This is a genomic window from Microbacterium sp. CIAB417, assembly GCF_022788845.1.
Window position 1 is genome coordinate 1185316 of the sequence record NZ_JAHZUT010000001.1, and the last position, 56140, is coordinate 1241455.

A 56140-nucleotide genomic window follows, 5' to 3' on the forward strand; every position below is an offset into this window, starting at 1 on the left:
CGGGCACCGCGAACACTGAGTTTTCCAGGGCTGGAGACGGGAACGATGGGCACCGAACAAGTCTACGAGGGACCACCGACACTTCGGCTCGCTTCGCTCACTCAGTGCATCGCATCGGCGCCGAGAGGGCACTCGGGCTCGTTCCCGTCACCGGCGCACGCGCTGCAGCAGCAGCACAGCCAGCGCCACGACGCCGACCGCCCCGACCGGTGCGATCCAGGCGGCGCCCGCGCCGTCCGCGGCGGGGAGAAGCACGGCGCAGGCGGCCGCGGCCTGCCCGATCGCCTGCGCCACCGCGAAGCGCCGGGCCGTCGGGCGCAGGGCCCGCAGGGCGATGCGGGAGCGCACCGGCATCGTGAGCGAGAGCGTCGCCAGCACGTGCCCCGCGTGCACGGCCAGAACGGCCAGGCAGGCACGACCGAGGTCCGGGGGCTGCGTGAGCAGCGCGAAAGGGAGGACGAGCATCGCGAACCACGCCAGACCGGTCTGCGGCAGGATCGCGCCGGCGACGACCGCGATCACCGCGATCGCCTGCCAGCCGATTCCCGGCTGGAGCAGCCAGACGGCGCCTCCGACGACGAGCACGAGAAGGACTCGCACCAGGCCGGCGGGGACCCAGGCGCCGATCACGAGACGATCGTCGGTCATCGCCCCGCTCCCGCTCGCGAACGCGCGAGCACGCCGAGGGCGCTCGTGGCCTCGGCGTCCCAGCGCACGATCTCGACCCCGGCCGCCGCGAGGTCGTGGAACATGTCGTCCCGCTCGACGACCACGAGACGCAGCGCGAGACGCTGCTCCGGAGACAGCCGGGAGCCGTCGAGGTCGGGCAGGGTGTCGACGGCGAGCACGCGATGACCGGCGGCCCGCCACATCAGTGCCAGCTCCGCTGCGGCACCGTCGAAGAACGTCGACAGCATCGCGATCATCGAGCCGTGCGGCACCGGCGGCGTGCGCCGATAGCGGCTGTCGTCTCCGGATCGTCCGGTCGACGCGATCGCCGCGACGACCCGGGTGAGATGCCGCGACCCCGTGCCGCTGCGCAGCGAGCGCCCGCCCTGCACCAGTACGTGGTAGGCCACGCGGTCCCCGGCGGCCACGGCGGACGTGGCGAGCGCTCTCGCGGCCTCCCGCGCGTTGTCCAAGGAGGTCCTGCCGCTGCGTTCCAGGTCGCCGCTCCCCCAGGTCGCGACGACTTCGCCGAGGTCGTCGGCCGCGTCGACCGCGATGACGACCGAGGCATCGCTGAGGGTGTCCGTGCGCCGCACGAACAGCTCGCCGGGACGGCGCGCCGCCCGCGCGGTGGCGCGCCAGTCGACTCGGCGCAGCTCGTCTCCCGGGGCGAACGGGTGGATGTCCCGGAAGTCGCCGCCCTGCCCGGGACGCGATCCGTCGTGGGCGCCGTGCAGCCCCGTGAGACGAAGGGGCAGCGGCAGCTCCGGCAGCTCCCGCGGCGCCGGTGCCACCGCGCGGCGCTGGACGACCGCGTCCTGCACTTCGCCCGTGAGAGCCGCGTCTCCGCTCAGACCGCGCGCACGGACGCGGACCGAGTCGACCGGACCGGAATGCCTGCTGCGGCTGCGCGCCGTGAGCACCGCCTGCCCCGGGACGAACACCCGGCTGCGGCGCCGAGCGGACTGCACGACGTGGAGCTCCGCGATCTCGGCATCCTCGTCGACCACGATCTCGTCCGTCAGCCGCCCGTCCTCCGCGTCGGGGCCGGCTCGCACGCGAATCGGCGATGCGGCGGCCCCGTCCCGGGCAGGACGATCACGCTCGGCATCCAGCACGAACAGCGCCCAGACGGCGAGCGGCGCCGCGAGGGCGACGATGTCGGGCCGCGACAGCGCCAGTCCGGTCCCCGCGAGTCCCACCGCCGCGCCGATCGCGATGAGCAGTGCCGGGGTGCGATGCCACCGTCGCCGCGCTTCGGACCCTGACGTCACCGCGCGGCGCTCACGGTCGGCGGCACGGCCACGTCGGCGACGAGGCCTGCGACCACCCTCGCCGGATCGACTCCCTGCGCCCAGGCCTGCGGGGTGAGGGTGAGGCGATGCGCGAGCACGGGGACGGCGATCCGCTTGATGTCGTCCGGCCGCACGTAGTCGCGCCCGTCGAGCGCCGCAAGGGCGCGTCCGAGCAGCAGCAGCGACTGCGAGCCGCGCGGAGACGCGCCGACGGCGACCTGCGGAGCCGAGCGGGTCGCGCGGGCGAGGTCGACGCAGTAGCGGGCGACATCCGGGTCCACGTGGATGGTCTCCACCGCCGCCTGCAGTTCGCGCAGCCGCGCCGCATCGATCACGGCCGCGACGGTGGTCTCCTCGCGGCGGCGCCGCACGCGGCCGAGCAGGATCTCGGTCTCCCCCTCGGGTTCGGGGTACCCGACCGAGAGGCGCACCATGAAGCGGTCCAACTGTGCCTCGGGCAGAGCGTAAGTCCCCTCGTACTCGATCGGGTTCGACGTCGCGACGACGTGGAAGGGGCGCTCCAGGGGGAAGCTGTTGCCCTCGACCGTGACCTGGCGCTCCGCCATCGCCTCGAGCATCGCGGACTGCGTCTTGGGGGTGGTGCGGTTGATCTCGTCGGCCAGGAGCAGCCCGGTGAAGATCGGCCCGGGGCGGAACACGAACTCGGCCGTGTCCGGTGCGTACACGTACGAGCCCGTGACGTCTCCCGGAAGCATGTCCGGAGTGCACTGCAACCGCCGGAAGTCGAGTCCGAGAGCCGCGGCGAGGCTCCGCGCGGCGAGCGTCTTCCCCAGGCCCGGCACGTCTTCGAAGAGGACGTGCCCACCGGCGAGGATCGTGCCGAGCGCGATCTCCAGCGTGTCGTCCATCCCCACGACGACCGTGCGCACGGCCTGCAGGATCCGCGCCCCGGTCTCGGCGATCTCGGTGGTGTCGGTCATTCTCGCTCCTGCTCTCCCGTGGTTCTCGATGTCTGTCGGTCCGCATCCTCGGTTCCCGCGGCGAGCCGGTCGGCGGCGTCCAGGGCGCGCCGGATGTCCGCGCTCTGCACCTGACGGGCGGTGAGGCGATCCCAGAGCCCGGCTCCGAGGAGAGCGTCGACCCTCCCCCGCTGGTGCGGGTCGTCGACGTCCACGCCGCGGCGCCCGAGACGACGCCGCAGGATGCCACGGACGCGGCGTCCGACGATCTCGCCGGCGACCCCCGTGCGCGGGTTGAACGCCCAGGACAGCCGCGAGATCTCCGAGCCGCGCCCTGCCGCGTCATCCTCCTCGCGCGGGCCGTCGTCGATGACGGCCTCGGTTCCGCGCAGCGCGGCCAGGAAGACGACTGCCGCCGCGAGGATCCCGCCGCTCAGGGCGAACAGCGGCTCCAGCCCGAACAGCCTCAGGGCGGTCGTCGCGAGGATCAGCACGATCACCGCGACGATCATCCTTCGCAGCGTCACCGCCATCCCTCCTGGATGTTCGCGAGCGCCTGCCGCGCGCGCATCCGATCATCCTCGCCCGCCCGGTGTCCCGCGAAGCGAACGCGCTCGTACAGGTGAAGAAGAGCGTCGGCGTCACCCGCCACGTCGACGCGCGACGCGATCACCCGCAGAGTGAACTCCGACGGCGTCTCGCTGCGTCCTCGCGACATGCCCGCATCCGACGCGGTGTCCTCGAGCCCGATCCATGCCGCGACGATGGCATCCGCCGGATCCGGATGCGCGTCGATCTCCTGCAGTGCGGACGCGATCCCGCGCCGGATCGCCGGCGCGGTGCGCTCCGGATCCGGCGCCGTCTCCGCGACGTGCTCCTCGGCCCCGGCAGGCACCCCGTCGCGGCGCGGGAGCCGCTCGGCCCACGCGCGCAGGATCGCCCTCACGAGGAAGACGAGCACGATGCCGAGTACGACGGCTCCGAGGACGAGCAGGATCGTCGACACCACCTGGGCTGCGGTGCCCCCTGTCTGCGGATCGACCGGCAGCGGCGTGGCCTCCTGCGTCGGCATCGCCTCGGGGCCGGGTCGCGGCGCTGTCCAGGCATCGATGTCGGGCGGATCGAATCGGGCGGTCCCCTGCGCCGAGGCCGCGATCATCACCACGAGAAGCAGGGCGGCCACGGCGCCGATTCCGAACACTCGCCTCATGCGTGCTCGAGGATCCGGTCGCCGCAGTGCATGCCTCCACACTAGAAGACCGGCAGGGTCCGCGACCGCGGTGTGGAAAGGTCGGACGACGCGCAGCGCGGTCGAGCTCAGATGCGACGGCCGGCGAAGGGCTGCAGTCCGTCCCGGAGCGCCGCGATCTGCTCGATGTCCATGCCCACAGCGGTCATGACCTGAGTCGGCACCTCGATGGCCCGGTCGCGCAGGAGCCTGCCCGCGTCCGTGAGATCGATGTCGAGGCGGCGCTCGTCGTCCGCGCTCCGTCGCCGCTGCACCAGCCCGTCTGCCTCCAGGCGCTTCACCAGCGGCGAAGCCGTGGCCGGGTCGAGGGCCAGGTCCGCGGCCAGATCGCTGAGCGCGCGCGGGGCGCGCTCCCACAGCGCCAGCATGACGAGGTACTGGGGATGCGTGAGGCCCAGGGGCTCGAGGATCGGCCGATAGATCGCGACGACGTTCCGCGCCGCCGTCACCAGAGCGAAGCAGAGCTGGTTCTCGAGCTTGAGGAGGTCGTCGGCATCGGTCACGACGCCGATTATACGAGAGCCCTAATACTTAGTACACTAAGGAACATGGTCACACAGCCGGATCGAGTCCCGCTCCGCACGCGCATCCGCGAAGCCGGCGGACTCTATGCGTGGATCAACACGACCCTCATCCGCTACGCGGGGCCGGCTTCGGTGGGACCGTACGAATCCACCCCGCCACCCAGTCCGGCGGAGCGAGCGGAGCGCGCCTGCCCGCTGTGCGGTGAGCCGATGACCCGGCATGTGATCGACCGATCAGGTCCCAAGCCGCTCATGCACTGCCCCTGAGGCTCTGCCGCTAGGCGTGCCCCGCCGTCTCCATGGCGCGCAACTCCTTCTTGAGGTCCTGCACTTCGTCGCGCAGGCGCGCGGCCAGCTCGAACTTCAGCTCCTCCGCCGCCGCGAGCATCTGGGACGAGAGATCCTCGATCATCCCCTCCAGCTGCTCGGCACCCTCAGCGGCGATGCCCTCGCGACGGAGGTTCGGCGTCGGGGCCTTGCCGCGTCCGCTCTTGCCGGCCTTACCTCGACCGGAGCGGAGGTCGGCGGTGTCCGCCGCCTCGCGCGCGAGCACCTCCGTGATGTCGGCGATGCGCTTGCGCAGAGGCTGCGGATCGATGCCGTTCGCGGTGTTGTACGCGATCTGCTTCTCCCGCCGGCGGTCGGTCTCCTCGATGGCACTCGCCATGGAGTCGGTGATCCGGTCGGCGTACATGTGCACCTGGCCGGAGACGTTGCGCGCGGCACGCCCGATCGTCTGGATGAGCGAGGTCCCCGAGCGCAGGAACCCCTCCTTGTCGGCATCCAGGATCGCGACCAGCGAGACCTCGGGGAGATCGAGGCCCTCTCGCAGCAGGTTGATGCCGACCAGGACGTCGTAGACGCCCGAGCGCAGTTCGCTGAGCAGCTCGACGCGTCGCAGCGTGTCGACATCGGAGTGCAGGTACCGCACGCGGACGCCGTGCTCGCCGAGGAAGTCCGTGAGCTCCTCGGCCATCTTCTTCGTCAGCGTGGTGACGAGGACGCGCTCGTCGCGCTCGACGCGCACCCTGATCTCTTCGAGGAGATCGTCGATCTGTCCCTTGGACGGTTTCACGACGATCTCGGGGTCGACGAGCCCGGTCGGGCGGATGATCTGCTCGACCACGCCGTCCGCGATCCCCATCTCGTACTTCCCCGGCGTCGCCGAGAGGTACACGGTCTGGCCGATCCGGTTCTTGAACTCGTCCCAGCGCAGCGGCCGGTTGTCCATGGCACTCGGCAGGCGGAACCCGTGCTCGACCAGGGTGCGCTTGCGCGAGGCGTCCCCCTCGTACATCGCGCCGATCTGCGGAACCGTGACATGCGACTCGTCGATGACGAGCAGGAAGTCGTCGGGGAAGAAGTCCAGCAGCGTGTGCGGGGGCTCGCCGGGCTCGCGGCCGTCCATGTGCCGCGAGTAGTTCTCGATGCCCGAGCAGAACCCGAGCTGCTGCAGCATCTCGAGATCGAAGGTCGTGCGCATGCGCAGACGCTGCGCCTCGAGCAGCTTGCCCTGGCGCTCGAACTCGGCCAGCCGCTCCTCGAGCTCCTTCTCGATCGTCCCGATCGAGCGCTGGATCACGTCGGTGCCCGCGACGTAATGGGAGGCTGGGAAGATCGGAACCGAGTCGAGCCGCTCGATCACGTCTCCCGTGAGCGGATGCAGGGAGTACAGTCCCTCGATCTCGTCGCCGAACAGCTCGATGCGGATCGCGTGCTCCTCGTACACCGGGATGATCTCGATCGTGTCGCCCCGCACACGGAAGTTGCCCCGGGAGAAGTCCACATCGTTGCGGTTGTACTGCATCGCGATGAACTGCCGGATGAGGGCGTCCCGGTCGTAGCGCTCTCCCACCTGCAGGGCGACCATCGCCCGCAGATACTCCTCCGGCGCGCCGAGGCCGTAGATGCAGGACACCGTGGAGACCACGACGACGTCGCGCCGCGACAGCAGCGAGTTCGTCGTCGAGTGCCGCAGCCGCTCGACCTCGGCGTTGATCGACGAATCCTTCTCGATGAAGGTGTCCGTCTGCGGGACGTACGCCTCGGGCTGGTAGTAGTCGTAGTACGACACGAAATACTCGACCGCGTTGTGCGGCATGAGCTCACGGAACTCGTTGGCGAGCTGGGCGGCCAGCGTCTTGTTGTGCGCCAGCACCAGCGTCGGCCGCTGGACCTGCTCGACGAGCCACGCCGTCGTCGCGGACTTGCCGGTGCCGGTGGCGCCGAGCAGGACGACATCGGTCTCGCCCGCGTTGATGCGCGCGGCGAGCTCGGCGATCGCCTGCGGCTGATCGCCGGCCGGAGCGTACTCGCTGACGACCTCGAAGGGGCGGACGCTGCGCGTTGTCTGCATGACTCCAGGGTATGCCGCCCCTCCGACACCGGGGCCACGCCATCGGGAACGGGTGCCGCGCCCCGCAGCGGCCGTCGCACGCCGACCTTAGAGTGGAGCCGTGATCGAGTTCCTGATCGGCACCAGTCTTGCGGCATCCGCAGGTCTGAACGCCTGGATGCCGCTGTTCCTGCTGGGGCTCGCCGATCGCGTTCTGCCCGCCGTCGATCTGCCGGCCGGATGGTCGTGGATCTCCGGCGATCTCGCGCTGTGGATCCTCGGCATCCTGCTGGTGCTCGAGGTCGTCGCCGACAAGATCCCCGCGCTCGACTCGATCAACGACGTGATCCAGAGCGTGCTGCGCCCGGCTTCAGGAGGCATCGTGTTCGGCGCCGGCGCGAGCGCCCAGACCGTCGCGGTCGACGACCCGTCGGCCTTCTTCGACGAGCACATCTGGATCCCGATCGCGACCGGCGTGGTCATCGCGCTCGTCGTCCATGTGACCAAGGCCACCGCGCGCGTCGCCGCCAACGCCGTGACCGGAGGACTCGCGGCCCCGGTGCTCAGCACTGCGGAGGACGGCGCCTCCTTCGTCCTGGCGGCGCTCGCGATCGTCGTCCCGGTGGTCGCCGCACTCGTGCTCATCGGACTGATCGTCCTGGTCGTCGGCCTGATCCGGCGCTGGCGCCGCCGACGGGCAGAGGCCGCCGCGCCATCGGCGGCCTGAATCACGCGCTCGTCAACCGCCTCCACAGCGCGTCGACCTGCGCGTCGGTCTCGGCCGGCGTGCCCGCCGTGTCGATCACGACATCCGCGATGGCGAGGCGCTGGTCGTCCGGCACCTGTGCATCGATCCGATCCTGCGCGGCCTCGGCGGTCATTCCGCGCAGGTCGACGAGGCGGCGGAGCCGGACGTCCGTCGGAGCGTGCGCGACGACGATCAGATCCCACGGGTCGTCGACCCGCGCCTCGACGAGCAGCGGGACGTCGTAGACCACGACGGCCGCGGGATCCGCGGCGAAGGCGTCCTCGAACCGGCGCTGCGACTCCGCGCGGACGGCCGGATGGACGAGCGCGTTGAGGCGGGCGAGCGCCTCGGGGTCGCCGAACACCCGCGCGCCCAGGGCCGGACGATCGAGCTCCCCCGCGGCGTCGATCATGCCCTCGCCGAACTCCTCGACGATGCGGTGCAGCACGGGCGAGCCCGGCGTCTGAACATCCCGGACGATCCGGTCCGCGTCGACGACCACCGCACCGTGCTGCGCGAGGCGTCCGGCGATCGTGGACTTGCCGGAGGCGATGCCGCCGGTCAGGGCGATGAGAGGCATCCCCCCATCCTGACACGCGCGTCGGGCCCGCCCTCCCCGCGGTTCATCCTGGCCGAGGTGCGTCCTTCATCATCCCGGCCACGACGAGGGCCCCGGCGCCGACGAGGACGAGCAGCCAGAGGCCGAGCCAGTACGAGTTCGTCTCGGCGTTGTACGTCGCGCCCATCACGAGGGGCGGGAAGTACCCGCCGAGTCCGCCGGCGGCCGCGACGACGCCGCTGACCGCGCCGACCTTGTCCTTCGGCGTCGACGGGCCGATCCACGCGAACACCGCCCCCATCCCCAGGCCCATCGCCGAGGCCATCCCCAGGAAGGTCGCGCCGGTGAGGATGCCCTCGGGCGGCTGCTGTCCGACGATGTACGCCAGGGTGACGATCCCGGCGAGCGAGATCAGCGAGATGATCTTGGGACCGAACCGGTCGGCCAGCACGCCGCCGACGGGGCGTGCGATCACGGCGGCCACCGCGAACATCGCGGCCCGGGTGCCGGCGCCCACAGCATCCACCTCGCCGGCGTAGATCGTGGTGAGGTATTTCGGCAGGAACGTCGAGAAGGCCACGAATCCGCCGAAGACGATCCCGTACAGGAAGGCCATCTTCCACGTGATGCTCAGCCGCAGCGCCCCCATCACCTTCGGAACCAGCGGCATCCTGCTGGCCTCCCAGGCCGGAGAGTCGCGCAGGAGCAACCAGCTCAGGGCCGCGAAGACCAGCATGATCCCCGCGATCGCGAAGTGCGTCGGGAGGTATCCGATCCACTCCACCATCCGCGGGGTGAGGAACGCGGACACCGCGGTCCCGATCATGCCCATGCCGAACACGCCGTTGGCGAAGCCCCGCCTCGCCGGGGCGTACCAGGCGCTCGCGAACGGGACTCCGGCCGCGAAGATCGTGCCGGCGACGCCGAGATAGAAGCCGGCGACCAGCAGCAGCGGGAAACTGCGGATGCTGCCCGCGAGAGCGACCAGGAGCACGGCGGGGATCGACCCCAGCAGGACGACCGTGAACATGACCCGGCCGCCGAACCGGTCCGTCATGGCGCCGACCACGATGCGTCCGAGCGCTCCGACGAGGACGGGCGTGGCGAGCATGAGGGAGATCTGCCCCTCGTCCAGTCCCATCTCCTGCGCATACGTGGCCTGGAGCGGAGCGATGCACATCCATGCCCAGAATCCGACCGTGGATGCCAGGGTCGCGAGCAGCACCTGCGGGAACTGGCCGCGCAACGACGGGGGACTCGCCTGTGTCTCGGTCGTCATGACCGTGAGCGTAGCCACCGTGCGCCGCGCGCGGAAGGGCCGGAGGACCGGAACAAACACCGACGCCCCGCGACCGCCGGGACGCATCGAATAAATACGTCCGGTATGGCTGGCCTAACCTGCGGTCCGAACGGCATGCTGGGCACTGTCGACCAGGAGGCTCCCCATGACACCTGAGATCCGAACCCGCAGCACGCCTGCGACCGACGGCCCGCTAGCGGATGCGCTGCTGTCGATGGGGCGGTTCCTGCGCCCCGGAGAGACGAGCGAGGACCTGCGGGCGCTGTTCCTGGAAGGCGGGCGATCCGGGGACGCCTTCTATCGAGACCGCTGGTCGCACGACAAGGTGGTCCGTTCGACCCACGGGGTGAACTGCACCGGTTCCTGCTCGTGGAAGGTGTACGTCAAGGACGGCATCATCACGTGGGAGGCGCAACAGACCGACTACCCCAGCGTCGGCCCGGACTCCCCCGAGTACGAGCCCCGCGGATGCCCGCGCGGCGCAGCCTTCAGCTGGTACACCTACTCGCCCACGCGCGTGCGCTATCCGTACATCCGATCGGTGCTGGCCGGACTCTACCGCGAGGCGAAGCAGCGGCACCCGGATCCGGTCGACGCGTGGGCGAGCATCGTCGAGGACCCGGACCTCGCCGCGCAGTACAAGCGAGCCAGGGGCAAGGGAGGTCTCGTCCGCACGAGCTGGGAGGAGGCGATCGAGATCGCCGCGGCCGCGCACGTGCACACGGTGAAGACCTACGGGCCGGATCGGATCGCCGGGTTCTCCCCGATCCCGGCGATGTCGATGGTGTCACACGGCGCGGGCTCCCGGTTCCTGAACCTCCTGGGCGGCACGATGCTGTCGTTCTACGACTGGTACGCCGATCTGCCGGTCGCGAGCCCCCAGGTGTTCGGCGACCAGACCGACGTCCCCGAGTCGGCCGACTGGTTCAACGCCGGCTACCTCATCATGTGGGGATCCAACGTCCCCGTGACCCGCACTCCGGACGCTCATTTCATGACGGAGGCGCGCTACCGCGGCCAGAAGGTCGTCACGGTGTCGCCGGACTACACGGACAACACGAAGTTCGCCGACGAGTGGGTCTCCCCGCACCCGGGGACGGATGCGGCGCTCGCCCTCGCGATGGGACACGTGATCCTCACCGAGCACTTCGTGCGCACGCGCACCGCGCGCTTCGAGGACTACATGCGTCGATACACCGACGCGCCGTTCCTCGTCGCGCTCGAGCGCAACGGCGACGCGCTCGTGCCGGGCAAGTTCGTCACGGCGAGCGATCTGGACACGGATGCCGCGGCCACCGACCACGCCGATTTCAAGCCGGTCCTCCTCGACGCCGACGGGACGCCGGTCGTGCCGAACGGATCGCTCGGACACCGCTTCAGCCCGGAAGACCGCGGGCGATGGAACCTCGATCTCGGGGACGTCGTACCGCCGTTGTCCATCGCCGACCTCCCCGCGTGGGACTCCGCCGCGGCGGAGATCGCGCTGCCGCGCTTCGACGTCGCCCCGGAGGAGGGGCAGGAGCACGCCGGCGGCTCCGGCACCGTCCTGCGCGGCGTCCCGGTCATGACGGTCGCGGGCAGGACCGTGACCACTGTGTTCGACCTGATGCTCGCACAGTACGGCGTCGGCCGTGACGGACTGCCCGGCACATGGCCCACGGGCTACGACGACCCGACATCCCCGGGGACACCGGCCTGGCAGGAGGAGCTCACGTCGGTGCCGGCCGAGCAGGCCACCCGCATCGGCCGGGAGTTCGCCGACAACGCCGAACGCAGCGGCGGGCGATCGATGATCCTCATGGGCGCGGGCACGAACCACTGGTTCCACTCGGACACGATCTACCGCACGTTCCTCGCGCTGACGACGATGACCGGCTGCCAGGGCGTGAACGGCGGCGGGTGGGCGCACTACGTCGGCCAGGAGAAGGTCCGTCCGGTCACCGGCTACACGCAGTACGCCACGGCCGCGGACTGGAACCGCCCTCCGCGTCTCGCGATCGGCACCGGCTTCTGGTACCTCGCCACCGACCAGTGGCGCTACGACGGCCTCCCGGCCGATCAGCTGTCCTCGCCGCTCGCGCGCGGCGTGTTCGCGGACCGCATGACCGCGGACTGCATGGTCGAATCGGTCAAGCGCGGCTGGATGCCGGCGTTCCCCACGTACTCGCGCAACCCGCTGGATCTGTGCGACGAGGCCGAGGCCGCGGGAAAGGAGCCCGCGCAGCACGTCGTCGACTCCCTGCAGGACGGCTCGCTCGAATACGCGATCGAGGACCCGGACGATCCGGCGAACTTCCCCCGCATCGTGCTCGTGTGGCGGGCGAACATCCTGGGCTCCTCCGGCAAGGGCAACGAATACTTCCTCAAGCATCTGCTGGGCACGGATTCCGCGGTGCGTGCGTCCGAGAGCGCTCCGGGCTCGCGCCCGCGTGACATGCGCTGGCACGACGAAGCGCCCGAGGGCAAGCTCGACCTGCTGGTGACGAGCGACTTCCGGATGACGAGCACGACGCTGTTCAGCGACATCGTGCTGCCCACCGCCACGTGGTATGAGAAGCACGATCTGTCCTCCACGGACATGCACCCGTTCATCCACTCGTTCAACCCCGCCATCCAGCCGCCCTGGCAGACGAAGACCGACTACGACACCTTCCGTCTGCTCGCCGAGAAGTTCTCCGAACTCGCCCGCACGCATCTGGGCGTGCGCCGCGATCTCGTCGCCGTGCCGCTGCAGCACGACACCCCGGACGTCCTGGCCACCCCGCACGGACGCGTCCAGGACCTCCCTCTCGAACCCGGCGTGACGATGCCGAAGCTCGTGGTCGTGGAACGCGATTACCCGAACCTCGCCGAGAAGTGGAAGTCGCTCGGCCCGCTCACCACGAAGCTCGGCATGACGACCAAGGGCATCACGTATCACCCCGAACCGGAACTCGAACGTCTGGCGCGGCTGAACGGCACGGTCGAGACCGGTCCCTGCCGAGGGTCGGTCCGACTGGACTCGGACAAGCGGGTCTGCGAGATGATCCTCGCCCTGTCCGGCACCTCGAACGGACGTCTGGCGACCCAGGGGTTCCGCACGCTCGAAGAGCACACCGGTCAGAAGATGGCGTTCCTCGCTGAGGAGCACGAGGGCTCCTCGATCTCGTTCGCCGACGTCCAGGTACAGCCGCGCAGCGTCATCACCTCGCCGGAGTGGTCGGGATCCGAGCACGGCGGACGGCGCTACACGGCCTTCGCCATCAACGTGGAGCATCTGAAGCCCTGGCACACGCTGACCGGCCGCCAGCACTTCTACCTCGACCACGACTGGATGGAGGAGCTCGGCGAGAATCTGCCGATCTACCGTCCGCCGCTGGACATGGCGCGGCTGTTCGACTCGCGCCCGGTGGGCGATGTGCGCGACGAAGGGCGCGGGACCGAGGTCTCGGTGCGCTACCTCACTCCCCATTCGAAATGGTCGATCCACTCGGAGTACCAGGACAACCTCTTCATGCTGGCACTCTCGCGCGGCGGCCCCACGATCTGGATGAGCGTCCAGGACGCCGCCAAGGCCGGCATCCGCGACAACGACTGGATCGAGTCGTACAACCGCAACGGCGTCGTGGTGGCCCGCGCGATCGTCTCGCACCGCATGCCGGAGGGCACCGTCTTCATGTACCACGCGAAGGATCGCACGGTCGATGTGCCGATCGCCGAGACGAGCGGCCTGCGCGGCGGCATCCACAACTCCCTCACCCGCATCCTGCTCAAGCCGAGCCACCTCATCGGCGGCTACGCGCAGCTGGCCTGGGCGTTCAACTATCTCGGCCCGACCGGAAACCAGCGCGACGAGATCACGACGATCCGCCGGCGCAGCCAGGAGGTGCAGTACTGATGAAGGTCATGGCGCAGATGTCGATGGTGATGAACCTCGACAAGTGCATCGGATGCCACACCTGCTCGGTCACCTGCAAGCAGGCGTGGACGAACCGCACGGGTGTCGAGTACGTCTGGTTCAACAACGTCGAGACCCGTCCCGGAGTCGGCTACCCCCGCGGGTACGAGGACCAGGACCGCTGGGAGGGCGGCTGGGTGCGCAACCGGCGCGGCCGCCTGAAGCTGCGCAGCGGCGGGCGCCTGGCCAAGCTCATGCGCATCTTCTCGAACCCGAACCTCCCCGAGATCCACGACTACTACGAGCCGTGGACCTACGACTACGACATGCTGCTGAACGCCCCGGCGGGCTCGCAGACGCCCGTGGCCAAGCCCAAGAGCCTGCTCACCGGCGAGGACATGAAGATCTCCTGGTCGGCGAACTGGGACGACGATCTCGGCGGGTCCCAGGAGACCATGCAGCAGGACCCCATCCTGAAGAAGATGAGCGACGAGGTCTCGGCCGAGTTCGAGAAGGCGTTCATGTTCTACCTCCCCCGCATCTGCGAGCACTGCCTGAACCCCTCGTGCGTGGCATCCTGCCCGTCCGGCGCGATGTACAAGCGCGCCGAGGACGGCATCGTGCTCGTCGACCAGGACGCCTGCCGCGGCTGGCGGATGTGCGTGTCCGGATGCCCGTACAAGAAGGTCTACTTCAATCACAGGACCGGCAAGGCCGAGAAGTGCACGATGTGCTACCCGCGCATCGAGGTGGGACTGCCCACCGTGTGCTCGGAGACGTGCGTCGGACGGCTGCGCTATCTCGGTCTCGTGCTGTACGACGCCGATCGCGTGGCCGAGGCCGCGTCGGTCGAGGACGAGCAGGCCCTTCTCGCGGCGCAGCGCTCGATCATCCTGGACCCGAACGACCCGGCGGTCATCGAGCAGGCGCGCGCCGACGGCATCCCCGAGGACTGGCTCGACGCCGCGCGTCGCAGCCCGATCTGGCGCCTCATCCAGCAGTACGAGGTCGCGCTCCCCCTGCACCCCGAGTACCGCACGATGCCGATGGTCTGGTACATCCCACCGCTCTCCCCCGTGGTGGACGTCGTGACCGGTTCCGGCAACGACGGCGAGGATGCTCGCACGCTGTTCGCCGCGATCGACAAGCTGCGCATCCCCATCGGCTATCTCGCCGAGCTGTTCACCGCCGGCGACACCCGCCCGGTGGATCACGCGCTGCGCCGGCTGGCGGCCATGCGCTCCTACATGCGGGGCATCAATCTCGACGACGAGCGCGACGAGCGCATCGCGACGGCGGTGGGGATGACCGGCACCAAGGTCGAGGAGATGTACCGCCTTCTCGCGATCGCGAAGTACGAGGAGCGCTACGTGATCCCCGCGGCGCACACCGAGCGCGCGCACGAGCTCGAGGAGATGGCCTGCTCGCTGGATTACGAGGACGGCCCTGGTATGGGCGGCGCGGGCCCTTTCGGGTCCTCGAGCGGACGGCCCGTGCCGGTCGCCGTGGAGAACTTCCACGCGCTGCAGAACCGCCAGACGGCCGACCGGCCGTCCTCGCCGGGCCGGGTGAACCTGCTGAACTGGGACGGCAACGGGTCGCCGGAAGGGCTGTTCCCGCCGTCGCCGGAGCGGGAGTCGTGATGCGCGGTGCGCTCTCGACTCGGGTGACGCCGCGACGCGGCCTGCCCGAGGCGCTGGCGCCGGTGGAGCTGTCCTCCGCCCAGCGCGCACGCGCGCACATGCTCGCCTCCCTGCTGCTCGACTACCCGGACGCCGCGTGGTTCGCCCGCCTGCCCGAGCTCCGCGGGCACGCCGAGGCTCTGCCCGCGGCACTGCGCGACCCGCTGGTGACGTTCCTGACGACAGCGCAGGATGCCGGAGCCGACGCCTTCCAGCGCGCGTACGTCGCGACGTTCGACCTCAAGCGCAAGTGCAGCCTGTACCTCAGCTACTACGCCACCGGCGACACCCGCAAGCGCGGCACGGCGCTGGTGACGTTCCTGGAGGCGTATCGCGCCGCGGGGTGGGAGTTCGATGCGGCGGAGCTGCCGGACTTCCTGCCCGCTGTCCTGGAGTTCTCGGCGCGATCGGACTCCGAGGTCGCCGAGGCGCTGCTGTCGGCGCACGTAGAGGGCATCGAGGTTCTGCGCGCTGCCCTGGAGGGCATGGACAGCCCCTGGGCGGGGGTCGTGCGCACCGTGACGCTGTCGTTGCCGCCGGTGTCCGCCGCGACGCGCGAACGCGTGCTCGAGCTGGTCACCGAGGGTCCTCCCGTCGAGACGGTCGGGTTGAGCTTCCTCGGCAACCTCGCCCCGTTCTCTCCCACGACTTCCCAGACCATGAAGGAGCCGTCATGAGCACGCTGAACGTGCTGGTGTGGGTCGCGCTGCCCTACGTGTGCTTCGCCGTCTTCGTCCTCGGCCACATCTGGCGCTACCGCTACGACAAGTTCGGCTGGACGACCCGCAGCAGCCAGGTCTACGAGAACCGGCTGCTGCGGTGGGGATCACCCATGTTCCACCTCGGCATCCTCATGGTGATCGCAGGCCACGTGGTGGGACTGCTCATCCCCCGCGAATGGCTGTACGCGATCGGGATAACGGAGGAGGCCTACCACATCGGCGCGACCGTGCTGGGAACGTTCGCCGCCGTGCTCACGCTCGCGGGGCTCGCGATCCTCATCTACCGCCGGCGCGTGGTCGGACCGGTGTTCCTCGCGACGACGCGCATGGACAAGTTCATGTACGTCATGCTCGGCGCCACGCTGCTCTTCGGCACGGCCGCGACGGTCGTGCACCAGGTGTTCGGCGGCGGTTTCCACTACCGGGAGACCGTGTCGCCGTGGTTCCGCAGCCTGATCCTGTTCCAGCCGCAGCCCGAGCTCATGATCGGGGTCCCGCTGCTGTTCCAGCTGCACGTGATCACGGCGTGCCTGCTCTTCGCGCTGTGGCCCTTCACCCGACTCGTGCACGTGTTCTCCGCCCCCGTGGGCTACCTCTTCCGTCCCTACATCGTGTACCGCTCGCGCGATGACGTCCGCGGATCCCGCGACACGAAGCGCGGCTGGGATCCGGTGACCACGCCCGATCCCGACAAACTGCGCAGGCTGTGACATCCGGCGGTAACACGCGTCGTCCTAGACTGACGCCAGGACGACGCAGCGACAGGAGCCACCGGTGAGCAGAACCGCACGTGTCATCACGGTCTCCGATCGCGCGGCGGAGGGGCTCCGCGAAGACCTGTCGGGTCCGGCCGCGGTCGAGCTGCTCCACGCATCCGGCTGGGCGGCGCACGTCACGATCGTTCCCGACGAGACCGCGCGCATCGCGGCGGCGATCCGGATGGCCGCCGCCGACGGCGCACGCCTGATCATCACGACCGGCGGCACCGGGATCAGTCCGCGCGACGTCACCCCCGAGGCGACGCTCCCCCTGCTCGATCCCGTCATCCCGGGGATCGCGGAGGAGGTGCGCCGGATCGGCGCCGCGAAGCTGCCCACCGCCCTGCTGTCGCGCGGCGTCGCCGGGATCCACGAGGCCGCTCTGGTCGTGAATCTCGCCGGCTCCCCCGGCGCGGTCCGCGACGGCGTCCCGCTCATCCTCGGCCTCGTCGACCACGTCCTGTCCCAGAGAGCGGGAGGCGATCACGCGTGATCGTCCGCACCGCGATCTCCGACGTCGACCTCGACGTCCCCGCCCACCTGGATGCCGTGGCGCACGACGCGGCGGGCGCCACGGCGCTGTTCGTCGGGACGGTGCGCGACCACGACCCCGGTGCGTCCGGCGAGGTCGTGCGCCTGGAGTACAGCGCGCACCCGGATGCCGCGGCCACGCTCGCGGACCTCGCCGCGGCGATGGACGCCGACGACCTGCGCATCGCCGTGACCCACCGGATCGGCACGCTCACCGTGGGCGAGGTGGCGATCGTGTGCGCGGTCTCCAGTGCGCACCGTGCGGAGGCGTTCGAGGTCAGCCGCGCGCTGGTCGAGAGGATCAAGGCGCAGCTGCCGGTGTGGAAGCGTCAGGTGACGGCGGACGGCACGACGAACTGGGTAGGACTGTGACGGCGTTCGACGGCCCGCTCGTCGACCGGTTCGGGCGCGTGCACCGCGATCTGCGCATCTCGCTGACCGACCGATGCAACCTGCGCTGCACTTACTGCATGCCCGCGGAGGGCGTGCCCTGGCTCGCCAAGCAGAACATCCTGTCCACGGACGAGATCGAGCGCGTGGCCGGCATCCTCGCCCGGCTCGGCATCATCGAGGTGCGCCTCACCGGCGGCGAGCCGCTGCTGCGCCCCGATCTCGTGGACGTCGTCCGCCGCCTCGCACGGATCGAAGGCGACGAGGGCCAGCTGCGGGTGTCGCTCACGACCAACGGCATCCGCCTGGACCGGATCATCGACGACCTCGTCGCCGCCGGGCTGGAGCGGGTCAACATCAGCCTGGACACCGTCCGTCCTGACCGCTTCGCCGAGCTGACCCGCCGCGATCGCGTCGAGGACGTGCTGCGCGGCATCCAGGCGGCCCGTGACAGCGGCCTTCGCCCCCTCAAGCTCAACACCGTCGCGATGCGCGGCGTCAACGACGACGAGTTCTGCGACCTGCTGCGTTTCGCTCAGCAGCACGAGGCCGAACTGCGGTTCATCGAGCAGATGCCCCTGGATGCCGGGCACATCTGGTCGCGGCAGAGAATGGTTCCCGCCGAGGAGATCCTGGAGAAGCTGTCCGCCGAGTTCCGGTTGACCCCCGCGGGAGACCGTGGATCGAGCCCCGCGGAGATCCACCTGGTGGACGGCGGACCGACGACGGTCGGCGTGATCGCCTCCGTCTCCGCTCCGTTCTGCGGCTCGTGCGACCGCGTGCGGATCACGGCCGACGGGCAGGTGCGCAACTGCCTGTTCGCCCGGGAGGAGTCCGACCTGTCGGCGCTGCTGCGCGGGGGCGCGGACGATGAGCAGATCGCTCGGATGCTGCGGACGAACATCGAGGGCAAGCGCGCCGGTCACGGGATCGACGATCCGGGTTTCCTCCAGCCCGTGCGCCCGATGTCCGCGATCGGCGGCTGACGCCCCTCAGCGCTGCGCTCGCCGAGCCTCGGCCGCGGCGCGGGTGTGCGGACGCAGGTCCTCGCGAAGCTCTGGATCGCCCATCACGAGCCAGACCGTGGCGCAGTCGTGCGGGCCGTGCGCGCCCGGCTGGCAGAGCGTGCACGGCTCCTGCGGGCGCAACGGGCACCGGGGATCGGGTCGGCGTCGTGTCGTCATGTCGTGTCTCCGGGCGATCGATGTGCGCGCCCAAGCGTGGTCAGTCGCCTTGGCCTCCGCGGATGAAATCCTCCACGGCATCCGCGTCGGCGGTGTCGCCGGTGAAGGCCGTGCCGTCGACGATCAGCGTCGGCGTTCCCTCGATCGACGGGAGGTCGGCGCCCGAGATGCCCTCGATCGCACTGTCGTTGGAGAGCTGGACCCATTCGCCGTACGGCCGCGCCTCGACGCAGGCGGTGATGTCCTCGACCCCGGCTGCTTCGAGCACGTCGACGATCTCGTCATCGCTGAGCCCCGTGGTCTGCTCCTGGGGCTGAGCGGTGAAGATCGCCCGCACGGCATCCAGCAGACGGTCGGGCTGCGACACCGCGACGCACGTGAGCGCGGAGCCGGCACGCGTCGAGTACTCCGAGCCCTGCGAAGCCCGGTCGAGGAAGTTCATCAGATGGATCGAGTAAGTGATGTCGCCGTCGTCGACCATGTCGGCGATGCTCTCTCCGGCCGCGTCCTCGAACTCGTGACAGGTCGGGCAGAAGGGATCGACCCAGACCTGCACATCGATCGGCCCGTCGCCGACCACCAGGGCCAGGTCGTCGAAGTGCGCGGCGCCCTCTGCGCCCTGGGGGATCCCGGCGCCCGTCGTCGCGGTCGCCTCGGGCTCATCGGTGCTCTGCGGTGCGGCGCATCCCCCGAGCAGCAGGGTCGAAGCCACCGCGATCGATGTGAGTGCTCGCCGTCCTGCGGAGCGCGTCATCATGGTTCGTCCTCTCGTCATCGCGGATGCTCAGGCGATCCGCGTCGAGCGCCGCGAGGATGCGACGCCCGTCCTCCACATCCCAGGGCGTGCCCTGCAGCTCGAACTCGAACAGCACGGGCCTGCCCGAGGCTCTCGCGATCTGCCGGCATGCGGCCTGATAGTGGGATCCGAAGTTGCGGTTCCCCGACCCCATGACACCGACCAGCCTGCGCCGCGTGAGCGGATGCCACAGGAATCGGCGCACGGCCTCGGGGATGGTGTCGTTGGCGCGATTGCCGGTCTTGTACGAAGGCGTCAGCAGCACCCAGGCCGCCGCAGGCACGGATCGGCGCACGTCGCGCACAGCGAGGTCGAACACCGGCCGCTCGAGGCGCTCGGCGAACTGCCTCACCATTCCGGAGCTGCTGGAGAAGAAGTACACGGGGATGCGTCCACGCCAGTTCGAGGTGTCCGACACGATCACTCCGTTCGCCGCTGGGTGCCCTCGGGCAATTGTCCCGCCGTCGACCGCGCCCCTTCCGGCGTTGACGCCGGAAGAATTGCCCCGCCCCCGATCAGCCGCCTGCGAACGGCGGGAGCACGTCGACCGTCGCCGTCGCCGGCACCGCGTCGTCGTCCGCGAGCGTCGCGCCGTCGACGCGGATGGCGCACCGGTCGAGCACGCGAGAGAACTCCGCGCCGTGTTCGTGCCGCAGCTGCGCGCGCAGGTCGCCGAGCGTGAGCTCCGCGGCGATGGTCTGCTCCTCGCGTCCGGCGGCCTCCGCCGCCGCGGCGAAGTAGCGGACTCTCATGCCTGCTCCCCGACCTGCGCACGCACGACGGCGATCGCCGCCTCGACGGGCATGCCCTGTGCGACGGCACGACCGATGAGGTAGATGCTGACGGGTCCCGCCGGCCGGGTCACGGCATGCGCGACGTCTCGTGTCACCTGCAGCAGATCGGCGATGGGGACGTCCTCCTGCACGCCCAGCGCAGCGGCGAGCTTCGCCGACCAGTCCGCGAGCTCCTGTGGTGTGTCGGTCATGCCGTCTCCCTTCTCCATCGGCCGGCATCCTCCGCCGGGGAATCGCCGCGGAACGCCGCGATGTCGTCCCACGTGTCGAGATCCGCCGATGCGCCCGCCGGATCGTCGATCTCGTGCACGCGCAGCCCTCGGCTGAGCCGGCGCATCGATGATCCGTCGACCTCGTCCAGAGCGGCGACGGCTCGGCGAAGAGCGGCGGCGCGATAGCGACCGGCGAGCGGTTGCGCGCGCCCCTGAGCGTCCCGGAGCACGACGGCGTCGGCATCCGCCGGGAGCTCGGCGCGCGACAGCAGGTCGACGACGCCGGCGGCGTTCGGCAGATCGCACGCGAGCAGCCAGGTCTCCTCGACGTCGGCGGGAAGCTCCGCGACGGCCGCGGCGATCGCCGCCACCGGACCGCCGAACGGCGGATCCTCCCGCACGACGCGCACGCCGGTCCGTGCCAGGTGCTCGGGGCCGGCGACGATGACGGGATCGCACCCGGAGACCGCCAGCACGACGATGTCGATCAGCATCCGTCCGCCGATCTCGACCTCCGCCTTGTCCGCGCCGCCCAGTCGCGTCGCCCGTCCACCGGCGAGGATGACGGCCGCTCGGCGCGGGGCCGCGTTCACCGCACCCACTCCCCGCTCTTGCCTCCGGTCTTGCGCACGAGCTGCACGTTCGCGATCTCGACTGTCTTGTCCATGCCCTTGACCATGTCGATCACCGTGAGAGCGGCGACGCTGACGGCGGTGAGCGCCTCCATCTCGACCCCGGTGCGGTCCGCGGTGCGCACAGTCGCCGTGATCGCCACGCCCTCGTCGACGACGTCGAGGTCCACGGTGGCCCCGTGCACCCCGATGATGTGCGCGAGCGGGATCAGCTCTGCTGTCCGCTTCGCCCCCTGGACGCCGGCGATCCGCGCGACCGCCAGCACGTCCCCCTTGGGCGTCGTGCCGTCGCGCAGGGCGGCGACGACGCCTGCGTGGCAGCGGACCAGTCCCTGCGCCGTCGCGCTGCGGATCGTCGGCTGCTTCTCGGTGACGTCGACCATCCGCGCGTGTCCGTGCTCGTCGAGGTGGGTGAAACTCATCGCTGCTCCTTCTGCGTGCTCACCAGCATGACATCCACGAGGTCGCCGACCTCGACGCGGGAGGTCTCGGCCGGCACGATGGCCAGGTCCGTCGCCTGAGCGAGGGAGGCGACCAGGTGCGATCCGCTGCCGCCCCCGGATGCCGGGACCACCGCACCGTCGGAGAACACGACCGGCAGCACCTGCGCCCGGCCTGGCGGGCATGTCCACGCCCGCCCGGCCGGCGCAGAGACCCGTGGACGATCGATGTCGGCCCGGCCGGCGAGCGCGCGCACGGCGGGTCGGACGAACATCTCGAAGGACACCGCGACGCTGACCGGGTTGCCCGGCAGGCAGAACAGCAGCGTTCCGTCGGATGCCGAGCCGAACCCCTGCGGCTTGCCGGGCTGCATCGCCACGGCGTCGAAGCGCACGGGGCCGCGCCCGGGCCCCGCCTCGTCGAGCACCGCCTTGACGACGTCGAACGCTCCGACGCTCGCCCCTCCCGACAGCACGATGAGATCCGCGTCGAGGCTCGCCAGCACGGCCCGCAGGGCGGATTCGTCGTCGGCGACCGTCGCCACGCGCACGATCTCCGCCCCGGTCCCGCGCAGCGCCGCGGCGAGCAGCCGCGAGTTCGACTCCGGGATCTGACCGCGCCGCGGTTCGGCTCCGGGTGCGACGAGCTCCGATCCCGTCGAGACGACAGCCGCGCGGGGCGCCGGATGCGCGAGGACGCGATCGTGCCCTGCCGAGGCGATCGTGGCGAGCTGCCATGGCCCCAGCACCGTCCCGGCGCGGACGACGACGGCTCCCGCCGAGACGTCCTCACCCCGGCGGCGGATGTGGGCGCCGGCCGACGGCGCGCGTGTGACGGTGATGCGCTCGGGGGCGACGGCTCCGGTGAAGACGCCCAGATCCGTGTGCTCCACGGGGACGACGGCATCGGCATCCGCGGGCACGGGAGCACCCGTCATGATCCGGACCGCCTCGCCGTGACCGAACGCCGGGTCCTCCCCCGATCCGGCGGGAATGTCCGCGACGACACGCAGGACGGCCCCCTCGTGCGCGTCGGCGGCGCGCACGGCGTAGCCGTCCATCGCCGAGTTGTCGAACAGCGGGACCGGCCAGCGGGCCGCGACATCCGCCGCGAGAACGAGACCGCTCGCCTCGTCCAGGGCATGGGCCCGCGGCGGCAGGGCCGCGGCGGCGGCGAGGATCCGGGACCGATGGTCCGCGACGGTGATCACGCCGCTCCCGTCGTGTCCCGCGTGCGGGACCACGCCGCATAGCTGCCGTCGAGCAGCAGGATCTCGGCGTGCGGATGCGCCGCGCGCAGCACGGATGCCGCCGCACGCGCTCGAGGACCGGTCTGGCAGAACACGACGATGCGGCGATCAGCCTCGACCGCCGTGGGGTCGGCGCGCAGCCGCCCGAGCGGGAGCGAACGCGCCCCCGGGATGCTGCCCGCCAGGAACTCGTGCTCCTCCCGCACGTCGAGCAGCAGGGCGTCACCGAGGTCCTCCAGCTCGTCGGGCCGGATCGAGCGGATCGTGACCGTCTCGTGGTGGGCGTCCGACGCCCGGGATGCCGGCACCAGCCGCACCTCGCGCGTCCGCGCGGAGAGCGCGTCGATCACCAGCATCCGCCCGACCACGGGGTCCCCGATGCCGCATACGAGCTTGACGGCCTCGGCGGCGAGGATCGCCCCCAGCTGTCCGCACAGCGCGCCCAGGACTCCGGCATCCGCGCACGAGGGGACATCCTCCGGCGGCGGAGCGGTCGGGAACACGTCGCGCAGTCGCACGGGCGTCCCGGTGGGAGGGCGGGACCAGAACACCGTCGCCTGCGCATCGAAGCGGAGCACGGACCCCCACACCAGGGGGACGCCAAGAGCGTCACAGGCGTCGGCCACGGCGTAACGGGTGTCGAAGGTGTCGCTGCCGTCGATGACGATGTCGTAGCCCGCGAGCATCCGCCCGGCGTTCTCGGCGGTCAGTCGCTCGTGCGCGCGGATCACCGTCGTGTGCGGCGACAGCGAGCGGATCCGCTCGGCGGCGACATGCCCCTTCGGCCGCCCGACATCGTCGACACCGAAGATCACCTGCCGTTGCAGATTCGACGTGTCGACGACGTCGTCGTCGACGATGCAGATCGTCCCGATCCCCGCCGACGCGAGATACAGCAGCACGGGCGACCCGAGTCCTCCCGCCCCGATCACGCACACGCGCGCGGCGAACAGCCGACGCTGTCCGTCTTCGCCGATCTCGGGGAGGCGGATCTGTCGCGCGGCGCGCTCGCGCTCGCCGTCGGGAAGCGCAGGGGCCGGGGCGACCAGCGGAGGGAAGGCCATGTCCCCACGGTACCGCTCGGCGGCCGCGGCGGATGCGTGTGTGTCCGTGAGAATCCACCGGCGCTCTCGAACCGCACTCACGGGATTTTCCACACTCTGCATCCGCATGTGCGGATATAGAGTGGCAGTCATGACCGCATTCCGAATCCGCGATGCAGCTCGTCTGTTGTCCGTCAGCGACGACACCGTGCGCCGGTGGATCGACGGCGGGCAGCTCGCAGCCCGCCGAGACGAGTCCGGCCGCCGGATCGTCGACGGCGTGGATCTCGCCGCGCACCTCACCCGCGCATCGGGCGGACCGGACGATCCTCTCGAACGATCCTCCAGCGCCCGCAATCGCTTCGTCGGGATCGTCACGGCTGTGACGTCCGACACCGTGATGTCGCAGGTCGAGATGCAGTGCGGCCCGCATCGGGTCGTGTCGCTCATGTCCACCGAGGCCGTGCGCGAGCTCGGACTCGAGGTCGGCAGCCTCGCGACGGCGATCGTGAAGGCGACCACGGTGATCGTGGAGACGCCGCGCTCGAGCGACGGTGCGCGATGACGCGTCCGAGGCCCGCCCTCGCGATCCTCGCGGCGGCCGCGTTGGCGCTGAGCGGATGCGCGACCACGGCCGAGGAGGATCCGGCCCGCTCGGAGCCGCTGGTCGTCTTCGCGGCGGCGTCCCTGCAGGGAACGTTCGACGAACTCGCCGAGGCGTTCGTCGCCGAGCATCCGGAGTACTCCGTCGACCCGATCCGCTACGACGGATCGCAGGCTCTCGCGACGCAGATCATCGACGGCGCGGACGTCGACGTGGTCGCCTTCGCGAACGAGTCCAGTCTCGAGCCGGTCACCGCCGCCGGGCGCACAGACGCCGGCGACGTCTTCGCCACGAACACGCTGCGGATCGCCGTCGCCCCCGGGAACCCGAAGGGCATCGCGGATCTTCCCGACCTCGCGGACCCCGATCTCGCGGTGGTGCTGTGCGCCCCCGAAGTCCCGTGCGGCGAGGCCGCGCGGACCCTGCTCTCGAACGCCGGAGTCCCGGTGACCGCCGTCAGCGAGGAGACGAGTGTCACCGGCGTCACCACGCGCGTCGCCGGGGGCGAGGCGGATGCCGGACTCGTGTACGCCACGGACATCGCGGGCTCCGGCGGAGAGCTGGAGGGCATCGTCCCGAGCGGGGCGGATGCCGTCGTCAACCGCTACCCGATCGCGGTGGCCGAGGATGCCCGCTCCCCCGTGGCGGCGCAGGCGTTCGTCGATTTCGTGCTGTCGGATGACGGGCAGCGGATCCTCGCTCAGGCGGGCTTCGGGACGCCGTGAACCTGCCTCGCGGGCTGTACGTCCCGGCGATCGCCGCGATCGCCCTGCTCGTGCTGCCGATCGTCGGGCTGATCTCCCGCGTGCGGTGGGAACGACTGGGCGAGGATCTGCTCTCCCCCGCCGCCCTCAGCGCGCTCGGGCTGTCGCTCGGGACCGCTGCCTGCGCGACCGTGCTGTGCCTGCTGCTGGGCGGACCGCTGGCGATCGTGATCGCCCGCGCACCGCGCCGGGTGGCCTCGGTGCTGCGCACGCTCGTGCTCGTGCCGCTCGTGCTGCCACCCATGGTCGGCGGCCTCGCCCTGCTCGCGCTGCTCGGGCGCAGCGGTCTCGTCGGGCGCCCGCTGTTCGAGGCCACCGGGTTCAGCCTGCCCTACACCACGGCTGCAGTCGTGGTGGCGCAGGCGTTCGTGTCGCTGCCGTTCCTCGTGATCGCTCTCGAGGGCGCCCTGCGCACCTCCGGCATCGGGCACGAGCAGGTGGCCGCCACGCTGGGTGCCGGGCGGTGGCGCGTCCTCGTGCAGATCACACTGCCCCTCGTGCTCCCCGGTCTCGTCGCCGGCACCGTGCTGTGCTTCGCGCGAGCGCTGGGAGAGTTCGGCGCGACCGCCCTGTTCGCCGGCAACGCCGAGGGCACGACCCGGACGATGCCGCTCGCGATCTACACGGCGTTCAACGGCGTCAGCGTGACCCAGGACTCGGCCGTCGCCCTGTCGCTGCTGCTGCTCGTCAGCGCGGCCGTGGTCGTGAGCGGCCTGCGCTCCTGGCGAGAGGACGCCGTACGATGACGCCGCGAGCCGGCGAGCTGCGCGCGGAGGTCACCGTGCGCCGCGAGGCGTTCGAGGTGGCGGCGACGCTCGAGCTGGAGCCGGGTGGACGGCTTGCGGTGCTCGGCCCGAACGGCTCCGGCAAGTCGACGCTGCTGGCCGCGCTCGCCGGACTCGTTCCGCTCTCCTCCGGACGCGTGCTGCTCGACGGGCGGGTCCTCGAGCAGGCCGGTGCGGTGCGCCGAGGTCCCGAAGAACGTCGGATCGGCCTGCTCGACCAGAAGCCGCGACTCTTCCCCCATCTGACGGCGGCGCAGAACGTCGCCTTCGGGCCACGGGCGCGCGGTGCGGGGCGCGCAGCGGCGCTCGTCATCGCTCACGACTGGCTGGACCGCGTCGGACTGGCGGACCGCGGGGAGGCCGCGCCGCACGAGTTGTCCGGAGGGCAGCAGCAGCGGGTCGCGATCGCCCGCGCCTTCGCCGCAGAGCCTCACGTGATCCTGCTCGACGAGCCGTTCTCCGCGCTGGACGCCGAGAGCGCGCCGGTGGTGCGGCGGCTGCTCTCCGCGGAGTTGTCCCGGACCGGAACATCCGCGGTCCTCGTCACGCACGATCTCGCGGACGCCTGGCAACTCGCGGACGACTGCGTCGTGCTCCACGAGGGCCGGGTGGTCGAGCGCGGCTCGCCGGCTGAGCTCGCCGCGCGCCCGAAGCATCCCTTCACGGCACGACTGAGCGGATTCAGCGTCGTCGAGGGACGGTGGACCGGGGACGCCCTCGACGTCGGCGACGGCATCCGTCTGCCGGGGCGCACCGCGGAGCCGATCGCCCCCGGGGAGCCCGCGTTCGCCGCCATCGCCCCGCAGGACGTGGTGCTCGTCACCTCCGATGCACCGAAGACGGATGCCGAGACGACCTTCGTGCTGTCGGCGGTGTCGTCCCAGGCCGGAGCCCTGCGGCTGGAGCATCACTCGGGTCTCGCCCTGGTCACGGCAGTGGAGATGTTCGAAGGCCGCCCGCTCCCCCGCGTCGGCGACCGGGTGCGGGTCCGGCCCGGCCCGGTGACCGTGCAACGGGCGCCGCGGACGCGCTGAGCCGGCCTGATGCGGGTTCCGGCATCCGCCCTGAGATGCGGAACGGGCCGCCACCCGAAGGTGACGACCCGTTCCGTTGGAGCGATGCTTACGCGTTGCCGCCCGAGAGCTTCTCGCGCAGAGCGGCGAGAGCCTCGTCGTCCGCGAGCGTGCCGGCACCGGCCGAGTCGCTCGTGAAGGACTGACCGGCGGCGAAGTCGTCGCCGGCAGCAGCCTCGGCCTCGGCCGCCTTGGCGACCGCGACCTTGTGCGCCTCCCAGCGAGCCTGGGCCGCAGCATACTCCTGCTCCCATGCCTCGCGAGCGGCGTCGAAGCCTTCCTTCCAGGCGCCCGTCTCGGGGTCGAAGCCCTCCGGGTACTTGTACTCGCCGTTCTCGTCGTACTCGGCGAGCATGCCGTACAGGGCCGGGTCGAACTCGGTGCCGAACGGGTCGACCGACTCGTTGGCCTGCTTGAGGGACAGCGAGATGCGGCGACGCTCGAGGTCGATGTCGATGACCTTGACGAAGACCTCTTCGCCGACGGAGACGACCTGCTCAGCCAGCTCGACGTGCTTGCTGGAGAGCTCGGAGATGTGCACGAGGCCCTCGATGCCGTCTGCGACGCGCACGAACGCACCGAACGGAACGAGCTTGGTGACCTTGCCCGGTGCGATCTGGCCGATCGCGTGGGTGCGGGCGAAGACCTGCCACGGGTCCTCCTGCGTCGCCTTCAGCGACAGGGAGACGCGCTCGCGGTCGAGGTCGACCTCGAGGATCTCGACGGTGACCTCCTGGCCCACCTCGACGACCTCGGAGGCGTGCTCGATGTGCTTCCAGGACAGCTCGGAGACGTGCACGAGGCCGTCCACGCCGCCCAGGTCGACGAACGCACCGAAGTTGACGATCGAGGACACGACACCCTTGCGGACCTGACCCTTGTGCAGGTTGTTGAGGAAGGTCGTGCGCGACTCGGACTGCGTCTGCTCCAGCAGCGCGCGGCGGGAGAGCACCACGTTGTTGCGGTTCTTGTCGAGCTCGAGGATCTTGGCCTCGATCTCCTGGCCGAGGTACGGCGTGAGGTCGCGGACGCGGCGGAGCTCGATCAGCGATGCCGGCAGGAAGCCGCGCAGGCCGATGTCGACGATGAGGCCACCCTTGACGACCTCGATGACGGTGCCGGTGACGACGCCGTCGTTCTCCTTGATCTTCTCGACGTCGCCCCAGGCGCGCTCGTACTGCGCACGCTTCTTGGAGAGGATCAGTCGGCCTTCCTTGTCCTCCTTCTGGAGGACGAGGGCCTCGACCTGGTCGCCGACGGCGACGACCTCGTTGGGGTCGACGTCGTGCTTGATGGAGAGCTCGCGCGAGGGGATGACGCCCTCGGTCTTGTACCCGACGTCGAGCAGAACCTCGTCGCGGTCGATCTTGACGATCGTGCCCTCGATGATGTCGCCGTCGTTGAAGAACTTCAGGGTCTTCTCGACCGCGGCCAGGAAGTCCTCGGCAGATCCGATGTCGTTGATCGCGACCTGCTTGGTGGCCGGGGCGGTCGTTGCGGTAGTCATGTAGTGGGTTGTCCTTGTTGAATGGATGCTCGGGCTCTCGCACCGACGTGCGCACACGTGACTGATGGCCGAGAGCGGATGGATTGTGGAGTGCTGCCACGAAGGCACGCGCCAGCGCGCCACAAGTGACACTTCAGATTACCAGGTTCTCCGCCGATTGTCGCCTGTGGATAACTCCCGCTGATGCCGCGGGGTTGGCGTTACGGTGAGCGGGTGACCTTCTCGCGCATCGGACGCCTCCGCCTGACCGCCGCGTGCCTCGTCGTGCTCGCGGCCGGCTCGCTCGCCGCCTGCGCGCCGGAACCGGAGCCGACGCCTACCCCCACGGCCGCCTTCTCGTCCGAGGAGGAGGCGTTCGCCGCCGCGGAAGAGGTGTACCGGGCGTACCTCGATGCGTTCAACCAAGTAGACCTTCAAGATCCCGCGACCTTCGAGGCGCTCAATCAGTACACAACGGGGCAATATCAGGCCGACGAACGAGAGCAGCTATCTGAAATGCACGCCGAAGGCTATACGCGGACAGGAGCTATCGAGCTACTCACGTTCTCGGGGCATTCCCTTGAAGAATCCGAGATAGTCGCTCGATCCTGTGAGGACGTCACGAACCTCAGTATCTTGGATTCCCAGGGTCAATCGATCGTGGCGGCGGACCGCCCGGATCAATACGCTCTGGACATCACCTTCACGATTTCAGGCAAGGACGACTCCGTTCGAATCACGAACTCTGAAGCCGTCGAAGACTCGTCATGCGCAGCGCAATAGGCCTTCTCGTTTCGGCACTTCTCATCGCGCCGATGATTGGGCCTCCCGTGGTTGTACGGACCTGCACACCCCTCGAGCGCGCTACAGGGACTTGCACGGTCCGTGACACCAACACCGGCACCGAACTCGTCATCGACGGTTCGCGCACCGAAGAGGGAACGCGCGGAGAGCAGAGCGACGGTACCGATTCCCCCGGCACCGCCCCGGAGGACGACGGCTGGTACACCACCTACGAGTACGACTTCGGCACCTGCCTCGAGCACTGGAGCAACTACATCGGCTGCTTCCTCGCACGCGAGGAAGCAGAGGAACCGGCCGAGGAGGACTCGGCGCCCGCACTGCCCGCGATCACGATCAGCGACCTGGCCCGCTTCGCTCCCGACGGCACGACCGTCGTCGCGGAGCCCGAGAACGTCGGGGTCGCCGGGCTCCCCACGAACTTCGTCGCCGCCGCGTCAGCGCAGACCGTCGAGGGCGAACTCTTCGGCTACCCGATCAGCGTGCGCTTCACGCCGGCGGGGTTCGACTTCGACTACGGAGACGGCAGCACGACCACGACGACGGACGGCGGGCGCAGCTGGGCTGACCTCGACCAGGCCCAGTTCACTCCGACGCCGACGAGCCACGCCTATGCCGAGCGCGGCGAGTACCTCGCGTCCGTCGATGTCCGTTACACGGCTGAGATCGACCTCGGCATCGGATGGCTGCCGATCGACGGTCAGGTCACGAGCGAGGGCGCCGACCAGCGGATCCGCATCTTCGAGGCGCACACCGCGCTCGTGGCATTCACGTGCGAGCAGAAGCCGTCCTCCCCCGGCTGCTGACGCACGGCCGGCGGCGTCCGCACCCTATGCCATGCTGAACCCATGAGCGACAGGCTGATGCTGCTGGACACCGCGAGCCTCTACTTCCGGGCATTCTACGGCGTGCCCGACAAGGTGACGGCACCGGACGGTTCCCCGATCAACGCCGCACGCGGCCTGCTCGACATGATCGCCAAGCTCGTCAGCACCTACCAGCCGACCCACCTCGTCGCCTGCTGGGACGACGACTGGCGTCCGCAGTGGCGCGTCGATCTCATCCCCAGCTACAAAGCGCACCGCGTCGTCGAGGTCGTCCCGAACGGCGCCGACGTCGAAGAGGTGCCCGACCCGCTCGAGGCGCAGATCCCGCTCATCCGCGCTGAGCTCGAGGCGCTCGGCATCCCGATCATCGGAGTCGCCGCCCACGAGGCCGACGACGTGATCGGCACGCTCGCGACGCGCTCCACCCTGCCGGTCGACGTCGTCACCGGCGACCGAGACCTCTTCCAGCTGATCGACGACGCCCGCGACATCCGCATCGTCTACACGGCGCGCGGCATGAGCAACCTCGAGGTCCTCACCGAGGCGAGCGTCGTCGCGAAGTACGGCGTGCTGCCCTCGCAGTACGCGGACTTCGCCACCATGCGCGGCGACGCCTCCGACGGACTGCCCGGTGTCCCCGGCATCGGCGAGAAGACGGCGGCCACCTTGCTCCAGACCCACGGCGACCTCGCCGGGATCCGCGCCGCGGCGCTGGCCGGCGAAGGCATGTCCGCGGGCATCCGCGCCAAGATCATCGCCGCCTCCGACTACCTCGACGTCGCACCGACCGTCGTGCTCGTCGCCCGCGACCTCGACATCGCTGTGCCGTCCATTCGGCTGGGCGGGCTCGACGACGCCGCCAAGGATGCCGCGACCGCCCTCGCGACGAGCTGGAACCTGGGCACGTCGATGACGCGAGCCCTCGCCGCACTCCCCGACTGAATCACGCGTCGAGGGCCTAGGTCACTCCGCCCAGGCCAGCAGCCGGTCGACTCCCCAGGTCGTCACGATCCGCGCAGCCGGCACCCCGGCGCGTTCCGCGCGCAGTGCCCCGTGATCCAGCAGCGACAGCTGACCGGGCGCGTGCGCATCGGAGTCGATCGAGAACAGGCATCCCTCGTCGAGGGCGATCGCGATGAGTTCGTCCGGCGGATCCTGCCGCTCCGGGCGGGAGTTGATCTCGACCGCGACCCCGTGCTCGGCGCACGCTGCGAACACCGCGCGGGCGTCGAAGTCGGAGGGCGGACGTGTGCCCCGGTCTCCCTGCACGAGCCGGCCCGTGCAGTGTCCGAGCACGTTCGCGCGCCCCGACGCCACCGCCGCGAGCATGCGAGCGGTCATGCCCGCGGCATCCATGCGGAGCTTCGAATGCACGGAGGCCACCACGATGTCGAGCTCGTCGAGCAGATCCGGCTCCTGATCCAGGGCGCCGTCCTCCAGGATGTCCACCTCGATGCCGGCGAGCACGCGCAGACCGGAGTCCGACGCGCCGCGCACGAGCGGGATCTGCTCGCGGAGCCGCTCGGCGGAGAGGCCTCGCGCGACGCGCAGCCGCGGCGAGTGGTCGGTGATCGCCAGGTACTCGTGCCCGAGCGCCCGCGCGGCATCGACCATGGTGCCGATCGGCGTCGTGCCGTCGGACCAGTCCGTGTGCGCGTGCAGGTCACCGCGCAGCAGCGGGCGAAGCTGCGAGGTCAGCTCCGGCTCGACCTCCCCGCGCAGCTCGATCAGATAGCGCGGGACCTCGCCGGCCTGCGCCTGGCGGATCACCTCGAACGTGGAGTCCCCGATGCCCTTGGCAGCGCGCAGCCGCACGGGATCGGCGCGCACGTCATCCGGCAGGTCCTGGAACGTGGCCGCTGCCTGACGGAACGCCTTCGCTCTATAGCGCGACGCCCGCTCGCGCTCCAGCAGCGCGGCGATCTCGAGGAGCGCGGCTGCCGGATCCATGATCGTCAGGCCGTGGCCAGCTCGCGGGACACGGACACCCATTCGTCGAGCTTCGCGGCCGCCCGACCGTCGTCGACCGCATCTCCGGCCTTGGCGTAGGCGTCGCGCAGCCGGTCGAGGATGGGGCGCTGCACCTGTGAGGCATCCTGCGACAGCTCGAACGCGACGATCCCGGCGGCGGCGTTGAGCAGGACGATGTCGCGCACGGGCCCCTGCTCCCCCGCAAGCGTCCGCCGCAGCACGTCGGCGTTGTGCTCCGGCGAGCCGCCGATCAGGTCGGCCAGGTCGGCCAGCGGGATGCCGAGGTCGCGAGGATCGAGGTCGTGCTCGTGGATGTCGCCGCGCGACACCTCCCAGATGCGGCTGTGGCCGGTCGTCGTCAGCTCGTCGAGTCCGTCGTCGCCACGGAAGACGAGCGCGGTCGCGCCGCGGGTGCGGAAGACCCCGGTGATGAGCGGCACGCGCTCCAACTGCGCGACGCCGACCGCGTTCGCCTCGGCACGGGCCGGATTGCACAGCGGGCCGAGCATGTTGAACACCGTCGGGATGCCGAGCTCGGCGCGCGCGGCCCCGGCATGCTTGAATCCCGGATGGAAGGCGGCTGCCCACGCGAACGTGATGCCGGTGCGATCGAGCACGGAGGCGACGTGCTCCGGCGAGAGCGAAAGTTCCAGGCCGAGCGCGCCGAGGACGTCGGATGCGCCCGAGGACGAGCTGGCCGCACGGTTGCCGTGCTTGACGACGGGGATGCCGGTCGCGCCGATGATGACGGCCGCCGTGGTCGAGATGTTCACGGTGCCGACGCGGTCGCCGCCGGTGCCGACGATGTCCAGGACGTCCGGAGACACCGGCAGAGGCACTGCTGCTTCGAGGATGGCGTCGCGGAAGCCGACGATCTCATCGATCGTCTCGCCCTTCGCGCGCAGCGCGACGAGGAAGCCCGCCAGAGCCGCGTCGCCGACGTTCCCCTGCATGACCTGGCGCATGGCCCACGTGGACTCCCACACGCTCAGATCGCGCCGCTCGAGGAGGGTCGTGAGCACATCGGACCAGGTCAGGGATTCAGCCATGTGTGCGATCCTATCGGCGCGCAGAATTTCCTCGAGACCCGCCGAACGTCGCGGGCATCCGCTTTTCCCTTGAATTCACCGCAGATTCGCAGACGTTTCTTAGGCTCCCCTAAGTGCCGGACCAGGGAATCGGGGGCCCGCGATGCAAGAATCGCCCGCCGGGATCGGCCATAATGGAGGGGTGACGACCTCAGCGACGTATGCCCCGGCTGCCCGAACGATCAAGCGGCCCAACCCGGTAGCTGTCGGCACCATCGTGTGGCTCGGCAGCGAGGTGATGTTCTTCGCAGGACTCTTCGCGATCTACTTCACTCTCCGCAGCACCTCACCGGAGCTCTGGGCCGAGAGCACGGAACTGCTCAACGTTCCGTTCGCCGCGATCAACACCGCGATCCTCGTGCTCTCCTCCGTGACGTGCCAGATGGGCGTCTTCGCGGCCGAGGATCTGCAGCCCTACCGGTTCGCCAAGGGCCAGCTGAACCCCGCCGGCCGTCGCCGCCTGTTCGGCTGGGGCATGGTCGAGTGGTTCTGGCTCACCTTCGCGCTGGGCGCGATCTTCGTGTCCGGTCAGGTCTGGGAGTACGCGCAGCTGGTGGCTGAGGGTCTCCCGATCCAGGAGAACTCCTACGCCTCGGCGTTCTACCTGACCACGGGCTTCCACGCCCTCCACGTCACCGGCGGTCTCATCGCGTTCCTGCTCGTCATGGGCCGCGCGTTCGCCGTCAAGAACTTCACGCACAAGGAGGCGACGTCCTCGATCGTGGTGTCCTACTACTGGCACTTCGTCGACGTCGTCTGGATCGTGCTGTTCTTCGTCATCTACTTCCTGAAATAAGAGCGGAGCTGATCCCCGAGATGGCACGAGAGAAGAAGCGCCGTTCGAACGGTCGCCGCAGCCCCTTCGCGGCAGCGGCACTGATCGGAGCAGGACTCCTCATCACCGGCGGCGTGTACGCCGGAGCATCCGCGGCCTTCGCCGCGACCGAGACCCCGACCGTCGCCGCGGCGTCGCTCACCGTCGAGGACGGCGAGAAGCTGTTCCAGGCGAACTGCGCGACCTGCCACGGTCTCGACCTGCAGGGCACCGACAACGGGCCGAGCCTCATCGGCGTCGGCGAGCTCGCCACCGAGTTCCAGCTGTCGACCGGCCGCATGCCGCTGCAGATGCAGGGGCCGCAGGCGCCGCAGAAGCCGGTGCAGTTCACCGAGGACCAGATCCAGGCGCTGTCCGCCTACGTGCAGTCCGTGGCCCCAGGCCCGACGTACCCCGCCGACTGGATCACCAACGGCGAGGCCAACCCGGAGAACGCCGATGACGAGCCCAGCGTCTCGCACGGCGCCGAGCTGTTCCGCGTGAACTGCGCGATGTGCCACAACGTCGCGGCGGCCGGCGGTGCCCTCACCGAGGGCAAGTACGCCCCGGCCCTGACCGAGACCAGCGCGCTGCACATCTACGCCGCCATGGTCACCGGCCCGCAGAACATGCCCGTCTTCGGTGACATGAACCTGTCCGACGAGGACAAGCGCGACATCATCGCCGCGCTCGTGTTCCAGCAGGAGGCAGTGGCCCCCGGCGGCTTCACCCTCGGATCCCTCGGGCCGGTCTCGGAGGGTCTGTTCGTGTGGATCTTCGGCATCGGCGCGCTCGTCGCCGTGACCGTGTGGATCACGGCGAAGTCCAACTGACGCATTTTCATCGAAGAGGAACGTACGAGGAGCACCATGGCACACGACGACGACTCGCAGGCTCTTGACAGGGCCTACCAGCCCTCTCCGGGGCTGGGTGTCGCAGTCAGCGATCCCGTGCAGAATCCGGGGCTGCCGCCGCACCGCGAGCGGATGACCGACAAGGATCCGCGCGCCGAGAAGCGCGCGGCCCGAACGGTCTACACGCTTTTCTACCTGTCGCTGGCCGGCTCGATCTGGGCGGTCGCGGCCTACATGCTGTTCCCGATCGAGGACCAGTCGCTGGTCTCGATCCGCTACAACAACCTGTTCATCGGTCTCGGCATCGGCCTCGCCCTGCTCGCTCTCGGCCTCGGCGCCATCCACTGGTCCAAGGCGCTGATGAGCGACAAGGAGCACACCGAGCTCCGCCACCCCACCCGGGGGAAGGACTCCACTCGCGAAGCAGCCGTCAAGGCGTTCGCCGACGCGAACGAGGAGTCCGGTTTCGGCCGGCGCACCATGATCCGCAACTCGCTGTTCGCTGCGGTCGTCGCGTCGATCATCCCGGGCGTCACGCTCTTCCGCGGTCTCGCGCCGCACAGCACCCCCGACGACCCCACCAAGGGCGACCCGGTGGCGCTGCTCAAGCACACCATGTGGGAGGAGGGGCAGCGCCTGGTGCGCGACCCCGACGGCACCCCGATCCGTGCGGCGGACGTCACCCTCGGATCGGCGTTCCACGTCATCCCCGAGGACCTCGCCTCGCTGTCGCACCACGACGGCTACCTCGAGGAGAAGGCCAAGGCCATCGTGCTGATGATGCGCCTGCGCCCCGAGCAGCTGATCGAGTCCGAGGAGCGCAAGGACTGGTCGTACGACGGCATCGTCGCGTACTCGAAGGTCTGCACGCACGTCGGCTGCCCCGTGGCCCTCTACGAGCAGCAGACGCACCACCTCCTGTGCCCCTGCCACCAGTCGCAGTTCGACGTCACCGACCACGCCAAGGTCATCTTCGGCCCGGCCGCGCGTCCGCTGCCGCAGCTGCCCATCACCGTCGACGATGAGGGTTACCTCGTCGCACGCAGCGACTTCACTGAGCCCGTCGGCCCGAGCTTCTGGGAGCGTCATTGAGCACCGCAACGCTGTCCAAAGAGGACAACAAGGACACCAAGGCGCCTCTCGGCGGCCGCTTCGTCGGCGCCGCGTCGAACTACATCGATGAGCGCACCAGCCTCTCCGGCTTCGTCAAGGAGCTCGGCCGGAAGATCTTCCCCGACCACTGGTCGTTCATGCTCGGCGAGATCGCGCTGTGGAGCTTCGTCGTCGTGTTCCTCTCCGGAACCTTCCTGACGTTCTTCTTCCAGGCCTCGATGGTCGAGACGCACTACACGGGCGCCTACGCCCCGATGCGCGGCATCGAGATGTCGGCGGCGCTGGAGTCCACGCTCCACATCTCCTTCGACCTGCGCGGCGGCCTGCTGGTCCGCCAGATCCACCACTGGGCCGCCCTGGTCTTCGTGGCCGGCATCGGCGTCCACATGCTGCGCATCTTCTTCACCGGCGCTTTCCGCAAGCCGCGTGAGCTGAACTGGGTCATCGGCTTCGTGCTGTTCATCCTCGCGATGGCCGAGGGCTTCACCGGCTACTCGCTTCCGGACGACCTGCTCTCGGGCAACGGCCTGCGCATCATCGACGGCATGATCAAGGGCATCCCGCTGATCGGAACCTGGACCTCGTTCCTGATCTTCGGCGGCGAGTTCCCCGGCACCGACATCGTCGGACGCCTCTACACGCTGCACATCCTGCTGCTGCCGCTGCTGGTCATCGCGTTCATCGTGCTGCACCTCATGCTCATGGTCATCAACAAGCACACCCAGTTCGCCGGCCCCGGCCGTTCGAACGACAACGTCGTCGGCTACCCGATGATGCCGGTGTACATGTCGAAGATGGGCGGCTACCTGTTCATCGTCTTCGGCACGATCGTGCTGATCGCGACGTTCTTCCAGATCAACCCGATCTGGAACTACGGCCCCTACGACCCCTCCCCCGTCTCCGCCGGAACCCAGCCGGACTGGTACATCGGCTTCGCGGACGGCGCGCTGCGTCTGGCACCGTCGAACTGGGACATCGTGTTCCTCGACCGCACCTGGTCGTTCGGGATCCTCGTCCCGGTCGCCGTGCTCGGTCTGTTCATCGTGGCCGTCGCGATCTACCCCTTCATCGAGGCGTGGGTCACCGGCGACAAGCGCGAGCACCACATCGCCCAGCGACCGCGCAACGCGGCCACGCGCACGGCGATCGGCGTCGCCGGCGTCATCTTCTACGCGGTCCTGTGGGCGGCGGCGTCCTCGGACCTCATCGCGACGCACTTCATGCTCACGATGGAGGGCGTGATCCACACGCTGCAGGCGCTGCTGTTCCTCGGCCCGATCATCGGCTACTTCGTCACCAAGCGCATCTGCATCGCGCTGCAGAAGAAGGACCGCGAGATCGTCCTGCACGGTTACGAGTCCGGTCGCATCGTCCGCCTCCCCGGCGGCGAGTTCATCGAGGTGCACCAGCCGGTCGACAAGTACGACCGCTGGAAGCTCATCGACGTCGACGGCTACGAGCCCCTCGTGGTCCGCCCGAACGCGAAGGGCCGCATCCCGTGGACGCAGAACCTGCGAGCCGCGATGTCGCGCTGGTTCTACGAGGACCGTCTCACCCCGCTCACTCAGGCCGAGGTGGATGCCGCGGATGCTCACCAGCACCACGTCACGGCGCAGACGGCCGAGACCGAGGCCGCCGAGATCCAGGGTGCTCACGAGCGCGCCGGTGTCCCGGACGCCCCGCTGGTCGCCACGGAGGACCACGTCGGCGAGACCGCCAACACCCCGAGCACGGTGATCGCCACCGACCCGGTGAAGAAGGCGAAGAAGTCCAAGAAAGAGTCGGAGGACGGCGAGTAGGCACCGCCCCTCCCCTGGCCCCGTCGCGTTCGTCGCGACGGGGCCTTCTTCGTTATGCTTCACGCGTGACCTCCGCCGTTCGCCTCATCCGCAGCCAGGACCTCGCCGACGCTCCCTATGCCTACGCGGCCACCGCGCCGTCCTCTGCGCGCCTGATCTTCCTCGCGGGCGCCTGTCCGCTCGACGACCACGGCGCCACCGTCCATCCGGGTGACTACGCCGCACAGGCCGCCCGATGCGTCGACACCTTGCGCGCCGCCCTGCGGGCCTCCGACGCGGATCTCACCGACGTCATCAGCACCCGCGTCCTCGTGGCTTCCGCGCACAGCGAGCACCTGGTCGAGGCGTGGGACGTCGTGCACGCGGCATTCGGCGAGCACGACGTGCCGAGCACCCTTCTCGGAGTCACGGTGCTGGGCTACCCCGATCAACTCGTGGAGATCGAGGCGGTGGCCGCCGTCGTCGACCCGGCATGACGGCAATCCTCCGATTCCTGTCCGCAATACGAGGGCGGCGCGGGCGCACGATCCGTAGGCTTTCAGCATGATCGATCGCGCAGACCACTTCGCCGCCAAACTCGCCTACGAGACCGATGCCAGCGACCTGTACGCCCGCCAGAAGGCCGGAGAGGACGTCGTGGTCGTCGATGTCCGCTCGGACGAGGCCTGGGCGCAGGGGCGGGTCGCCGGCGCCGTGCACATGCACTACAGCGAGATCGCGGCACGCGCTCCGCAGGAGATCCCGTCCGGCGCAGAGGTCGTCGTGTACTGCTGGAGTCCCGGCTGCAATGCCGGAGCGAAGGGCGCTCTGGAGTTCGCGAAGCTCGGCTACGCCGTCCGAGAGATGATCGGCGGTTTCGAGTACTGGGTGCGCGAGGGATACCCGGTCGAGAACGCGGACGGCGTGCATCGCCGCCCGATCGATCCCCTCACGGGCGTACCCCGAATCCGCACACGCGCCTGAATTCTGTTTGCCCACGCGAAGAGGCCCCCGGAGATCGGTCGATCTCCGGGGGCCTCTTCTGAGCTGGAGTCAGCGGGCGAAGTTGCCCCGGTAGTACTCGTACACCCAGCCGACGATCGCGACCACGAAGATCGCGAGACCGATCGGCAGCAGGAACTGCCCGACGGCGAGGCCGATCACGAAGATCGCCGCCGATCCCGCGAGGACGATCGGCCACCAGGACCACGGGCTGAACTCGCCGAGCTCCGGGTCGCCGTCGTCGATGTCGCTGGTCAGGATGTCCTCCGGCAGCTCACCGCCCTGGTTGCGGTGCGTGCGGTGCAGGTACCAGGCGATCATCGCGGCCATGAACGCGGTGAACAGCAGGGCCACCGTGCCGACCCATTCGATCGCCAGGACGAGCTCGCGGTCCTGGTGCTCGAGGATGTTCCAGCCGGTGTAGACGACGGCCACGACGGCGAAGAAGGCGGTCAGCACCCACCACAGGATGACGTTGTCGCGCATGTTACTTGGCCTTTCCAGCCGTCGCCGGCTCAGGGGCCGCGACCGGGTGCTCTGCTGCTTCCGGGTGGTTCAGGTCGAACGCGGGGCGCTCGCTGCGGATGCGCGGGATCGACGTGAAGTTGTGACGCGGCGGCGGGCAGCTGGTCGCCCACTCGAGCGAGGCTCCATAGCCCCACGGGTCGTTGACCGTGACCTTGGGAGCCTTGCGCGCGGTGATCCAGACGTTCAGGAAGAACGGCAGCATCGACGCGCCGAGGATGATCGCCCCGATGGTCGAGACCTGGTTCTGCCAAGTCCAGCCGTCGGCCGCCGAGTAGTCCGCGTAGCGACGCACCATGCCGTCGACGCCGAGCCAGTGCTGGATGAGGAACGTCATGTGGAAGCCGATGAACAGCATCCAGAAGTGCACGTAGCCCAGTCGCTCGTTCAGCATCCGGCCCGTCCACTTCGGCCACCAGAAGTAGAAGCCGGCGAACATCGCGAAGACGACGGTACCGAACACCACGTAGTGGAAGTGGGCGACGACGAAGTACGAGTCGCTCAGGTGGAAGTCCAGCGGCGGCGACGCCAGGATGACGCCGGTCAGACCGCCGAAGACGAACGAGACGAGGAAGCCGAGGGCGAAGACCATCGGGGTCTCGAACGTGACGGATCCCCGCCACATCGTTCCGATCCAGTTGAAGATCTTCACGCCGGTCGGAACCGCGATGAGCATCGTCATGAGGGCGAAGAACGGCAGCAGCACCGATCCGGTGACGTACATGTGGTGCGCCCACACGGCCACGGACAGGGCGGCGATCGCGATCGTCGCGTAGACGAGGGTCTTGTATCCGAAGATCGGCTTGCGGCTGAAGACCGGGAAGATCTCGGAGACGATGCCGAAGAACGGCAGCGCGATGATGTACACCTCAGGGTGACCGAAGAACCAGAACAGGTGCTGCCAGAGGAGCACGCCGCCGTTGGCAGGGTCGTAGATGTGCGCACCGAGGATGCGGTCGGCCGCGGCTGCGAAGATCGCGGCGGCCAGCACGGGGAAGGCCATCAGGATCAGCAGGCTCGTGATGAGCGTGTTCCAGCTGAAGATGGGCATGCGCCACATCGTCATGCCCGGGGCGCGCATCGTGATGACCGTGGTGATGAAGTTCACGGCGCCGAGGATCGTCCCGAAACCGGAGATGCCCAGGCCCACCATCCACAGGTTCCCGCCGGCGCCCGGCGAGAACGAGGCGTTCGCGAGCGGCTGGTAGGCGAACCATCCGAACGAGGCCGCACCCTGCGGGGTGAGGAAGCCGGCGACGGCGATCGTGGAGCCGAACAGGAACAGCCAGAAGGCGAACGCGTTCAGACGCGGGAACGCGACGTCGGGAGCGCCCAGCTGCAGCGGCAGGATGGCGTTCGCGAAGCCCGCGAACAGCGGCGTCGCGAACATCAGCAGCATGATCGTGCCGTGCATCGTGAACAGCTGGTTGTACTGCTCCTTGGTCGGGATGATCTGCATCCCGGGAGCGAAAAGCTCGGCACGGATGACGAGCGCCATCACGCCGCCGAGGAGGAAGAACAGCACGGAGGCGATCAGGTACATGTACCCGATGGTCTTGTGGTCGGTGGAGGTGATCCACTTGACGACGATGTTTCCCTTCTGCTCGACGCGCGAGGAGCTCATCAGAGCGGCCTGGCGGGCCGGCAGCGTCGTCGGGCGGGAGCCGGCGGTCTCGTCGATCCGGGGTTCAGCTGTGGTCGACATGACTTACTCCTCTTCTCCCTCGGAGGCCTCGTCGGAGGCTCCGGTACCCGGGAGGTTCGACAGGCGGTCGTAGGCGTCGGCGATGTCGCCGGTGTTGCCCTTCTCGCGCAGCTCCTCGACGTAGGCGTCGTACTCGGCCTGCTCGACGACCTTGACGTTGAACAGCATCATCGAGTGGTATTCGCCGCAGAGCTCGGCGCACTTGCCCTCGTACTCGCCGACACGCGTCGGGGTGAAGGACCAGGTGTTGTCCTTCCCGATGTACATGTCCTTCTTGTAGAGGAAGTCGATGATCCAGAACGAGTGGATGACATCACGCGACTGCAGGTGGATCGTGACGTCCTGGTCGACCGGCAGCACCAGCGTCGGCAGCTGCTCCTGGTCGATGTTGCCCTCTTCGTCGGGCTGAGCCTGGATGCCCATGGTCCACACGGCATCCGACAGGTCGTCGTCCTCGCCGGCGTACATGAAGTCCCAGGCCCACTGCTTGCCGATCGCGGTGATCTCGACGTCGGGGTCCTCCCACTGCGTCTCGATCGCGGCCTGATCGCGGGCCGTGAAGAAGAACATGCCCAGCACCAGCAGCAGCGGCACCACCGTGTAGAAGATCTCGATCGGCATGTTGTAGCGCATCTGCACCGGAAGGCCGGTCTGGCCCTTGCGGCGGCGGTACGCGATCGCGGCCCAGGCCATCAGGCCCCAGGTGACGACGCCGACGACCAACAGGACGATCCAGGAGTTCACCCACAGACCGGAGACCCGCTCGGTCTGGTTGGTCGCGGCGGTACCGTCCTCGACGAAGCCAGGAAGGAAGCCGTTCAGCTCGGTGGGAGAACATCCCGCCAGGGCCACGGCTGCCGCGATTCCCAGGGGAATGGCGGCCCAACGAAGGCGGCGTTTCGAGGGCACGATGCACCTTTCAGATCGCGGACAGGGCACACCCCAGTCTAGGGCAACCTCACACCTGATTCACGCCAACCACGCAGGTTGGCGGGGTCCGCGGATCAGTGGAAGCTGTCGCCGCAGGCGCAGCTGCCCGCTGCATTCGGGTTGTCGATCGTGAAGCCCTGCTCCGAGATCGTGTCCTTGAAATCGATGGACGCGCCGTCGAGATACGGGATGCTCATGTTGTCGACGATGACCTCGACGCCGTCGAAGTCGACCGTCTCGTCGCCGTCCAGGTAGCGCTCGTCGAAGTACAGCTGGTAGATCAGGCCGGAACAGCCGCCGGGCTGCACGGCCACGCGCAGACGGAGATCGTCGCGCCCCTCCTGCTCGAGCAGGTTCTTCACCTTCTGCGCGGCGGCGTCGGTCAGCTTCACACCGTGGGCGGTGGCGGTCTCGGTGGTCAGTGTGGTGTCGCTCATCTCACTCCTCAGGACGGGCCGCGCGCAGCACGGCGTTGCTCAGATTCTACCGCCGGGTGCGACGGCCGGGCGTGTCAGCGCGTGATCCGGTTCATCCGCGTCAGCATCAGCGCCTCCGTGCGCACGGCGTTGCGGAAGGTCTCCAGATGCAGTGACTCGTTCGGGCTGTGCGCGCGGGCGTGGGGGTCCTCGACGCCGGTCACGAGGATCTGCGCCTCGGGGAACTCCCGCACCAGGTCCGCGATGAACGGGATAGAGCCGCCCACGCCGAGGTCCACGGGGGCGACGCCGTAGCCGTCCCGCATGGCCTCCCTGGTCAGGGCGACGGCCCATCCGCTCGTGTCGACGAGGAACCCGTCTCCGAGATCCACGTCCGAGAACGTCAGCTCCGCCCCGAACGGCGCGTGAGCGCGCAGATGGCTCTCCAGGGCCGCGTAGGCGTCGGCTCCGCTCTGGCCAGGCGCCACACGCGCGCTGATCACGACGGTGACCTCGGGCGACAGCGTGTTGGAGGCGGCGGCGACGCTCGTCGCGTCGACGCCGATCACCGTCACCGCCGGCTTGTTCCAGATCCGGCTGAGGATGCTGTCACGACCGATCGGCGCGACGCCGTCCGGCAGCCCGGCCTCGTCGCGCAGGGTCTCCTCGGAGTACTCGGGTGTCGCGGCATCCCGCTGCTGCAGGCCTTCGACGGCGACGGATCCGTCCTCGTCCCAGAGGGTGCTCAGGAGCTTGATGGTCGCGAGCATGGCGTCGGGGACGGCACCGCCGAACATGCCGGAGTGCGAGGCGTGCTCGAGGGTCCGCACGGTCAGGGTGAAACGGGCGTTGCCCCGCAACGACACCGTGAGCCCCGGAGTGCTCGAGTCCCAGTTGCCCGAGTCCGCGACGACGATGGCGTCCGCGCGCAGCGCGTCGGCGTTGTCACTCAGGAACTGTGCGAAGGAGCGCGAGCCGTACTCCTCCTCCCCCTCGATGAACAGGGCGACGCCGAGATCGAGGTCCTCGCCGACGGCATCCGCGACCGCCCGCAGCGACGCGATGTGCGCCACGATCCCGGCCTTGTCGTCAGCGGCACCGCGGCCGTACAGGCGTCCGTCGCGGACCGTCGGCTCGAACGGCGGGGTCTCCCACAGCGCGTCGTCCCCGGGGGGCTGCACGTCGTGGTGCGCGTACAGGAGGATCGTCGGGCGTCCGTGTCGCGCAGCGCGGGTCGCGAGGATCGCCGGCTGCCCCATCTCGTCCGTGCCGGGGATGGCGGCGCGGAGCACGCGCACCTCGTCGAAGACTCCGGTGTCGGTGACCAGCGCCGCGATCGCCTCGGCGCTGCGCTCGAGCTGAGTCTGGTCGAACGAGGGCCAGGCGATGCCCGGGATGCGCACGAGGTCGCCGAGATCGCCGAGCGCGCGCGGCAGGCCGGTCGCGACGGATTCGAGCACCGCCTCTTCGCGGGCGAGGTCGTCGGGAGTCTGCGAATCGGAAGAGGTCATGCGGGTAATCTTAAGGGTGAACCCCTTCACGTGACCGAGGAGCCCCGTGGCCAATCCGACCCCCGAGACGAACGACGACGCCGCAGAGACGCCCGCCGTCGGAAAGGGGCGCGCGACGCCGACGCGCGCCGAGCAGGAAGCGGCGCGCCGTCGCCCCCTGGTGGCGAACACCAAAGAGGCGAGGGCGGCGGCGAAGGCGCAGTTGCAGGAGCAGCGCGAGCGCGCCCGCGTCGGCATGGCCAACGGCGAGGACAAGTACCTCCCGATCCGGGACAAGGGTCCGCAGCGCCGCTGGGTGCGCGACTACGTGGATGCCGGCTGGCATCTGTCCGAGTGGATCATGGCGCTCATGCTCGTCGTCATCCTCGTCTCGCTGGTGCCGAACGCGGTCGTGTCGTTCTACGCGTTCGTCGGTCTCTGGGCGTACCTGCTCATCTCGGTGCTCGACATGGTGCTGCTCTCCGCCAGGGTCAAGCGCAAGGCGGCCGCGAAGTTCGGCAAGGACAAGCTCGAGAAGGGCCTCGGCCTGTACGCCGCGATGCGCGCTCTGCAGATGCGGTTCATGCGCCTGCCGAAGCCCCAGGTCAAGCGCGGCCAGTACCCCGCCTGACCCTCGGGTCCCCTTCCGCGCCTCCGGCATCCCCGGGCCTGTTCCCGGGCATCCCCCGGTCCCGGCATCACCCGGGTCCTGTTTCCCCGGCATCCCAGGGTTCGGCTTCCCCGGCTTCTGCGCCACTTTTCGACTTATGCGCCAGAAAACAGCTGTCGCATTCGCCGATAAGTGTGGCAGAACGCGTCGGTGGGGCAGAACGCGTCGGTGGGGCAGAACGCGTCGGTGGGACAGAACAGGGCGAGCGGGTGTGGTAGAGCCCGGCGAATGGGACGGACGCGGGCGCGGGGCGGAAGGGTGAGCGCTCAGCGCGCGGAGCGCAGGCCGCGGTTGATCTGGCGTCCCCAGAACGGGCCGCGATAGAGGAACGCCGTGTAGCCCTGCACGAGGGTGGCTCCGGCATCCAGGCGCTCCTGCACGTCGGCCGCGGTCTCCACTCCCCCGACCGAGATCACGCAGAAGTCGGCGGGGACGGCCTCGCGGACGACCGCCAGCACCTCCATCGAGCGCGCACGCAGCGGCGCGCCGGAGAGGCCACCCGCTCCGGCGGCCTCGACCTTGGCGGCATCCGTCTTCAGGCCGTCGCGGCCGATGGTCGTGTTGTGGGCGATGATGCCGGCGAGCCCTTCCGCGACGGCGAGCCGCGCGATCGCCGCGATCTCGTCATCCGGGAGGTCCGGGGCGATCTTCACCAGCAGCGGTGTCCTTCCCGCGGCCTCCTTCACGGCGCGCAACAGCGGCGCGAGCGTCTCGACGGCCTGGAGCCCCCGCAGACCGGGAGTGTTCGGCGAGGACACGTTGACCGCGAGGTAGTCCGCCAGCGAAGCGAGCTTCGTCGCACTGGCGACGTAGTCGGCCGTCGCGTTCTCGACGTCGACGACGCGGCTCTTGCCGATGTTCACGCCGATGACGGTGTCCGGCCGGCGTCGCCGCAGCTTCGTCAGGCGCTGAGCCGCGGCATCCGCTCCGGCGTTGTTGAAGCCCATCCGGTTGATGACCGCACGGTCGGGGATCAGCCGGAACAGCCGCGGCTTGGGGTTGCCGTCCTGCGGGATCGCGGTGATCGTCCCGACCTCGACGTGCCCGAACCCGAGAGCCGCCAGGCCCCGGACCCCGACGGCGTTCTTGTCGAAGCCCGCGGCGATGCCGAAGGGCGACGGGAACTCCAGCCCGAGCGCGTGCACCCGCTGATCGGCGGCGGGAGCGGTCAGCGCGCGGGTCGCCCAGGAGAACGACGGAACGCCGAGCACGCGGATCACCGCCATGCCGGCGTGGTGTGCGAACTCGGGGTCCAGGCGCGACAGGACGACGCGGAAGAGCAGCGGATACATCCCTGCCAGATTACCGGTCGCCGGAAGCCTTCCCTGCCCGCTCGTGGTCGGCGCGCAGGTCGCTGATCGCGCTCTCGAAGTCCTCAAGCGAGTCGAAGCCCTGGTACACGCTGGCGAAGCGCAGGTAGGCGACCTCGTCGAGTTCGCGCAGCGGCCCGAGGATGGCCAGTCCGATCTCGTTGGCGTCGAGCTGCGAGACCCCGGTGGCGCGGACGTTCTCCTCCACGCGCTGGGCGAGTACGGCGAGGTCCGAATCGGTCACCGGCCGCCCCTGACAGGCCTTGCGGACGCCCGAGATGACCTTGTCCCGGCTGAACGGCTCCATCACGCCGCTGCGCTTGATGACGTTCAGGCTCGCGGTCTCGGTCGTCGAGAACCGTCCTCCGCACTCCGGGCACTGCCGGCGGCGACGGATCGACAGACCGTCGTCACTGGTGCGCGAGTCGATGACGCGGGAATCCGGATGCCGGCAGAACGGACAGTGCATTTTCCTCAGCGTACTCGGTCAGTCGGCGACGGGCCCGGTGGCGAACCGCGCTTCGATCGCCTCGCCGTGCGCGGGAAGGACCTCGGTGTCAGCCAGCGCCACCACGCCCTGCCGCACCTCTGCGAGGGCGTCGTGGTCGTAGCGGATCACCTGCTGCGGGCGCAGGAAGGTGTAGGCACCGAGGCCGGGCGCATAGCGCGCCTGACCGCCCGTCGGGAGGATGTGGTTGCTCCCGGCCATGTAATCACCCAGGCTCACAGGCGTCTGGTCACCGACGAAGACGGCGCCTGCACTGGTGAACGAGGACGCCGCGGCATCCGCGTCCTCGAGGTGCAGTTCCAGGTGCTCCGGTGCGTATGCGTTGCTGAACGCGACGGCCATCGCCCGATCGTCGACGAGCACGATCGCGGACTGCTCGCCGGCCAGCGAGGTCGCGACGCGCTCGGAGTGCCGTGTCGCCGCGGCGAGGCCCTCGAGCGCATCCGCCACCTTGTCGGCGAGGTCCGGGGAATCCGTCACGAGGACGACGGACGCCTGCTCGTCGTGCTCGGCCTGGCTGACGAGGTCGGCCGCGACGAGCCGCGGATCGGCGGACGCGTCGGCGACGATCAGGATCTCGGTGGCACCGGCCTCTGCATCCGTGCCGACGACTCCCGCGACCGCGCGCTTGGCGGACGCGACATAGTTGTTGCCGGGACCCGAGACGACGTCCACGGGATCCAGACCGATGCCCTCGACGCCATGCGCGAAGGCTCCGATCGCGCCGGCGCCGCCCATCGCGTAGACCTCGTCGATGCCGAGCAGTCCGGCGGCGGCGAGGATCGTGGGGTGGACACGGCCGCCCTGGTCGGCCTGAGGGGGCGAGGCGAGGGCGATGTGCGCGACGCCAGCCACCTGCGCCGGCACCGCGTTCATGATGACGCTCGACGGGTAGACCGCCTTGCCGCCGGGGATGTAGACGCCGACGCGCTGCACCGGCTGCCAGCGCTGCAGGATGCGGGCACCGGGTCCGATGTCGGTGGTGCGCTCGGCCGGGACCTGCGCCGCCGACCCGATGCGCACCCGCCGGATCGCCTCCTCGAGAGCCGCGCGGATCGCGGGATCGAGAGAGGCGAGCGCCTCGGCGATGTGCTCGGACGGCACCCGGAGGTCGTGACCTGTGACGCGGTCGAAGCGCTCCGCCTGCTCGCGGAGCGCCTCCTCGCCTCGCTGGCGTACCTCCTCCACGATGCGCGCGGCGGTGTCGAGCGCCTCAGCGCGTGCCTGCGTGGCCCGCGGCACGGCCGCGAGCATCTCGGATGGCGAGAGCTCGCGCCCCCGCAGATCGATGGTCCTCACCGATTCAGCCCTTCGTGATGTCGTCGATGTCGTGCAGATAGCCGATGCGGCCATCGTCATGTCGCACGACGTAGGCGCCACCGCGGTCCTCGATCACGAGAGCCCACGCGTCCGGGCCGATGCGGAACAGCGGCTCACCGCGCTCATCGACGACGTCGCGCTCGCTCGGCGCGAGCGCCCAGAACGGCTGTGCGGTCGGGGCGAACCGCGGGTTGGTGGCATCCACATCGACCACGGTCTCCCCCGGCACGATCTCCTCGACGACGTCGACCTCGACGGCCTCGGGCTCGTCCTGATCCGACACGATCGCCGCAGGATCCAGCCCGAGCTCGAGGATCGGCTCGAGGTCGTCGTCCTCGGCGAGATCGGCATCCTCGGCATCCTCGTGGCGTCGGGACCGACGCGCGTAGCTCGGAACGTACTCGTCCTCGGCCAGCGCAGAGCCGGTGTCGCCTCCGGAGGCGTGTGCGGACAGCGGGACCTGGCCGGCGAGATCCAGGCGCGCGATCTCGTCGGTGCTGTGCTGGCCGGACAGCTCGACATCGAGGGGTGCCGCCTCGGCAGATGCCGGCGAGGCGACCGGGTCGACCGCCTTCGGCTCGCGCGGCCGTGCGATCACGGGGCGGACCGGGTTCGCGTTGCGGTGGGCGAGCGTCTCCAGTCGTCCGTGGAAGTCCTCGCGCACACCGGGGATCAGCGGCGCGAACACGGTCAGCGCGACAAGAGCCAGCGACGCGACGAGTGCCACCCAGGGCACCCACGCCGCGGGAGCGATGCCCGTGGCGATCCAGCCGCCGATGAGCGACCAGAGCACCTGCGCCCACCAGATCGCCGACACCGTGAAGGTCACCGATGCGAACTGGTCGATGCCGAGCGATCCGACGCGACGGATGCCCTCGGGAGAGAATCGGCGCAGCACGATCAGGAAGACGGCCGCAGTGGGGAGTCCGATCGGCAGGATCCAGGAGATCCCCTGGGCCCACACGGACCCGGAGCCGCCGACCACGGGGAAGAACGAGACGACGAAGGCGATCAGCCACGCGCCCGCGATGAGGAGCTCGCGCAATGTGAACCCGAGGATGCCGTACTCCGGAGTCACCTGGTCCTCGTACAGGACGGATCCGTCCTCGCCGATGGCGTGTTCGTCGGCGATGTCGGGGGTCGTGGACTCGGGGACGTCCTCGAACGGGTGCTGCGTGCTCATCCTGTTCCTTTCGTCACGGGGCGTGACCGTGCTCGGCCGCGCCCCTAACGCGTCCCGATATTACCTGCGGCGGCGCGGACTCCCCCTATCGAGGGCGTAACCGTCATGACTTTCTCATGAAGCCCGTCACCCGAGGCAGGCGGGACCGAGCAGCGACTTCAGATCCCCGAACAGGTCCGCGGAGACGGTGACCGGCATCGGCACCTCGAACACCTTGGCCGTGCGACCGCGGTGGACCCGGAGCACGACCTCGGTGTCGCCGGTGTGGCGTCGCAGCACGTCGGCGAGATCGTTCATGACCCGCTCGGTGGCACGCTGCTCCGCGACGACGAGCGACAGAGGTCCTGCCGCGTCGAACGATCCGACGTCGGGGGCGAACGCCGACTGCGCGTGCAGGTTGAGTCCGTCGTCGCGACGCGACACGCGGCCCCGGACCGCGAGGATCGCGTCCTGCTGCAGCACGTGCTGGAATTCGGTGTAGGTCTTGCCCATGAACATGACCGTGACCTCGCCGTTGAAGTCCTCGACCGTGATCATGCCGTACGGATTGCCGCTGGCCTTGGCCACGCGGTGCTGGACGCTCGTGACCAGTCCCGCGACGGTCACCTGATCGCCGTCCTGGAGGTCCTCGGACGCCAGCAGGTTGTGGATCGAGATCGAGGCGTGCTTGGCCAGGGGCACCTCGAGACCCGCGAGCGGATGGTCGGACACGTACAGGCCGAGCATTTCGCGCTCGAACGCCAGCTTGTCCTTCTTGGTCCACTCCGGCCGCTCGGGCACCTTGGCCGGTGCAGCCTCCTCCATCTCGTCGTACAGGCTGTCGAAGTCGAACCCGATCGCGCCCTGGGCCTCGTTGCGCTTTCGGTCGACCGCGGCCTCCACCGCATCCTCATGGATCTCGATGAGAGCGCGACGGGTGTCGCCCATCGAGTCGAACGCGCCGGCCTTGATCAGCGACTCGACCGTGCGCTTGTTGGCCACGTGCAGCGGCACCCGGTTCAGGAAGTCGTGGAAGGAGCCGAAGGGCTCGTTCTTGCGCGCTTCGACGATCCCGTCGACCACGTTTCCGCCGACGTTGCGGACGGCGCCGAGGCCGAAGCGGATGTCCTCGCCGACGGCGGCGAAGAAGTTGATGGACTCGCTCACGTCCGGCGGGAGCACGCGGATGCCCATGCGGCGGCACTCGTTGAGATACAGCGCCATCTTGTCCTTGGAGTCGCCGACGCTGGTCAGCAGCGCCGCCATGTACTCGGCGGGATAGTGCGCCTTGAGATAGGCGGTCCAGTAGGACACCAGGCCGTAGGCGGCCGAGTGCGCTTTGTTGAACGCGTAGTCGGAGAACGGCAGCAGGATGTCCCAAAGCGCCTTGATCGCGCCCTCGCCGAAGCCGCGTTCCTTCATGCCGCCGGAGAAGCCCTCGTACTGCTTGTCCAGTTCGGACTTCTTCTTCTTGCCCATCGCGCGGCGGAGGATGTCGGCCTGACCGAGCGAGAACCCGGCGACCTTCTGCGCGATGGCCATGACCTGCTCCTGATAGATGATCAGACCGTAGGTCGTGTCGAGGATGTCCTTCAGGGGTTCCTCGAGCTCGGGATGGATCGGGGTGATCGGCTGCTGCCCGTTCTTGCGGAGGGCGTAGTTGGTGTGCGAGTTCGCGCCCATGGGGCCCGGGCGGTACAGGGCGATGACGGCCGAGATGTCCTCGAAGTTGTCGGGCTTCATGAGCCGCAGCAGCGATCGCATCGGCCCGCCGTCGAGCTGGAAGACGCCGAGGGTGTCGCCGCGGGCCAGCAGCTCGTATGCGGCGCGGTCCTCCAGCTGCAGGTGCTCGAGGTCGAGCTCCTCTCCCCTGTTCATCCGGATGTTGTCGAGGGCATCCGAGATGATCGTGAGGTTGCGCAGCCCCAGGAAGTCCATCTTGATGAGGCCGAGGGTCTCGCACGACGGATAGTCGAACTGCGTGACGATCTGCCCGTCCTGCTCGCGACGCATGATCGGGATGATGTCCAGCAGCGGCTCGGAGGACATGATCACGCCGGCGGCGTGGACGCCCCACTGGCGCTTCAGCCCTTCCAGCCCGAGTGCGCGGTCGAAGACCGTCTTCGCCTCGGGATCGGTCTCGATCAGCGCGCGGAACTCGCTGGCCTCCTTGTACCGCGGGTGCGCCGAGTCGAACATGCCGTCCAGGGGCATGTCCTTGCCCATGACGGGCGGCGGCATCGCCTTGGTGAGCCGCTCCCCCATGCTGAACGGGAAGCCGAGCACGCGTCCGGCATCCTTCAGCGCCTGCTTCGACTTGATGGTGCCGTAGGTGACGATCTGCGCGACGCGCTCCGAGCCATACTTCTCGGTCACATAGTCGATCACCTCGGAGCGGCGACGGTCGTCGAAGTCGACGTCGAAGTCGGGCATCGAGACGCGGTCGGGGTTGAGGAAGCGCTCGAAGATCAGGCCGTGCTCGAGCGGATCGAGATCGGTGATCTTCATGGCGTACGCGACCATCGAGCCGGCGCCGGAACCTCGACCGGGACCGACACGGATCCCGTTGTCCTTGGCCCAGTTGATGAAGTCGGCGACGACGAGGAAGTAGCCGGGGAAGCCCATCTGCAGGATGATTCCGGTCTCGTATTCGGCCTGCTTGCGGACCTTGTCGGGGATGCCGTTCGGATAGCGGTAGTGGAGCCCCTTCTCGACCTCCTTGATCAGCCAGCTGTCCTCGGTCTCCCCGTCCGGCACGGGGAAGCGCGGCATGTAGTTCGCGGAGGTGTTGAACTCCACTTCGCAGCGCTCGGCGATCAGCAGCGTGTTGTCGCACGCCTCGGGGTGATCGCGGAACATCTGGCGCATCTCGGCCGCGGTCTTGACGTAGTAGCCGTCGCCGTCGAACTTGAACCGGTTCGGGTCGTCCAGCGTCGAGCCCGACTGCACGCACAGCAGGGCCGCGTGCGCGTCCGCCTCGTGCTGATGCGTGTAGTGCGAGTCGTTGGTGGCGACGAGCGGGATGCCGAGGTCCTTCGCCAGGCGCAGGAGGTCCGTCATCACCCGGCGCTCGATCGACAGCCCGTGATCCATGATCTCGGCGAAGTAGTTCTCCTTGCCGAAGATGTCCTGGAACTCGGCCGCGGCCGCACGCGCCGCGTCGTACTGCCCCAGGCGCAGCCGGGTCTGGATCTCGCCCGACGGGCAGCCCGTCGTCGCGATCAGGCCCTTGCCGTAGGTCTGCAGGAGCTCGCGGTCCATGCGGGGCTTGAAGTAGTACCCCTCCATGCTCGACAGCGAGCTGAGCCGGAACAGGTTGTGCATGCCCTCGGTGCTCTGGCTCCACATGGTCATGTGGGTGTAGGCGCCGGAACCCGACACGTCGTCGCTCTTCTGATCCGGCGATCCCCACTGGACCCGCGACTTGTCGCTGCGATGGGTGCCGGGCGTGACGTAGGCCTCGAGACCGATGATGGGCTTCACGCCCGCGTTGCGGGCCGCGTTGTAGAACTCGAAGGCCGCGAAGGTGTTGCCGTGGTCGGTCACCGCGATCGCCGGCATGCCGTAGTCGGCCGCGGCCTGGGTCATCGCGCCGATCTTCGCCGCACCGTCCAGCATCGAGTACTCGCTGTGGACATGAAGGTGCACGAAGGAGTCGGATGCCATGCTTCGAGTCTACGAGGCGGCCCCGACATCGAGGTCGAGGCGCATGAGCACACGAGGGTGGCCGTCCAGCACCGAGGAGGTGTCGGCCGCCTTGTGGAAGCCCGCCCGCTCGAACAGGCTGCGCGTGCCGACGTACATCATCGTCTGGTTGACCCGCGCACCCCGGTTGTCGACCGGATAGCCCTCGACCGCCGGCGCGCCGCGCTCGCGGGCATACGCCACCGCCCCCTCGATCAGGGTGTGCATGATCCCCTGCCCGCGGTGGCCGGGACGGACGCGAAGACACCAGAGCGACCACACATCCGCGTCGTCGACGTGCGGGATGATCCGACTCCGGGCGAAGCTCGTGTCTCTCCGCGGCTGCAGAGCCGCCCAGCCCACGGGCTCCTCGTCGAGGTAGGCGATCACGCCCGGCGGCGGGTCCTGGGCGCACAGCTCGCGGACACGATCGGCTCGCGCATCGCCGCGCAGCGCGACGTTCTCGGCGCTGCCGATCCGGTAGCTCAGACAGAAGCACACGTTGGATCCCGGGTTCTTCGGTCCGACCAGCGTCGCGACGTCGTCGAACACCGTCGCCGGACGCACCTGGATGCTCATGGAGCCAGTGTGCCGGATGCCGGCGACATCCGGCACACGCACCTGTCGTCGTCAGTCGGCGTCGGCGCTCGCGGCGGCGACGTCGTCCAGCCAGGTCTCCCAGAAAGCCTTCCAGGTCTCGACGGCCCGAGGGTCGGCGAGGCGCTCGTGAGTCAGCACGATCCTCACCCGCCCCTTCACCGCGTCGAGCGCCAGACTCAGGACACCGACATCGCCCTCGTCGCCGCGCGCAGCGAACCGCGGAACCTTGACGCCGTCACGGGAGAGTCGCTCGGTCGTGAGTCCGGGCAGGATCGCATCCCTCGACGCATCGTTCTCCCACAGGTCCCGGATAGTGTCGAGGTCTCCGTCGACGGTCTTCGACCGGGACAGCGTGAACGTCCCGTCCGGCATCTGGCCCGGCAGCCGCAGCCCGACGATCCGCTCGAAGCCGACGGTGACGGACTGCGCCCACCATGCGTCGACCCCGTGCTGTTCGCGCAGCCAGGTGGCGATCTCGGTGTGCCCGGCGTCCCGGCCGGGACCCGCCAGGATGAGGTCCGTCCAGTCGTCCCAGCTCCGGCCCGTCTCCGCCGTCACCCTGGCGTCGTCCACGGTCGGGCTCGCGACCCATCGGCGGCGCTCCGACCCCCGAGGGGCGGTCAGCAGAGCCCGTCGCGCGGCGCCGTAACGTTCACCGGTCTTCGACATCCGGGCGCGGATGCGGCGCTTGAAGGATTCTTGCGTGGTCATGGTGTCTCCGTTCTCCACGATGCGGCATCGACGGCCCGCGCCCGCGATGCGCATCGGAAAACGATGCACCTTCCTGCGCCGAGCACTCGAGGTCCCCTCTGCCTCCTGCCCTGCGGGGCCACCGGCGGCGCGAGCGCCGGAACGGAGGTCGGGCGGAGCGCGCCGCCCGAGGTCAGAGTAGCATCCGCGTCAATCGCCGCGGAGCATCTCCAGAGCGTGGGCGAGATCCGCAGGGTACGGGGACGCGAACTCGACACGATCGCCGGTCGCCGGATGCTCGAAGGCGAGCCGGTGCGCATGCAGCCACTGCCGAGTGAGGCCGAGCCGGGCCGAGGTGGTCGGGTCGGCGCCGTACAGCGGATCCCCGACGCACGGATGCCGGTGCGCCGCCATGTGCACACGGATCTGGTGCGTCCGGCCGGTCTCCAGGTGGATCTCCAACAGCGAGGCTCCCGGGAACGCCTCCAGCGTCTCGTAGTGCGTCACCGAGTCCTTGCCCTCGGGTGTGACGGCGAACTTCCAGGAGTGGTTCGGGTGGCGTCCGATCGGGGCGTCGATGGTGCCGGCGAGAGGATCCGGATGCCCCTGGACGACGGCGTGGTAGATCTTGTCCACCGTGCGCTCCTTGAAGGCGCGCTTGAGCAGCGTGTAGGCGCGCTCCGTCTTGGCGACCACCATGAGGCCGCTCGTGCCCACGTCCAGGCGATGCACGATACCCGCGCGCTCCGCCGCACCGCTGGTCGCGATACGGAAACCCGCTCCGGCGAGAGCGCCGAGGACCGTCGGTCCCGCCCACCCGAGAGACGGATGCGCGGCGACGCCGGTCGGCTTGTCGACCACGACGATGTCGTCGTCGTCGTGGATGATCCCGAGCTCGGGCACCTCCACCGGCACGATGCGGGGCTCTTCCTTGGGAGCCCATTCGACGCTCAGCCACCCGCCGGCGCGGAGGCGATCGGACTTGCCCAGCGTCACCCCGTCGACGCTCACGCCGCCCGCCTCAGCGACCTCGGCCGCGAACGTGCGGGAGAAGCCGAGCATCTTGGCCAGCGCCGCGTCGACGCGCGCCCCGTCGAGCCCGTCAGGGATCGGAAGGTTCCTCGACTCCACGATCAGGAGGCCGTGCCGGACGACGCCGGCCGGTCCGCACCGGCGGGGCGATCGAGATCGGCCTCGTCCGCGGCGTCAACGACCTCGGCGTCCGCCGTGTCCGCCGCATCCGCTTCCGCGGCCTCGGCGCGCTGCTCGGCTGCCGCGGCCTCCTTCGCCGCCTGTTCGTGATCGCGTTCCCGCGTGCCGTCGAAGCGCAGGCCCAGGACGACCAGGAGCGCCACGGAGATCATTCCCGTGACGATGAAGATGTCGGCGACATTGAAGATCGCGGGCATCATCCAGGGCATCGAGATCATGTCGACGACCTGCCCGATGCCGAAGCCGGGCTCCCGGAAGAAGCGATCGGTGAGATTGCCGAGCACCCCGCCGAGAAGACAGCCCAGGACGACCGCCCACAGGCGCGACCGCAGGCCGAAGGCCTTCCAGATGATGATCCCTGCCACGACGCTCAGCGCGATCGTGAAGATCCAGGTGTAGTCGCTGCCGATCGAGAACGCGGCGCCGGGGTTGCGCACGAAGTAGAGCTGGAGGAAGTCCCCCAGGACCGGGACCGGCTCCGCGTAGGGCAGGTTCTCGACCGTGAGGTGCTTCACGTACTGATCGGCGGCCAGCACGATGATCGCGAGAACCGCGACGATCGCGCCGGCCGCCGACCGACGAAGGGGACGACGTCCTGACAAGGGGCGCCTCAGAGGCCGATTGCCGAGACCGGCGTCGAGTCGTTCGACGCCGACTTCTCATCGAGGTCGCGCAGCTGACCCTCGATGTAGCCGCGCAGCTGCGTGCGGTAGTCGCGCTCGAAGTTGCGCAGCTCCGTGATGCGGGCTTCGAGCGTGTTGCGCTCGCGCTCGAGACGGGCCGACTCCTCGCGCTGCTTGGCCGCGGCCTCGCTGCGGATCTTCTCGACCTCGGTCTCCGCCTCGGCGATGAGCTGGGCGCGCTTGGCCTCGCCCTCCGCGACGTGCTCGTCGTGCAGGCGCTGCGCCAGCTCGATGATGCCGGCGGTGGTCGTGGTGGCGGCGGGCTCGCCCGCAGCCGCGGGTGCCGGCGTCGCGACGACGGGCGCCGGGACCTCGGAGACGACAGCGGCGGCGGGCGCCTTCTCGCCGGACTCGTAGGCGGCGAG

General features: G+C 69.5%; 60 protein-coding genes (2 of these 60 running past the window's edge). 23 read left to right on the forward strand and 37 right to left on the reverse strand.

The window, feature by feature from the left end; genetic code table 11:
- The 7 genes from uvrA to KYX17_RS05885 form a co-directional block, all read right to left on the reverse strand.
- A protein-coding gene (uvrA, locus tag KYX17_RS05855) for an excinuclease ABC subunit UvrA (RefSeq protein ID WP_243225953.1) crosses the window boundary here: on the reverse strand, positions 1–53 show its start. It extends 2836 nt beyond the left edge of the window; the window shows 53 of its 2889 coding nt (coding positions 1–53); it begins with the start codon at positions 51–53; the stop codon falls past the left edge of the window.
- A gap of 94 nt (positions 54–147) precedes the next feature.
- Positions 148–648: a hypothetical protein gene (locus KYX17_RS05860; protein ID WP_243225954.1), complete on the reverse strand. Its 501-nt coding sequence runs from the start codon at positions 646–648 to the stop codon at positions 148–150.
- Positions 645–1943, reverse strand: coding sequence for a DUF58 domain-containing protein (locus tag KYX17_RS05865; RefSeq protein WP_243225955.1), 1299 nt, complete (start codon positions 1941–1943; stop codon positions 645–647). Before KYX17_RS05865 ends, KYX17_RS05860 begins: the two co-directional genes overlap by 4 nt.
- On the reverse strand, positions 1940–2905 hold the full coding sequence (locus KYX17_RS05870; protein WP_243225956.1) for a MoxR family ATPase: 966 nt from the start codon (positions 2903–2905) through the stop codon (positions 1940–1942). Before KYX17_RS05870 ends, KYX17_RS05865 begins: the two co-directional genes overlap by 4 nt.
- Positions 2902–3411: a hypothetical protein gene (locus KYX17_RS05875; RefSeq protein WP_374208922.1), complete on the reverse strand. Its 510-nt coding sequence runs from the start codon at positions 3409–3411 to the stop codon at positions 2902–2904. Before KYX17_RS05875 ends, KYX17_RS05870 begins: the two co-directional genes overlap by 4 nt.
- A complete protein-coding gene (locus KYX17_RS05880; protein ID WP_243225958.1) occupies positions 3408–4094 on the reverse strand; it encodes a DUF4129 domain-containing protein in 687 nt (228 codons plus the stop codon). Before KYX17_RS05880 ends, KYX17_RS05875 begins: the two co-directional genes overlap by 4 nt.
- Before the next feature lie 107 nt (positions 4095–4201).
- Positions 4202–4636, reverse strand: coding sequence for a MarR family winged helix-turn-helix transcriptional regulator (locus KYX17_RS05885; protein WP_243225959.1), 435 nt, complete (start codon positions 4634–4636; stop codon positions 4202–4204).
- Positions 4637–4681: 45 nt separating this feature from the next.
- On the opposite strand from KYX17_RS05885, the gene KYX17_RS05890 reads away from it, so the two are divergent.
- Positions 4682–4924 carry a hypothetical protein gene (locus tag KYX17_RS05890; protein WP_243225960.1) on the forward strand — a complete coding sequence of 81 codons (243 nt, stop codon included), beginning with the start codon at positions 4682–4684 and terminating at the stop codon, positions 4922–4924.
- Positions 4925–4934: 10 nt separating this feature from the next.
- Here KYX17_RS05890 and uvrB read toward each other — a convergent pair whose 3' ends face one another.
- The gene (gene uvrB, locus KYX17_RS05895; RefSeq protein WP_243225961.1) at positions 4935–7013 is read right to left on the reverse strand and encodes an excinuclease ABC subunit UvrB; all 2079 of its coding nucleotides are present in this window, start codon (positions 7011–7013) and stop codon (positions 4935–4937) included.
- 100 nt (positions 7014–7113) lie between these two features.
- Here uvrB and KYX17_RS05900 point away from each other — a divergent pair, with 100 nt between their 5' ends.
- On the forward strand, positions 7114–7719 hold the full coding sequence (locus tag KYX17_RS05900; protein ID WP_243225962.1) for a DUF4126 domain-containing protein: 606 nt from the start codon (positions 7114–7116) through the stop codon (positions 7717–7719).
- Position 7720: 1 nt separating this feature from the next.
- Here the strand turns inward: KYX17_RS05900 and coaE are convergent, their stop codons facing one another.
- Complete coding sequence (gene coaE, locus KYX17_RS05905) at positions 7721–8320, reverse strand: dephospho-CoA kinase (RefSeq protein ID WP_243225963.1); 600 nt, start codon at positions 8318–8320, stop codon at positions 7721–7723.
- Positions 8321–8363: 43 nt separating this feature from the next.
- Positions 8364–9578 (reverse strand): MFS transporter, encoded by a 1215-nt coding sequence (locus tag KYX17_RS05910; RefSeq protein ID WP_243225964.1) that lies wholly within the window; start codon positions 9576–9578, stop codon positions 8364–8366.
- Between the two features lie 166 nt (positions 9579–9744).
- Here KYX17_RS05910 and KYX17_RS05915 point away from each other — a divergent pair, with 166 nt between their 5' ends.
- The 7 genes from KYX17_RS05915 (at position 9745) to moaA (ending at position 18545) form a co-directional block, all read left to right on the forward strand.
- Positions 9745–13476, forward strand: coding sequence for a nitrate reductase subunit alpha (locus KYX17_RS05915; protein ID WP_243225966.1), 3732 nt, complete (start codon positions 9745–9747; stop codon positions 13474–13476).
- A complete protein-coding gene (narH, locus tag KYX17_RS05920; RefSeq protein WP_243225967.1) occupies positions 13476–15119 on the forward strand; it encodes a nitrate reductase subunit beta in 1644 nt (547 codons plus the stop codon). The genes KYX17_RS05915 and narH overlap by 1 nt, the downstream gene beginning before the upstream one ends.
- A gap of 23 nt (positions 15120–15142) precedes the next feature.
- Positions 15143–15835, forward strand: coding sequence for a nitrate reductase molybdenum cofactor assembly chaperone (gene narJ / locus KYX17_RS05925; protein WP_243225969.1), 693 nt, complete (start codon positions 15143–15145; stop codon positions 15833–15835).
- Positions 15832–16590 (forward strand): respiratory nitrate reductase subunit gamma, encoded by a 759-nt coding sequence (narI, locus tag KYX17_RS05930; protein ID WP_243225971.1) that lies wholly within the window; start codon positions 15832–15834, stop codon positions 16588–16590. The genes narJ and narI overlap by 4 nt, the downstream gene beginning before the upstream one ends.
- Positions 16591–16654: 64 nt before the next feature.
- Positions 16655–17131, forward strand: coding sequence for a molybdenum cofactor biosynthesis protein B (locus tag KYX17_RS05935; protein ID WP_243225972.1), 477 nt, complete (start codon positions 16655–16657; stop codon positions 17129–17131).
- A complete protein-coding gene (locus KYX17_RS05940; protein ID WP_243225973.1) occupies positions 17128–17541 on the forward strand; it encodes a molybdenum cofactor biosynthesis protein MoaE in 414 nt (137 codons plus the stop codon). Before KYX17_RS05935 ends, KYX17_RS05940 begins: the two co-directional genes overlap by 4 nt.
- Positions 17538–18545 (forward strand): GTP 3',8-cyclase MoaA, encoded by a 1008-nt coding sequence (moaA, locus tag KYX17_RS05945; RefSeq protein ID WP_243225974.1) that lies wholly within the window; start codon positions 17538–17540, stop codon positions 18543–18545. The genes KYX17_RS05940 and moaA overlap by 4 nt, the downstream gene beginning before the upstream one ends.
- A gap of 6 nt (positions 18546–18551) precedes the next feature.
- Here the strand turns inward: moaA and KYX17_RS32225 are convergent, their stop codons facing one another.
- From KYX17_RS32225 to KYX17_RS05985, 9 genes are all read right to left on the reverse strand, one after another.
- A complete protein-coding gene (locus KYX17_RS32225; RefSeq protein ID WP_308220841.1) occupies positions 18552–18824 on the reverse strand; it encodes a DUF6767 domain-containing protein in 273 nt (90 codons plus the stop codon).
- A complete protein-coding gene (locus KYX17_RS05950; RefSeq protein WP_243225976.1) occupies positions 18784–19455 on the reverse strand; it encodes a thioredoxin domain-containing protein in 672 nt (223 codons plus the stop codon). The genes KYX17_RS32225 and KYX17_RS05950 overlap by 41 nt, the downstream gene beginning before the upstream one ends.
- Positions 19403–19957, reverse strand: coding sequence for a class Ib ribonucleoside-diphosphate reductase assembly flavoprotein NrdI (gene nrdI / locus KYX17_RS05955; protein WP_308220842.1), 555 nt, complete (start codon positions 19955–19957; stop codon positions 19403–19405). Before nrdI ends, KYX17_RS05950 begins: the two co-directional genes overlap by 53 nt.
- 97 nt (positions 19958–20054) lie before the next feature.
- A complete protein-coding gene (locus KYX17_RS05960; RefSeq protein WP_243225977.1) occupies positions 20055–20291 on the reverse strand; it encodes a MoaD/ThiS family protein in 237 nt (78 codons plus the stop codon).
- The gene (locus KYX17_RS05965; protein ID WP_243225978.1) at positions 20288–20524 is read right to left on the reverse strand and encodes a DUF6457 domain-containing protein; all 237 of its coding nucleotides are present in this window, start codon (positions 20522–20524) and stop codon (positions 20288–20290) included. Before KYX17_RS05965 ends, KYX17_RS05960 begins: the two co-directional genes overlap by 4 nt.
- On the reverse strand, positions 20521–21138 hold the full coding sequence (locus KYX17_RS05970; RefSeq protein WP_243225979.1) for a molybdenum cofactor guanylyltransferase: 618 nt from the start codon (positions 21136–21138) through the stop codon (positions 20521–20523). The genes KYX17_RS05965 and KYX17_RS05970 overlap by 4 nt, the downstream gene beginning before the upstream one ends.
- Positions 21135–21599 carry a cyclic pyranopterin monophosphate synthase MoaC gene (moaC, locus tag KYX17_RS05975; protein ID WP_243225980.1) on the reverse strand — a complete coding sequence of 155 codons (465 nt, stop codon included), beginning with the start codon at positions 21597–21599 and terminating at the stop codon, positions 21135–21137. Before moaC ends, KYX17_RS05970 begins: the two co-directional genes overlap by 4 nt.
- Positions 21596–22828 (reverse strand): gephyrin-like molybdotransferase Glp, encoded by a 1233-nt coding sequence (gene glp, locus KYX17_RS05980; RefSeq protein ID WP_243225981.1) that lies wholly within the window; start codon positions 22826–22828, stop codon positions 21596–21598. Before glp ends, moaC begins: the two co-directional genes overlap by 4 nt.
- Positions 22825–23931, reverse strand: a complete 1107-nt coding sequence (locus KYX17_RS05985; RefSeq protein WP_243225982.1) for a ThiF family adenylyltransferase — start codon at positions 23929–23931, stop codon at positions 22825–22827. The genes glp and KYX17_RS05985 overlap by 4 nt, the downstream gene beginning before the upstream one ends.
- A 130-nt stretch (positions 23932–24061) precedes the next feature.
- Between KYX17_RS05985 and KYX17_RS05990 the strand changes: the two genes are divergently transcribed.
- Genes KYX17_RS05990 through KYX17_RS06005 form a run of 4 tightly spaced genes read left to right on the forward strand, consistent with a single transcriptional unit; the run spans position 24062 to position 27097 of the window.
- Positions 24062–24475 carry a molybdopterin-binding protein gene (locus KYX17_RS05990; RefSeq protein WP_243225983.1) on the forward strand — a complete coding sequence of 138 codons (414 nt, stop codon included), beginning with the start codon at positions 24062–24064 and terminating at the stop codon, positions 24473–24475.
- Positions 24472–25239: a molybdate ABC transporter substrate-binding protein gene (modA, locus tag KYX17_RS05995; RefSeq protein ID WP_243225984.1), complete on the forward strand. Its 768-nt coding sequence runs from the start codon at positions 24472–24474 to the stop codon at positions 25237–25239. Before KYX17_RS05990 ends, modA begins: the two co-directional genes overlap by 4 nt.
- On the forward strand, positions 25236–26024 hold the full coding sequence (locus KYX17_RS06000; RefSeq protein ID WP_243225985.1) for an ABC transporter permease: 789 nt from the start codon (positions 25236–25238) through the stop codon (positions 26022–26024). The genes modA and KYX17_RS06000 overlap by 4 nt, the downstream gene beginning before the upstream one ends.
- The gene (locus KYX17_RS06005) at positions 26021–27097 is read left to right on the forward strand and encodes a sulfate/molybdate ABC transporter ATP-binding protein (protein WP_243225986.1); all 1077 of its coding nucleotides are present in this window, start codon (positions 26021–26023) and stop codon (positions 27095–27097) included. Before KYX17_RS06000 ends, KYX17_RS06005 begins: the two co-directional genes overlap by 4 nt.
- A gap of 88 nt (positions 27098–27185) precedes the next feature.
- On the opposite strand, the gene rpsA is transcribed toward KYX17_RS06005, so the two are convergent.
- The gene (gene rpsA, locus KYX17_RS06010; protein ID WP_243225987.1) at positions 27186–28643 is read right to left on the reverse strand and encodes a 30S ribosomal protein S1; all 1458 of its coding nucleotides are present in this window, start codon (positions 28641–28643) and stop codon (positions 27186–27188) included.
- A 213-nt stretch (positions 28644–28856) separates the two neighbouring features.
- On the opposite strand from rpsA, the gene KYX17_RS06015 reads away from it, so the two are divergent.
- Genes KYX17_RS06015 through KYX17_RS06025 form a run of 3 tightly spaced genes read left to right on the forward strand, consistent with a single transcriptional unit; the run spans position 28857 to position 31192 of the window.
- On the forward strand, positions 28857–29405 hold the full coding sequence (locus tag KYX17_RS06015; RefSeq protein ID WP_243225988.1) for a hypothetical protein: 549 nt from the start codon (positions 28857–28859) through the stop codon (positions 29403–29405).
- A gap of 47 nt (positions 29406–29452) precedes the next feature.
- Entirely contained in the window at positions 29453–30229 is a 777-nt protein-coding gene (locus tag KYX17_RS06020) for a hypothetical protein (RefSeq protein WP_243225989.1), read from the forward strand.
- Between the two features lie 42 nt (positions 30230–30271).
- On the forward strand, positions 30272–31192 hold the full coding sequence (locus KYX17_RS06025; protein ID WP_243225991.1) for a 5'-3' exonuclease: 921 nt from the start codon (positions 30272–30274) through the stop codon (positions 31190–31192).
- Positions 31193–31213: 21 nt separating this feature from the next.
- Here the strand turns inward: KYX17_RS06025 and KYX17_RS06030 are convergent, their stop codons facing one another.
- Positions 31214–32200 (reverse strand): PHP domain-containing protein, encoded by a 987-nt coding sequence (locus KYX17_RS06030; protein ID WP_243225993.1) that lies wholly within the window; start codon positions 32198–32200, stop codon positions 31214–31216.
- Positions 32201–32205: 5 nt separating this feature from the next.
- Positions 32206–33270: an anthranilate phosphoribosyltransferase gene (trpD, locus tag KYX17_RS06035; protein WP_243225994.1), complete on the reverse strand. Its 1065-nt coding sequence runs from the start codon at positions 33268–33270 to the stop codon at positions 32206–32208.
- Between the two features lie 142 nt (positions 33271–33412).
- Here trpD and KYX17_RS06040 point away from each other — a divergent pair, with 142 nt between their 5' ends.
- The 6 genes from KYX17_RS06040 to KYX17_RS06065 all read left to right on the forward strand — a co-directional run bounded on the left by KYX17_RS06040 (position 33413) and on the right by KYX17_RS06065 (position 38852).
- Positions 33413–34105: a heme-copper oxidase subunit III gene (locus KYX17_RS06040; protein ID WP_243225996.1), complete on the forward strand. Its 693-nt coding sequence runs from the start codon at positions 33413–33415 to the stop codon at positions 34103–34105.
- A gap of 20 nt (positions 34106–34125) precedes the next feature.
- Entirely contained in the window at positions 34126–34956 is an 831-nt protein-coding gene (locus KYX17_RS06045) for a c-type cytochrome (protein WP_243225998.1), read from the forward strand.
- A 36-nt stretch (positions 34957–34992) separates the two neighbouring features.
- On the forward strand, positions 34993–36069 hold the full coding sequence (locus KYX17_RS06050) for a ubiquinol-cytochrome c reductase iron-sulfur subunit (protein WP_243226000.1): 1077 nt from the start codon (positions 34993–34995) through the stop codon (positions 36067–36069).
- Positions 36066–37889, forward strand: coding sequence for a cytochrome bc complex cytochrome b subunit (locus tag KYX17_RS06055; RefSeq protein WP_243226001.1), 1824 nt, complete (start codon positions 36066–36068; stop codon positions 37887–37889). Before KYX17_RS06050 ends, KYX17_RS06055 begins: the two co-directional genes overlap by 4 nt.
- A gap of 65 nt (positions 37890–37954) precedes the next feature.
- Positions 37955–38365, forward strand: a complete 411-nt coding sequence (locus KYX17_RS06060) for a RidA family protein (protein WP_243226002.1) — start codon at positions 37955–37957, stop codon at positions 38363–38365.
- A gap of 67 nt (positions 38366–38432) precedes the next feature.
- Entirely contained in the window at positions 38433–38852 is a 420-nt protein-coding gene (locus tag KYX17_RS06065) for a rhodanese-like domain-containing protein (protein WP_243226003.1), read from the forward strand.
- Positions 38853–38921: 69 nt separating this feature from the next.
- On the opposite strand, the gene KYX17_RS06070 is transcribed toward KYX17_RS06065, so the two are convergent.
- The 5 genes from KYX17_RS06070 to KYX17_RS06090 form a co-directional block, all read right to left on the reverse strand.
- Complete coding sequence (locus KYX17_RS06070; protein WP_243226004.1) at positions 38922–39356, reverse strand: cytochrome c oxidase subunit 4; 435 nt, start codon at positions 39354–39356, stop codon at positions 38922–38924.
- A 1-nt stretch (position 39357) separates the two neighbouring features.
- Complete coding sequence (ctaD, locus tag KYX17_RS06075) at positions 39358–41100, reverse strand: cytochrome c oxidase subunit I (protein ID WP_243226005.1); 1743 nt, start codon at positions 41098–41100, stop codon at positions 39358–39360.
- Between the two features lie 3 nt (positions 41101–41103).
- The gene (coxB, locus tag KYX17_RS06080) at positions 41104–42009 is read right to left on the reverse strand and encodes a cytochrome c oxidase subunit II (protein WP_243226006.1); all 906 of its coding nucleotides are present in this window, start codon (positions 42007–42009) and stop codon (positions 41104–41106) included.
- A gap of 95 nt (positions 42010–42104) precedes the next feature.
- A complete protein-coding gene (erpA, locus tag KYX17_RS06085; protein WP_243226007.1) occupies positions 42105–42467 on the reverse strand; it encodes an iron-sulfur cluster insertion protein ErpA in 363 nt (120 codons plus the stop codon).
- Between the two features lie 74 nt (positions 42468–42541).
- Positions 42542–43957, reverse strand: a complete 1416-nt coding sequence (locus KYX17_RS06090; RefSeq protein WP_243226008.1) for a dipeptidase — start codon at positions 43955–43957, stop codon at positions 42542–42544.
- Positions 43958–44003: 46 nt separating this feature from the next.
- Here KYX17_RS06090 and KYX17_RS06095 point away from each other — a divergent pair, with 46 nt between their 5' ends.
- Positions 44004–44567 (forward strand): DUF3043 domain-containing protein, encoded by a 564-nt coding sequence (locus KYX17_RS06095; protein WP_243226009.1) that lies wholly within the window; start codon positions 44004–44006, stop codon positions 44565–44567.
- A 305-nt stretch (positions 44568–44872) separates the two neighbouring features.
- On the opposite strand, the gene KYX17_RS06100 is transcribed toward KYX17_RS06095, so the two are convergent.
- The 10 genes from KYX17_RS06100 to KYX17_RS06145 form a co-directional block, all read right to left on the reverse strand.
- Positions 44873–45898 (reverse strand): quinone-dependent dihydroorotate dehydrogenase, encoded by a 1026-nt coding sequence (locus KYX17_RS06100; RefSeq protein ID WP_243226010.1) that lies wholly within the window; start codon positions 45896–45898, stop codon positions 44873–44875.
- A 10-nt stretch (positions 45899–45908) separates the two neighbouring features.
- Positions 45909–46385 (reverse strand): transcriptional regulator NrdR, encoded by a 477-nt coding sequence (nrdR, locus tag KYX17_RS06105; RefSeq protein ID WP_243226011.1) that lies wholly within the window; start codon positions 46383–46385, stop codon positions 45909–45911.
- An 18-nt stretch (positions 46386–46403) separates the two neighbouring features.
- Positions 46404–47723 carry a histidinol dehydrogenase gene (hisD, locus tag KYX17_RS06110; protein WP_243226013.1) on the reverse strand — a complete coding sequence of 440 codons (1320 nt, stop codon included), beginning with the start codon at positions 47721–47723 and terminating at the stop codon, positions 46404–46406.
- Between the two features lie 4 nt (positions 47724–47727).
- Entirely contained in the window at positions 47728–48927 is a 1200-nt protein-coding gene (locus KYX17_RS06115; RefSeq protein ID WP_243226014.1) for a hypothetical protein, read from the reverse strand.
- A 126-nt stretch (positions 48928–49053) separates the two neighbouring features.
- On the reverse strand, positions 49054–52572 hold the full coding sequence (gene dnaE / locus KYX17_RS06120) for a DNA polymerase III subunit alpha (RefSeq protein WP_243226016.1): 3519 nt from the start codon (positions 52570–52572) through the stop codon (positions 49054–49056).
- A 9-nt stretch (positions 52573–52581) separates the two neighbouring features.
- On the reverse strand, positions 52582–53169 hold the full coding sequence (locus KYX17_RS06125) for a GNAT family N-acetyltransferase (protein WP_243226018.1): 588 nt from the start codon (positions 53167–53169) through the stop codon (positions 52582–52584).
- Between the two features lie 51 nt (positions 53170–53220).
- Positions 53221–53901, reverse strand: coding sequence for a DUF4287 domain-containing protein (locus KYX17_RS06130; RefSeq protein WP_243226020.1), 681 nt, complete (start codon positions 53899–53901; stop codon positions 53221–53223).
- 189 nt (positions 53902–54090) lie between these two features.
- Positions 54091–55011: an RluA family pseudouridine synthase gene (locus KYX17_RS06135; protein ID WP_243226021.1), complete on the reverse strand. Its 921-nt coding sequence runs from the start codon at positions 55009–55011 to the stop codon at positions 54091–54093.
- A gap of 2 nt (positions 55012–55013) precedes the next feature.
- A complete protein-coding gene (gene lspA / locus KYX17_RS06140; RefSeq protein WP_249223122.1) occupies positions 55014–55694 on the reverse strand; it encodes a signal peptidase II in 681 nt (226 codons plus the stop codon).
- Positions 55695–55702: 8 nt separating this feature from the next.
- A protein-coding gene (locus KYX17_RS06145) for a DivIVA domain-containing protein (RefSeq protein WP_243226022.1) crosses the window boundary here: on the reverse strand, positions 55703–56140 show its 3' portion. It continues 153 nt past the right edge of the window; the window shows 438 of its 591 coding nt (coding positions 154–591); its start codon lies off the right edge, out of view — the gene reads right to left on this strand; it ends in the stop codon at positions 55703–55705.

Coding starts and splice junctions, on each gene's coding strand:
- KYX17_RS06040 (WP_243225996.1), top strand. CDS start 33,413: ATGCAAGAATCGCCCGCCGGGATCGGCCATAATGGAGGGGTGACGACC.
- nrdR (WP_243226011.1), bottom strand. CDS start 46,385: ATGCACTGTCCGTTCTGCCGGCATCCGGATTCCCGCGTCATCGACTCG.
- KYX17_RS05960 (WP_243225977.1), bottom strand. CDS start 20,291: ATGAGAGTCCGCTACTTCGCCGCGGCGGCGGAGGCCGCCGGACGCGAG.
- coaE (WP_243225963.1), bottom strand. CDS start 8,320: ATGCCTCTCATCGCCCTGACCGGCGGCATCGCCTCCGGCAAGTCCACG.
- KYX17_RS05870 (WP_243225956.1), bottom strand. CDS start 2,905: ATGACCGACACCACCGAGATCGCCGAGACCGGGGCGCGGATCCTGCAG.
- narH (WP_243225967.1), top strand. CDS start 13,476: ATGAAGGTCATGGCGCAGATGTCGATGGTGATGAACCTCGACAAGTGC.
- KYX17_RS05965 (WP_243225978.1), bottom strand. CDS start 20,524: ATGACCGACACACCACAGGAGCTCGCGGACTGGTCGGCGAAGCTCGCC.
- KYX17_RS06045 (WP_243225998.1), top strand. CDS start 34,126: ATGGCACGAGAGAAGAAGCGCCGTTCGAACGGTCGCCGCAGCCCCTTC.
- KYX17_RS05890 (WP_243225960.1), top strand. CDS start 4,682: ATGGTCACACAGCCGGATCGAGTCCCGCTCCGCACGCGCATCCGCGAA.
- KYX17_RS06050 (WP_243226000.1), top strand. CDS start 34,993: ATGGCACACGACGACGACTCGCAGGCTCTTGACAGGGCCTACCAGCCC.
- erpA (WP_243226007.1), bottom strand. CDS start 42,467: ATGAGCGACACCACACTGACCACCGAGACCGCCACCGCCCACGGTGTG.
- KYX17_RS05910 (WP_243225964.1), bottom strand. CDS start 9,578: ATGACGACCGAGACACAGGCGAGTCCCCCGTCGTTGCGCGGCCAGTTC.
- rpsA (WP_243225987.1), bottom strand. CDS start 28,643: ATGACTACCGCAACGACCGCCCCGGCCACCAAGCAGGTCGCGATCAAC.
- modA (WP_243225984.1), top strand. CDS start 24,472: ATGACGCGTCCGAGGCCCGCCCTCGCGATCCTCGCGGCGGCCGCGTTG.
- KYX17_RS06115 (WP_243226014.1), bottom strand. CDS start 48,927: ATGAGCACGCAGCACCCGTTCGAGGACGTCCCCGAGTCCACGACCCCC.
- ctaD (WP_243226005.1), bottom strand. CDS start 41,100: ATGTCGACCACAGCTGAACCCCGGATCGACGAGACCGCCGGCTCCCGC.
- moaC (WP_243225980.1), bottom strand. CDS start 21,599: ATGAGTTTCACCCACCTCGACGAGCACGGACACGCGCGGATGGTCGAC.
- KYX17_RS05915 (WP_243225966.1), top strand. CDS start 9,745: ATGACACCTGAGATCCGAACCCGCAGCACGCCTGCGACCGACGGCCCG.
- KYX17_RS06005 (WP_243225986.1), top strand. CDS start 26,021: ATGACGCCGCGAGCCGGCGAGCTGCGCGCGGAGGTCACCGTGCGCCGC.
- KYX17_RS05985 (WP_243225982.1), bottom strand. CDS start 23,931: ATGGCCTTCCCTCCGCTGGTCGCCCCGGCCCCTGCGCTTCCCGACGGC.
- KYX17_RS05880 (WP_243225958.1), bottom strand. CDS start 4,094: ATGAGGCGAGTGTTCGGAATCGGCGCCGTGGCCGCCCTGCTTCTCGTG.
- dnaE (WP_243226016.1), bottom strand. CDS start 52,572: ATGGCATCCGACTCCTTCGTGCACCTTCATGTCCACAGCGAGTACTCG.
- KYX17_RS32225 (WP_308220841.1), bottom strand. CDS start 18,824: ATGCCGTGGAGGATTTCATCCGCGGAGGCCAAGGCGACTGACCACGCT.
- KYX17_RS06030 (WP_243225993.1), bottom strand. CDS start 32,200: ATGGATCCGGCAGCCGCGCTCCTCGAGATCGCCGCGCTGCTGGAGCGC.
- KYX17_RS06070 (WP_243226004.1), bottom strand. CDS start 39,356: ATGCGCGACAACGTCATCCTGTGGTGGGTGCTGACCGCCTTCTTCGCC.
- uvrB (WP_243225961.1), bottom strand. CDS start 7,013: ATGCAGACAACGCGCAGCGTCCGCCCCTTCGAGGTCGTCAGCGAGTAC.
- KYX17_RS06130 (WP_243226020.1), bottom strand. CDS start 53,901: ATGACCACGCAAGAATCCTTCAAGCGCCGCATCCGCGCCCGGATGTCG.
- trpD (WP_243225994.1), bottom strand. CDS start 33,270: ATGGCTGAATCCCTGACCTGGTCCGATGTGCTCACGACCCTCCTCGAG.
- narI (WP_243225971.1), top strand. CDS start 15,832: ATGAGCACGCTGAACGTGCTGGTGTGGGTCGCGCTGCCCTACGTGTGC.
- KYX17_RS06025 (WP_243225991.1), top strand. CDS start 30,272: ATGAGCGACAGGCTGATGCTGCTGGACACCGCGAGCCTCTACTTCCGG.
- KYX17_RS06065 (WP_243226003.1), top strand. CDS start 38,433: ATGATCGATCGCGCAGACCACTTCGCCGCCAAACTCGCCTACGAGACC.
- KYX17_RS05990 (WP_243225983.1), top strand. CDS start 24,062: ATGACCGCATTCCGAATCCGCGATGCAGCTCGTCTGTTGTCCGTCAGC.
- KYX17_RS06090 (WP_243226008.1), bottom strand. CDS start 43,957: ATGACCTCTTCCGATTCGCAGACTCCCGACGACCTCGCCCGCGAAGAG.
- KYX17_RS06100 (WP_243226010.1), bottom strand. CDS start 45,898: ATGTATCCGCTGCTCTTCCGCGTCGTCCTGTCGCGCCTGGACCCCGAG.
- KYX17_RS05860 (WP_243225954.1), bottom strand. CDS start 648: ATGACCGACGATCGTCTCGTGATCGGCGCCTGGGTCCCCGCCGGCCTG.
- KYX17_RS06125 (WP_243226018.1), bottom strand. CDS start 53,169: ATGAGCATCCAGGTGCGTCCGGCGACGGTGTTCGACGACGTCGCGACG.